Raw genomic sequence first — 57,671 nt, forward strand, 5'->3', positions numbered from 1 at the left:
GCTCCTGCAGGGATCGCTTATTACAATTCATCCACTATACCCGGCTGGAGAAATAGCTTATTGTTGGTTACGCTTAAAACGCAGAGTTTAAGGGTGCTGAAACTTAATGAGGCTGGAAATGAAGTGCTTTCGGAAAAGACATATCTGGATCACGAGTTTGGCCGTTTACGTGGGGTATGTGTTTCTCCGGCTGGAGATGTATATGTTTCGACGAGTAACCGCGACTGGAATCCAGGGGAAGGCTATCCTAAAAAAGAGGATGATCGGATTATTAAAATATTTCCGGCCAAAGCTGGTTCGACTATCGTAACACAGAAGAAAACGGTAAAGCCGGTTTTATTACCAGGCGCAGTGATTTATAACAATTATTGCACATCCTGCCATAAAAGTGATGGAAAGGGGATAGCAGGTATATTTCCACCTTTGAAAGGTACTTCACAGGTTTTGGGGGATAAAAATACATTGATACACATTATGTTGAAAGGCCTATCGGGCCCAATAACTGTTAAGGGACAGAAATACAATCAGGAAATGCCGGCTTTCAATTTTCTGAGTAATAAAGATATTTCACTTGTAGCCAGCTACATACGTACTCAATTTGGAAATAAAGCGAGTACTGTGAGTGAAGCTGAAGTATCTAAGGTAAGGGCGGCAAAGAAGTAGCAGCAGACTTTTTAATGAAACTGGTTGTTTTTACAACTCCATAAATACAATAATTACAATTCTCGGGTACGTACACATTGTTGACGAATTTATAAATTGACCAAATAAATCAATAACCAAACCAATAACCAAACCAAATGAACTATGGACAGAACTTCTACTAAACATGTAAGGCCGATTACATTGTTTTTATTGCTAGCACTATGTTTGATGCTGCCTGTAAGCTCAAAGGCTCAGCAACTTAAAAACTTGATTGGTACAGTTACGGATGCAGCTACTGGAGAGCCCATACCAGCTGTAACTATTAAAGTAAAGCGAACAAATGCGGTTGTTGCAACTGGTGCTAATGGCAAGTATGGGCTTAAGGTGAGCAATGCTGATGTACTAACATTTTCCTATCTGGGATACGAGGTGAAAACATTGACCGTTGGAGAAAAAACAATATTAAATGTTGCACTTAAACCAACAATCAATTCTTTAAATGAGTTGGTAGTAATAGGTTATGGTAGCGTAAAGAAATCAGAATTGGTTGGATCTGTAGGACAGGTTAATATGCAGGATATTGCAAAAGCTCCAGTTTCATCTTTTGCTGAAGCACTCGCCGGTCGTGTTGCTGGTGTGCAGGTATCATCGGCAGATGGTCAACCTGGTTCCGGAATGGATATTGTTATCAGGGGGGCAAATTCCCTTACCCAAAGTAATACTCCATTGTATGTTATCGATGGTTTTCCGATTGAAGATGCGGATGCTGCCGCCCTAAATCCTGATGATATTGAAACCATTAACATTTTAAAAGATGCATCTGCTACTGCAATTTATGGTTCAAGAGCTGCAAATGGTGTTATACTTATAGAAACCAAGAAGGGGAAAGTAGGGAAGCCTATAGTTTCTTTAAATAGTTCAGTCGGATTTCAGGAAGTAAGTAAACAAATGGAGTTAATGAGCCCTTATGAGTTTGTTAAGTATCAATATGAATTTAATCCTGTTACTGCTACTGCCAGATATCTTACAGGTGGCCGAACAATTGAATCCTACAAAGACAGAGAGGCTATAGATTGGCAGGGATTGATATTTCGTAAGTCACCTACGATGATCAATAACATAGCTTTACGTGGGGGCAATACAGCTACGAAATATGCTTTGTCAGGCTCTATTTATGATCAGAAAGGAATAATTATCAATACGGATTACAACCGTTATCAGGGACGTGTTGCAGTTGATCAAATCATCAGCAAAAAATTTAAAGCTGGCGTAATTGCAAATTACAGTAAAATTACAACGTTTGGACAGCAGGTAGCTGATGGGAATGGAACTTCATTTACCTCTTATTTGTTAACAAGAGTATGGGGATATAGACCTGTTAGCGGGAATGTTGACGTTGATCTTGTTGAGGAGGAATCGGACGCGGATAATGTAAACCAGTTCGACATCAGGTTAAACCCAATAATTACCAGTAATAATGATTACACGAAAAGTAAAACCGCCGATTTATTGGCAAATGGCTATATCGATTATGCGATAACCAGTAATCTAACATTGAGAGCTATGGGCTCTGTTTCGAGCAAACAGAGAAGAAGGGATATTTTTTATAATTCTAAAACACCACAAGGCAGTCCGTTAAATATTTTAAATACTAAAGGAATTAATGGCTCCGTGTTGTTTACGGAAGGCGATACATGGTCTAACGACAATACCCTTACTTACAACAAGACCTTTAATAAGATTCATAAATTAACAGCATTAGCGGGTCTTTCTTTCCAGGGTACAAATTCGTCTGCTTATGGCTATTATGCACAAGGACTTCCCAATGAGCAGCTTGGTCTTTCTGGCCTGGACGAAGGAATCCCTTATTTAGGAGTCGCTTCAGAAAGTAATAACACCATGGTATCTGCCTTTGGAAGGGTGTCTTATGGTTATAAATCAAAGTATTTGGTAGAAGGTACTTTGAGGGCTGATGCTTCCAGTAAATTTGCTGCCGGGCATAAATGGGGATATTTTCCTTCGGCTTCTTTTGCCTGGAATATGCATCTGGAAAATTTCATGAAGGAACTTACAGTAGTTTCTAATTCTAAACTTAGATTAAGTTATGGAAGTAGTGGGAATAACAGGGTAGGAGATTTTGATTATTTTTCACGACTAGCATTCCCCTTGGGTAGCTCTTATTCCTTTAATAATGGACAACCATCCCAAGCTGTTATTTTAAGTACCCCCGGAAATTTGGACTTGAAGTGGGAAACTACAAAGCAGTTAAACGTTGGATATGATTTAGGCTTATTTAAAAATAGGATTGAATTTACTGTTGATCTGTATAAAAAAATCACAAGCGATCTACTATTACTGGCAGATCTACCCGCTACGAGTGGATTTATCAAAGCTCCGAAAAATATAGGTAAAATACAGAATCAGGGTATTGAATTTGGCTTAAACACAATTAATATTAAGAATAAGTCTTTTTCCTGGACCAGTAATTTTAACATAAGTTTTAATCAGAATAAAATTTTAGAATTGGTTGAGAATCAGGATTATTTGCCGGCAGTCGCAACCTTTGAAAGTCAGTACAATAGTGCGCCGCTATACATCGCCAGAATTGGACAACCTGCGGGCATGATGTATGGATACCTCTTTGATGGCATTTATCAGTATTCAGATTTTGAAAATCCGGCACCGGGTAGGTATGTGCTTAAAAGCAATGTTTCTACGAATGGAAACCTGGCAAATGTGATCCAACCAGGTGATATTAAATATAAGGATTTGAACGGCGATGGAGGCATCGATGGCTATGATATGGCAGTTATTGGCCGTGGACAACCGATACATACCGGAGGTTTTTCTAATAATTTTTCCTATATGAATTTTGACCTGAACTTGTTTTTTCAATGGTCTTATGGAAATCAAATATACAATGCCAATAGATTGATGTTTGAAGGGAATGGTAATGTACGGACAGATCTAAATCAATTTGCCAGTTATGTAAATCGTTGGAGTCCGGAAAATCAAACAAATGAAAATTTTAGAGCTAATGGACAGGGACCAATCGGATTGCATTCATCTCGAGTGGTTGAAGATGGATCCTATTTAAGACTGAAAACTTTTTCTTTAGCTTATAATATCCCTCCTAAGTTTTTGAAAATGTTTTATTTAACAAGGCTGCGTTTTAATGTTTCGGCCCAGAATCTATTAACCTTCACAAAGTACTCTGGAATGGATCCTGAAGTATCGGTGCGTAACAATGTACAAACTCCTGGATTTGATTTTTCGGGATACCCAAGAGCCAAAACAATCGTCTTTGGTTTAAATGCTACTTTTTAATAATTGTAATACTCATAGATATGAAATATATATATAGTCTTTTATTTGCTTTTGCATTATTGAGCATATCATCGTGTAAGAAATTTTTGGATACTACACCTGCAGATTTTCTTTCTCCCAAAACTTATTATGTGAATGAACAACAATTGGGGATGGCTTTAACTGGTGTTTATGATGTATTGGGAAATGCATATTCTACCCTTGTTCATTATAGATTGGGATTTGAAGGGGATGAAGGGTACTTCGCCCGAACTTCACCTATATCGGGCCCTCAGGTTTATGATTTCACCTCGGGACATGCAGATATTAATTCTTTTTGGAGCAATTTATATACGGGAATTGGCCGTGCCAATGTTATATTGGCAAATGTCGACAACAATAAAGAAATCAGTGCTTCAGTTCGTGCCCAAATAGCTGGCGAAGCTAAATTTTTAAGGGCTTACTATTATTTCTTATTGGTTCAGAATTTTGGTGGTGTACCTATTGTTTTGACTCCATTATCATCTGTTAAGGATACAGAAATAGCCAGGTCTTCAGTAAAGGAGGTTTACGATCAAATTGTAAAAGATATGATTGAGGCAGAGCCTGTTGTGCCTTCTATCAAGTCTTTGAACTATGGTGGAAGGGTTAATAAGTCTGCAGTACGTGGTATGCTGGCGCGTGTTTATCTGTATATGGCAGGCTTTCCGCTAAAGGATGTTTCAAAATATGCTGAAGCCAGGGATTGGGCAAAAAAGGTAATAGATGATACCGATGCAGGTCACGATCTAAATGAATCATATGCAAAGGTGTTTATTAATTATGCCGCAGACGCATATGATATTAAAGAAAGTATTTTCGAAGTGGAGTATTGGGGTAACAGGACCGATGCGTATACCGAAACCGGTGGTATTGGATATGTGAATGGCCCTCAGAATTCAAATGCCTTGACGGGCGCAGGTTTTGGTGGTATAAGAGCTACGGCTGATTTATATCTGCTATACAAAGCCGGAGATATGAGAAGAGATTGGTCGATAGCTAACTTTAATTATGCTAATACAGGTGTAAACGGTGCCAGGACAATGGTCACAGCTGTATCCCGATCTGCTTTGTATGCTAGATCTGTTGGGAAATATAGACGGGAATTTGAAGTTGTAACGCCTAAAACAGCTAGTGCTACCCCTATAAATTGTCCGCTGCTCCGGTTTTCAGATGTATTGTTAATGTATGCTGAAGCGATTAACGAAATTTCTGGTCCTACTCCGGATGCAATTGATGCTGTAAATAGAGTAAGATCCAGGGCCTGGTCTAAGGGCATAAAAGCGGTAACCATTACAAATGGAGGCGCAGGATATACCACTGCCCCAACAGTTACTTTTAGTGGAGGAGGAGGCGCCGCAGCCACTGCCACAATTTCAGGAGGTAAAGTAACAGCGCTTACTTTTCCATTTAATCCGTTAACCAGCGGAACTCAAACAGGAATCTACACTTCGGTGCCTATTATTACATTTAGCGGTGGCGGAGCAACTACAAATGCAACAGCAACGGCCACAATATATACTCAAGATGATTCCAAATTGTCAGCTCAGGAGACCTCATCACCTGAAGACTTTCGTCAGCTTATTTATGATGAAAGATCCCGTGAATTGGCTTTCGAAACTTTAAGAAGGGCAGATTTAATCCGTTGGGACATTTTTGTTTCGAGAATGCAACAGCTGGGTAATACAGCTGAAAAGGATGTTCCGGGAGCCTATTATGCTAAGGGATACAGAAATGTTTCAGAGAAAAATAAAGTATGGCCCATTCCATTAAGAGAAATGACCCTGAACAAAGCATTGATACAGAATCCAAAATGGTAGTTTTTAAAGATAAATTAGATATGAAACTCATATATATATTAGTGCTTGGTGTAGTGTTAATTACATCATGTAACAAAAAGATTGAACTAGAAGGAGGCACTCCGGATTTTACGGTTAAGCTTCAAAAGGCAATAATCAAGGTTAATGAAGAGGCAGTGTTTCTATTCGAAGGGAATGCCGGAATCGTATCATTCTTTTCTGGTGAGGTTGGGAGTGATTACAATTTCAGAAAGGAAAGAATACTCACAACTGAGGATCTTAGAATGTCATTTACCAGTGCAATATCGACAGGTGGAACACAGGTTAATCAACTTTCAATTATGGCATCTACTGATTTCAACGGTAATTATTCCAGCTTCGCAAATATTCAGTCGGCCAACTGGCAAAACATAACCAGTAGGTTTACTCTGGGGACAAATGCCACATTTGTTAATTCGACAGAAAAAAATATTTATGACCTTATTGTTCCTGGAAAACCATTATACATCGCTTATAAATATCTGACAAAACCACAGGCCACTGCCGGAGTGGCAAGACCTTGGTTGATCCGCGCTTTTGCACTAAATAGCACAACAAACCAGGGAAATGTTCCGGTTGCTGATATGTTTAATTCGGGTTTTGTGATTGTTGATCAAAATCCAGAAACTGCTCCTGCGGCATCATCAGTAAATACTACAACAATTACCATGTTGGGGAATGAATTTACCGCTGAGAATGATCCCCAAACAGAAAATTGGGCAGTAAGTAAGGCTATTTATGCTGAAAAAATAGATAAAGGACCAGATCGTCCAATACCAATAAAAGGGAACTCTGACAGGCAGTTAAAGACGTTCAATTATGTATATAAAACCAAAGGCGTATTTAAGGTTTATTTTATTGGCTCCAATATTAATGTCTACGATAACAAAACCATTATCAGGGAACTTGAAGTTACAGTTGAAGATTAAAATGAGATTAAAATGTGTTATGCACATCATGATGTGCTTTCTGCTTATTTCAAACATTGTGTCGGGCCAATCCGAATCGAATCCACGTAAGGCTATCTGGACAAAAATTTCTCCTTATTTTGCTCCTCCGGCAGAACACAAGGATAAATATGGTGACTTCAAATCGCCTTTAAAATTTTATAGTGGTAAAGAGGTAAAGTCGAAGGCCGATTGGGCTAAAAGAAGGAAAGAGATTGCTGATCGATGGAATGGAATGATGGGGACTTGGCCTCCTTTTCTTAAAGATCAAAAAATGGAATTCCTTGATACCATTAGGAAGGACGGCTTCACACAATATAGGGTCAGGTTTAAATGGACACCCAATGAAGTAACTGAAGGTTATCTTTCCGTGCCTGATGGAAAGGGTAAGATGCCTGCTGTCATTACAGTCTTTTATGAGCCGGAAACAGCCATAACCAAGGGGAAATTGGAGCGTGACTTTGCATATCAGCTTACCAACCGTGGATTCATTACTTTATCCATCGGGACTAAGCAGGCTTCTTTGGATAAAACTTTTTCTATTTATTATCCTAATATAGAGCAAACAAGAATTCAACCTTTGTCTGCACTTGGCTATGCCGCCGCAAATGCCTGGTATGTGCTTTCTGCAGTGCCAGAGGTAGATGCTTCAAGAATAGGTATCATGGGACATTCGTTTGGTGGTAAATGGGCTATGTTTGCTTCCTGCTTATTTGATAAGTTTGCTTGTGCTGTATGGTCTGATCCCGGCATAGTATTTAATGAATCGCGCGAATCGGTTAATTACTGGGAGCCCTGGTACCTGGGGTATCAGCCTAAACCCTGGCGCAAAAGAGGGTTGATCACTCAAGATAACCCAGTGAAGGGGCTTTATCCTAAATTAGTCGCTGAGGGATACAACCTGCACGAATTACATGCGTTGATGGCACCAAGACCATTCCTGGTATCAGGTGGATCGGAGGATCCTAAAGCGCAATGGATCCCGCTTAATCATACCATAAAAGTAAACAACTTACTTGGGGCTAAAAACCGGGTAGCGATGACCAATCGCGAATTACACTCCCCTAATCCCGAATCAAATGAAGTTGCATTTCTGTTTTTTGAGTACTTTTTAAAATATAATGGAACTGCAGCATTAAAGTAAAATCAAACCTTATGAATTTACAAATCGACCAAATAAACCAGTAACCAAACCAAATGAACTATGGACAGAAAAACTACTAAACTCGTAAAACTCTGTGTTTTTGTTTCGTTTCTCATGATGGTTTTTGTCACGCCGCTGACCGCTCAGCAGCTGAAGAATGTTGTAGGAACAGTGACAGATGCAAATACAGGGGAGACCATACCTGCGGTTAGTATTAAGCTAAAGCGAACAAATGCGGTAATCACTACCGATGCGAATGGTAAATACGGAATCCGGGCGAATGATAAAGATTATCTTATATTCTCTTACGTAGGATATGAAACACGGACCTTGATGGTAGGGGCTAAAACAACGCTCAATGTAGCTTTGAAAAGCGTTCCCAACGCCCTAAATGAAGTGGTTGTAATCGGGTATGGCGCTGTAAAGAAAAGTGATCTGACAGGCTCAGTAGGGATTGTAAATATGGATGATCTGATCAAGGCTCCGGTAGCATCCTTTGCCGAAGCGCTTGCCGGCAGAATTGCAGGCGTACAGGTTTCTTCTTCCGATGGGCAACCCGGTGTGGGAATGGACATTGTAATTAGAGGAGCGAATTCCTTAACGCAGAGTAATTCTCCTTTGTATGTTATTGATGGTTTTCCCGTTGAAGAACCTGACAATGCAGCATTGAATCCAGATGATATTTTGTCAATTAATATTCTTAAAGATGCCTCTGCAACGGCTATTTATGGTTCCAGGGGAGCCAATGGGGTAATTATTATAGAGACAAAAAAAGGTAAAATTGGTAAACCTGTGGTTGCCTTGAGTAATTCCTTTGGATTTCAACAACCTCAGAAAACAATAAAAATGATGAATGCTTATGAATTTGTAAAGTTGCAAACGGAAATAAGCGCCACGAATGCTGCTGCATCGTATTTTCAGAATGGAAGGAACCTTGAGTTTTACCGAACTGCAGAAAGTATAGATTGGCAGGATAAAGTGCTTCGTCAGGCTCCTATGCAAATTCATAATATTTCATTAAGGGGGGGCACTTCACAAACGCGTTACTCTATATCCGGATCTATTTTTGACCAGGAAGGTATTATTCTAAATACAGGATCTAACCGGTATCAGGGGCGGGTTACGATTGATCAGACTATTAGTAAAAAGATTAAAGTAGGAGTAACTGCAAATTACAGTAAGATTATGAGAAATGGGCAATTGGTTGCCGCAGGAGGGAATGCAAATTTTACCGCCTTTATGATGTATAGAACCTGGGCTTACAGGCCAACTACAGGTACCAATGTTAATTTGATAGATTATGACGATGACCCGGATAATACTAATGTTTCAGACCTTAGAATAAATCCTGTAGTTTCAAGTTTAAATGATTACACACGCACTGGAACTACTGATTTTACGGCCAATGCTTACCTTCAGTATGATATTCTAAAAGAATTATCCTTAAAAATTACCGGGACCACAAATAGCAAGAAATCTAAGTTAGATCGATTCTTTAATTCTAAAACTCCACAGGGAAGCCCATTAAACCGTTTTAATAGTTTGGGGGTAAATGGTTCTGTAAGAAACCTGGAAAATGAGATTTGGTCGAATGAGAATATCCTTACCTATAATAAGACATTTAATAAAGATCATAAATTAACAGTGATGGGTGGTTTCTCTATACAAAGCTCCTCTAGTAATTCGTATGGTTATTCTGCGCAGGGGCTCCCTAATGAAGAGCTTGGAATGCCAGGTTTAGATGAAGGTAAGCCCTTCGGTGGTGTTGCCAATGCAAGTGATAACGCCCTGATGTCTTTATATGGAAGGATAGAATATAATTATAAATCAAAATATTTACTTACAGCCACCTATCGGGCAGATGGGTCATCTAAGTTTTACATGGCAAATCGATGGGGATATTTTCCGTCCGCAGCTTTTGCCTGGAACATGCAAAAGGAGTATTTTATGAAATCCTGGACAAAGATTTCAAACGCTAAGTTGAGGATTAGTTACGGGGTTACAGGAAACAACAGGATTGGGGATTTTGATTATTTCTCAAACCTAGCCCTACCGATGGGTAATTCTTATTCCTTTAATAACGGAACACCAACACAGAGTATTGTACTTAGTAAACTTGGTAATCCCAAATTAAAATGGGAAAGTACAGAGCAAGCTAATATTGGATATGATCTGGGCTTATTTAACAATAGACTAGAATTTACGGTTGATGTATACAGAAAAACGACCAGAGATTTATTGCTAAATGCTGATATGCCAGCTGCAAGTGGTTATGCAAAGGCATTTAAGAATATTGGTAGCATTAGAAACGATGGCATGGAGTATAGTTTAAATACTATAAACATCAGTAGCAAAACTTTTAATTGGTCAACAGGTTTCAATATCTCCTTCAATAAAAATAAAGTACTGGCATTGGCAAGGAATCAGGAACGTATGTTCTCTACGGTAAGAGTGGGACAGGATAGTCCACAGTTATATGTTTCTGAAATAGGTAAACCGGCAGGCTTGTTTTATGGGCGGATATTTGATGGGGTTTACCAATATGAAGATTTTGAGAATCCTTCACCAGGTGTTTATGTATTAAAGAAAAATGTACCAGGTAATGGGCAGACTGTTCCTATACAGCCCGGACATATTAAATACAGGGATATTAATGGTGATGGTGTGGTTGACGATAACGATATGACCGTTATTGGTAGTGGGCAACCGCTTCATACCGGTGGTTTTTTAAACAATCTGAGTTATAAAGGAATTAGTCTCAGTGTCTTTTTACAATGGTCGTACGGGAATCAGATTTACAATGCCAATAGGATGATGCTCGATGGGAATTACCTTGGCTTGGCTAATACCAATCAGTATGCTAGTTATGTGAATAGGTGGTCGCCGGAAAACCCAACCAATGAAAATTATAAACCAGGTGGACATGGACCTGCTGGAGCGCAATCTACCAGAGTCCTTGAAGATGGCTCATATATCCGTCTAAAAACAGTGTCATTGGGGTATTCAATTCCTTCCAGATACATTAAGAAAATGTATATGAGCAGTTTGAGTTTGGTTGTCTCCGCTCAGAATTTATATACGTTCACCAATTATTCGGGAATGGATCCTGAGGTCTCCGTGTTAAATTCAGTACTTACTCCAGGTTTTGATTACTCGGCTTATCCACAAGCAAGGACCTTGAATTTTGCCCTTAAAGCCTCATTTTAATCATTGTTTTACTTGAAATATTTAGCAATATGAAATTGAAATATAGTTGTCTGCTTATCCTATGCTTGTTAGTTTCGCTTTCTTGCAAAAAGTTGGATACCAAACCACAGGACTTTCTTCCTCCAGAAGCTTATTACAACACTGAGGAAAAGTTAAATGCTTCTCTAACCGGTGTATATGATGCCTTGGGTTCTACCGGACTTTATGGAAGCCGTATGTGTTATTTACTCGGTTTGGAAGCCGATGAAGGCTATTATGCACGGTCGACTACTCCAATAGGACCTCATGAATATAATTTTACGGCAAGCCATGCAAATATCAACATGTATTGGACTACGCTTTATACAGGTATTACCCGGGCGAATGCATTGTTAGCTAATGTCGACAATAACCCAGAGATTAAAGCCGGGATCAGATCTCAAATTCGTGGTGAGGCTTTATTCTTAAGGGGTTACTATTATTTTATGTTGGTGCAAAGTTTTGGTGGAGTTCCTCTTGTGTTAAAACCTACATTGGATGTTGATGATGTTGACATCCCACGTGCAACCGATAAAGAGGTTTATGATCAGATTCTGAAAGATATGAAGGAGGCGGAGGGATTGGTCGCAAAAATCAACTTATTAGGCTATAGCGGACGTGTAAGCAAATCAGCTGTAAGAGGAATTTTAGCTCGTGTTTGTTTATTTATGGCTGGTTATCCACTAAAAGATATATCCAAGTATGCTGAGGCGAGAGAATGGGCAAAAAAGGTGATTGATGATACAGAAGCTGCGCACGATTTGAATCCAAGCTATTCAAGCATATTTATAAAGTATGCCAGAGACGAATACGACATTAAAGAAAGTATATGGGAGGTTGAATTCTGGGGGAATAATGGAGAGTCGTATACAGAGGCGGGAGGTGTTGGTTATCTGAATGGACCGGCTTCAGCAAATACGGATACGGGCGAGGGCTTTGGCGGTGTAAGAGCTACGGCAAGTTTATACCAGCTGTATAAGGCAGGTGATTTGAGACGAGACTGGTCTATAGCCGGCTTTACCTATAATGCTACCGGAGCTACCGGTGCAAAAACAGCCATAACAACTGTTAGTGTAGCTACTTTATACAATAGGACTTCTGGAAAATATAGGAGGGAATATGAGCTTGTTTTACCAAAGTCAAGAAGTGTTACCCCAATAAACTTTCCACTATTACGCTATTCTGATGTATTGCTGATGTTTGCAGAAGCCGACAATGAGATTAATGCTACACCAAGTACGGAAGCGGTAGATGCGGTAAATAAGGTGCGTCAGCGGGCATGGTCTACAGGTATCAAGGCTATAACAGTTACCAATGGTGGTGCTAATTATACTTCAGCGCCAACTGTAACCATTTCAGTTCCGGCCGCAGGTGGTGTAAGGGCAATGGCGACAGCTGTGATTTCCACTTCGACAAAGAAAGTTACTTCAATACCTTTAGTTTTTGACGGAGTTACAGGCACGCAAATGGGTAGTAATTATACATCGGCCACCATAACCATTTCTGGCGGCGGTGGTACGGGCGCTACAGCCACAGCTACAGTTCATAAGCTTACAGATGCTAATGTTCCTGCAGCAGATATGGCATCACAGGAAGATTTCCGCCAGTTTATTCAGGATGAGCGTGCGAGGGAACTTTGCTTTGAGACTTTACGCAAAGGCGATCTGATCCGATGGGGCATTTTTGTCTTTACCATGAACAAGATCGGTGATCAGGTAACACAACAGGTGCCAACGGCTTACTGGGCTCAGCGCTATCACAATGTAAAAGAAAAGCATCTGCTATGGCCAATACCTACTTCAGAGTTGGCTGTAAATAATGCACTGAAACAAAATCCATACTGGTAATCAAATTAAAAGGAATCAAATGAAGCTCAAATATTATAGTATACTGCTTGCATTAATCGCGTTAGGTTCGTGTAGTAAAGAAATTGAAATAGATAAAGGTATTGAAGACTTTAAAGTTAAAACAACTTCACTTACCTATAAAGTAAATGATGACGTGAATTTTGAATTTGAGGGTAATGCTAATCTTGTTACTTTTTTTTCAGGAGAAACGTTTAATCAGTATGATTTTAAGGAGGGGCGGATTGTAGAAACCAATGGGCTCGATCTGGGATTTACCAGTGCAAATCCCGTACTAACCGGTGGCCAAAGTAATCAACTTTCGGTAATGGCTTCAACAGATTTTAATGGTGATTATAACAGTTTTTCCAGTGTGCAGCAGGCTACCTGGACAGACATTTCCAGCAGATTTGTATATGGAACCAGTGCTACTTTTGTCGCCTCCGGGACTAAATCAATAGCCGATCTGATTGCTGCCGGAAAACCATTATATATTGCTTACAAGTACATTACGAGGCCACAATTGATCTCTGGCCCTGCGCGTTCCTGGCTGGTGCAAGGTTTTTCCATTACGAGTAATACTAGTGTAGGAACACTCACTTTAACTGATATGAATAATGCAGGTTTCAGAATTGTTGACCAGAATGCTGAAACGGCTCCGGCTAAATCAAGTGTATCTATATCAAGGGTTACGCTAAATGGAAATGAGTTTACGCTGGAGAATGATCCACAAACAGAGAATTGGGCTATCAGTAAGCCCATTTATACAGGTTTAATTGACAATGGGCCAGATCGTCCAGTATCAATTAAAGGAACCGCGGATGCACCGTTAAAAAAGTATACCTATAACTACAGCAAGAAAGGTGTTTATCAGGTGTATTTCATTGCCACAAATGTAAATGTATATCAGAAGGAAGACGTGGTTAGGAAGCTGGAAATTACAATTACAGATTAACACAAAATGAGGGCAAGATCATGCACATCATTTCCTGAAAAATGGTGTTGTCAATCAAAAATAATAATGTTATAAAAATATAATTATGCTAAGCACGATACAAATGAAGACTATAATACTTTTTCTGGCATTAACCATAGGTTTTTTTAATGCCGGAGCCACGATTGTAAGATATGCCGGGCCGACATCATCCGGTGATGGTACTGGTAGGTCGGCATCGCATGCTGCAGATTTCCTGGATTCGAAATTCTGGTCAGACGTTCAAAATACACTAAAAAAAGAACCGGTAATGGTAAAGTTTCTTGCAGGAGATTACCTGCGCGCTTACACAGAAAAACCATTCACCCTCGATAAAATGGGGAATGCTAAAAACCTTTTGTTGCTTGAAGGGGATGCGAAAAATACTTTATTTACAGTGCCCATTGGCCATCCCAAACAATCTGTCCTGATAGATGTAAAGAACTCACAAAATATCCTGATCAAAAATTTTAAATTCACGGGGAGCGGAAGTTTGGGCTACGCTCTTCGCATTACCTCAACCAAAGAGGGGAGTACAAAAAATATCAATGTCGAAGATTGTACCTGGACAGACATGCGCGGTATAATATTCGGCACGACTGGCGTTCATCAAAAAGGAACAAGTAACATCACTTATAAGAACTGCACTTTCAAGAGAGTTGGGGTCGATAGTCATTCCCATTTTATGTACCATTCCTATCATTCTTCAAACATCAATGTTATTAATTGTTATTTTGAAGACTGTACCGGCGACTATGTGCGCTTTAGGGCTAATTGCGATTTTGGAATTGTAAAAGGATCTACCTTTGTCAGAAATAAGGATTTCCCTGTTTATCCATTTATCTCTGTTCCCCTGTTTAATAATGTTGATCCCGGAGATGAAACCTTTGCAACCAATTACGTTTTTACCGGAAATAGTTTCAAAAACACTAAAAATGCTATTGCCTTTCATCATTACGGTTTTGATCCTGCCGGCTATCATTACTTGCTAACAGATGCTGAAGGAAAAAATTTAACAGCAGGAACTGATGAACAAAAGAAGGATATCCTGATCAATAATTTTAAGATTAATTTAGCGCAAATTACCATCGATAATAACAAGTATGTGGATGTTACCTCACGAGTAGTTGTTGGTAGCTTTCCAAATTATGGCGCAGTAACAAAAGGTTGGAAAGGCTGGGCCGATATCAGTTCACTCATTAAATAAGGACCATATGGAAAATACTTTCGGTGAAGATAAACCGGTAAGCAGACGAAAATTATTAACAGTATTTGGAATAGCAGGTATCTCTGCTGCTGCTTCCGGAACTGTGATGGCTTCAGCAAAAAACGAGCAAACCGGAAGGAAGGAGCGGTATGAATCTTATAGTGATGTCAATGAAATGATTCAGGACAGTTCCCTTAAAGAAGGAAGTATTGCACAAACCTATGGCTATTACGAAACAGGAGATGGTGGTAATGCAAATTATCGAATAGAAAAACCAGATAGTAAAAACACGGATGCTGGTCCAAAACTGAATAATGGTCTGGTTGCTGTATTAATCAATACGCAAAGCATCAATTATAAAATGTTTGGCGCCGTTGGTGATGGGAAAAATGACGATAGCATTCAAATTAAGGCAGCTCATGTTTATGCCAATCGAATAAATGTACCAGTGCATAACTATCATGGAGAATATTGGCTTAAAAAAGCTAATAATATTGAGATTCTTACCGATGTTGATTGGGGAAATACGATCTTTCATATTGATGAAACGACCAATTCTGCCGGTATTGCAAGATTTAAAATTATACCAGATTCGGCACCTAAGCCAATAACACTTAATGAGGTTGAAAAAAGCGGCTTTTTAAAGCAACTTAAGCCGGGAGTTAAGTTGATGCCTGAACTGGCAGCCTATAAAAACTGTTTGGTGATTGTTGCTGATAAAAATGACCAGATTGGTTTCCGTTCGGGAGCAAAGTTTGATGGGCAATCATGGGCCCGTGAGGAGCTTTTTTATGTAGAAGAGCATGGAAGTATTATAGGTGATATAGCCTGGCCATTTAAAGGGTATACGAGTCTGATGGCTTACCCGGTTGATACTAATTATTTAACTGTTAACGGGGGGACATTCTATTTGTCAGGCGATAGTCCGGGTACCAAATACGTGAGAAATGGATTTAGCATTACCCGTAGCCGAACCATCATTCAAAATCAATGGGTGGGTTTAGAGCCGGGAAAAACGGATCTTTCGATGAGCCCGCGTAATGGCTTTTATTCCTTCACCAGCGTATATGATGTAAAACTCGAAAACGTCCGGCTTATTTCATATGAACAAGATAGGGAAGGGACCGCTAAGGATGTTTCTGCGGGTACTTATGGGATAGGGGCTGCAAGGGTCTTGAATGCCTTATTTCGTAATGTAACTGCCGAAGGTGGGCCCATTCACTGGGGTGTGTTTGGCACCAATCTGAATAAAAACTTTAAAATAGAAAACTGCAGACTGAACCGAGTTGATGTTCATTTTCATTGCTGGAACCTTTCTATTAAAGATTCTAACATTGGTTATCGTGGGATTTCGGTAACAGGAGGTGGAGATTTGATCATAGAAAATACTTCTTGCTACAGCAGGAGTTTTATAAATTTCAGAAGAGATTTTGGGGCTAAATGGGATGGCAATATTCGCTTGCGTAATTGTCGCTTTATTCCAGCCACTACAGCTGAAACAGCATTCCTGGATTTTAATCCTATGGATTTCGAGTACAAGTATCCATTAGGCTTTGGGCGTTCTATCATTGTTGAAAACCTGGTTGTTGATTTTTCTGCAGTTTCTACTTCGGAAAGTGCTTGCTGGCTGATGAAGATTGCGGCATTTTCAAAAACCAAAGGTGGGCACAGGTTATTCTTCCCTAGCTATATTGAATTTCGTAACGTGATGGTGCAGGGGAGAGATAAAGGGCTAAGATTGATTGAAATCAGTAATCCACAGCACTACCAGTTGGCTAAATCCGGTGGCTACGATGGGGCATATCTCAGGACCAATTCAAGTATCGTTTTTGATCAGGTACAATTGGAAAATCTGGAAGCTGTTGACGCTGCTAAGGTAGCGCCAGTTCACCTGAGTATTGCCCAATTAAAGGATGATAAATATGAAGACCAGTTTGCACTTTATCCGGAAATAAGGCTTATTGGTTGTCATAATGTGGTAGCAAGACTGGGCAATAATGTGGTAAATGCGCATTTCCAAAGCTGCAGTTTATCAAGTGTAACAGGTAATGAGCAAGGTCTAATGCCTGGTGGGTTTAGCTTTGCAGATTGTACTTTCCGACCTGCCGTTAAAGCTGATAAAACGACTTTCTTTGCTTTAGCATCTTCACTTGGAACAAACTTCACCAATTGTACAATCCATCCACCAAAAATAAATGGCATAAGTAAACCAGAACTTACCGATCGCTATGGCTTTATTCAGCTTAATAAGGCCGTACGTTATAATCATTTAAACACCCAGCTCGGAAACGAGATCATCAGCTACTATAAAACAAAAGGTCTGGTGTTTAAGACACAGTTTATTAGCATGCTCAAGTGCCATCATCAACTTGAAGCCGAAAACTTATAAGTAATTAAGCATAAATGAACTTTACTGATCCGTAATATTTGGATTATAATTTTGTAATCAATATATTCGGGTACGTTAACATAACCAAATAAACCACATAATGATCGCTAAAATGAAAAATTGGTTCCTATCATTGGGACCGGGAATTATCACTGCTGCCCTGGTGTTTGGCCCCAGTAAAATGACCATTACCTCCAAGCTGGGGGCCGATTATGGCTATAGCCTATTATGGATTGTGGTTGCTGCCATTTTCTTTATGACCATCTTCACCATCATGGGTGCAAGGATTGGAGTGGCTACCAGTCAATCTTTACTTACTACTATCCGTCATAAATGGGGCAATACTGCAGCTATTGCTGTAGGATTGGGTATTTTTTTTGTAACCACCTCTTTTCAGGCCGGGAATTCTATAGGGGTAGGTATTGCTGTTGGAGAGGCCACTGGTACTTCACATATTTTATGGATTGTTGTATTCAACCTGGTGGGGATTAGTTTGCTTTTCTTTAGGGCCTTTTATAAGGTGTTGGAAAGGTTGATGATATTTTTGGTGGCATTAATGCTTTTCGCATTTGTGACCACCTTGTTTTTTGCAAAGCCCAGTGTGGAGGGGATTGCTGGAGGATTGGTCACTTCCGTTCCTAAAGGCTCTATAGGATTGGTTATTGCTTTTTTTGCTTCCTGTTTTTCTATTGTAGGTGCATTTTATCAATCCTATCTGGTTCAGGAGCGCATCAAATTGAATCCTGAGATTAAAGAGAAGAAGTCGCACAGCATTACAGGAATAGTTATTCTGGGTATTATGAGTGCTATAGTCATGATTTGCGCTGCCGCAGTTTTAAATACAAAAGGAATTAAGGTAAACAATGCATCTGACATGGCCAGAGCTTTAGAACCCCTGTTTGGGAGTGCTGCCTCTACTTTTTTCCTTATTGGCCTGTTTGGCGCTTCCTTTTCTTCCCTGGTAGGAAATGCTACAGTGGGTGGTGCCTTGCTGGGGGATGCCTTTGGAAAAGGCAGTCAGCTGAATTCAAAAGTGGTTAAAGTCTTTATTGCATTGGTAATGATATTTGGTGCAGCCATCGCTGTAAAGTTTGGTAAACTTCCCCTCGAACTGATCGTTTTTGCACAAAGTGTGACGATATTTCTGGTTCCCTTTATCGGCATCGCGATGTATGCGATATCAAATGATCCTAAAATTATGGGTAAGCATGTAAACTCTTTATCCGTTAAAATCTTTGGTGCAATAGGCCTCCTGATATTGGTATTCCTTGCGCTGAGCAATATTAATGAACTGTTTTTCAAATAATAAATCTAACACATTTACGATGACTGAATTAGAACAACTGGAACAAGAATTATTAAGACCTTCGGATAAGCTGATCGCTGATATGTATCATATAAAGGGTGATATCATGCTCCTTGGTGTAGGTGGGAAGATGGGGCCGAGCATGGCTAAATTAGCCAAAATGGCTATTGATCAGGCGGGGATAAAAAAACGCATTATTGGGGTTTCCCGATTTTCAGATCCCTCAGCCCGTGAAGAGCTGGAAGCAGCCGGGATAGAAACCATAGCAGCCGATCTTTTAAATGAAGCAGACCTTGCCGCTTTACCTGATGCAGAGAATATTATCTATTTGGCTGGTACAAAATTTGGAACAACGGGGAAAGAAGCCTTCACCTGGGCGATGAATGCTTACCTCCCTGGCCGTGTAGCCGAACGCTATAAAAACTCACGCATTGTAGCTTTTTCAACCGGAAATGTGTACCCCTTTACGCAGGTTACTTCAGGTGGTTTTTCAGAAGAACATCCAGTGGGACCCGTTGGTGAATATGGGCAATCTTGCCTGGGCAGAGAACGTATTTTCCAGTATTTTTCGGAAAAGAACAATACGCCGACCTTGATTTACAGACTGAATTATGCTATTGACCTGCGTTATGGAGTTTTGCTGGAAATCGCTAAATCTGTAAATGAAGGCCGACCAATAGATCTGACTACAGGTAATGTGAATGTGATCTGGCAGGGCGATGCCAATGAGATTGCCATCCGATCTTTATTGCATTGCAGCACACCAACTAAAATTCTTAATGTAACCGGACCGGAAACGCTTTCTGTGAAATGGCTTGCTGAGCAGTTTGGCTTGTTGATGGGCAAGCAACCTTTGTTTGAAAATGAAGTTCAACCTACAGCTTTGTTGAACAATGCCTCTGAAGCCCATAAGCTTTTTGGATATCCAAGGGTAACCATAAGGGAGATGATGGAAATGACGGTAAGCTGGCTGCAGGGTGGAGGAAAAATTTCCAATAAACCAACACACTTTCAGGAAAGGAAAGGGCAATTTTAATGAGAGCAGAATTGAAACCTGAACTGAAGCGCTTTTTGGACGAGGGAACTATCATTCCAGCTCATCCCCTGGCTTTAACAGCTGAACGAACATTGGATGAGCTACAGCAGCGTCTTTTAACCCGTTATTACATGGCTGCCGGAGCAGGCGGCATAGCAGTAGGAGTGCATAGCACGCAATTTGAAATCAGGGATCCAGAAATAAACCTTTACGAAACTGTCCTTAAACTGGCGGCTGAAGAAGTGGATAAAGCTAAGCTGAGCAGACCTTTTATCAAGGTCGCCGGTATTTGTGGCCCAACAGCGCAGGCTGTTGAAGAAGCAAAAACAGCGCTAAAATATGGCTACGATATTGGACTCTTAAGTATGGGGGGACTGCAGGGCTGGACGGAATCGGAAATTTTGGACCGTGTTAAAGCCGTTGCTGCGGTCATGCCTGTATTTGGCTTTTACCTACAGCCAAGTGTTGGCGGACGTATTTTTAGCTACGACTTCTGGTTACAGTTCGCCGAAATTGAAAATGTGGAAGCGATAAAAGTTGCCGCCTTTAACCGTTACCAGACGCTGGATGTAGTACGGGCGATTTGTCATTCTACACGGAGAGATAAAATTGCATTGTATACGGGGAATGATGATAACATCGTTGCTGATCTGTTAACAAACTACCGCTTTGAGATCAATGGCGAGACTATAGAAAAAGAATTTATTGGTGGTCTTTTGGGGCATTGGGCGGTATGGACAAAAGCGGCAGTCGCCTTATTTGAGGAGGTAAAGGCTTGTAAAGCGAACGATCGGATTGGAGTAAGTGAATTGTTGACAAGGGGTGTCCAGGTTACCGATATGAACGCGGCAATATTCGACCCGTCACACGCTTTTCATGGCTGTATCCCTGGGATCCATGAAGTGCTTAGAAGGCAGGGGCTGTTAAAAGGAATTTGGTGTTTAAATCCCAATGAGCAGCTCTCTGATGGGCAGATTGACGAAATCGATAGGGTATGCACAGCTTATCCTCAGTTAACGGATGATCAGTTTGTGAAAACATGGATAGACGGGAATTTATAAAAAATACGGGTGTAATTGCGGCAATTTCAGGAACTGATTTGGCTAAAACCACGTATCCTGAAACATATATCATGAAAAATATTAAAGTAATTCATACTGATTCCCGGTTTGAACGGGAAAAGCTAATCCGGCCTTTTGGTTTTAAAGGTGGTTATCTGACGGAACTCTGGCAGATAGCGTCAAAGCTAAATAGTGCTTCTGGTATCAGTAAAACGGGAATCGCTACGCAAAGTGTATTGTATGGTGATGCTGACTTGTTTGCCAGTCGAACAGAAGCAGAAGGCAATGAGCTCATGTATACGGTCGTAAAAAATGCACTTGAACTGATCAGGCAAACGTCATTTACAACTCCGGTCGACTTACTAGACACCATATTCCCTGAATTGGTGGCCAGGGCAAAAAAAATAACAGGCAAGGATGACTTGAATATCAACTTTGTTTACAACGCGTTGATCAGTACAGATAATGCTGCCTGGTTGCTTTATGCAGCAGAAAATAAGCATAAAAACTTTGATGAGATGATTCCAGTACCTTATAGAAGTGGTCTTTCTCATCGTAACGATAAGATCGCAATCATGTATCAGGTGCCATATGGCATGCCAATGCAGTACTTAAAAGATGCAGCTGCAGCTGGATACTTTGTGTTCAAGATAAAAACAGGCCATCCTGGTAGTCAGATTGAGATGCTGCAAAAGGACATGGAAAGACTTACTCAGATTCATGAGGTGCTAAAAAACCTGAGCACCAACCAAACAGAAAGCGGGAAATTGATATATACTATGGATGCCAATGCAAGGTACGAACGTAAAGAGTTGCTTTTGCGTTATCTGGATCATGCGCGGAAAATAGGGGCTTTTGAGCATATCTTGTTTTATGAAGAGCCGCTGACAGAATATAATGATGAAAATGTATCGGATGCAGGCGTACGTATAGCAGCTGACGAAAGTGTACATGATGAAGCTTGTGCTATACGACGGATAGAGCAGGGGTATGGAGCTATGGTGTTAAAAGGCATTGCCAAAACACTCAGCCTGTCTATGAAAATAGCAAAGCTTGCTGCCGAAAAGCAAATTCCGTGCTTATGTGCCGATTTAACAGTTAATCCTATCCTGATTGACTGGAATAAAAACCTTACCGCTCGCTTAATGCCTTTTCCGGGAATTGGGATGGGCTTTATGGAGACCAACGGCGATATGAACTATCGCAATTGGAAAAACATGGTGGGACATCATCCTTTAGCCGGGGCCTCCTGGACGCAGGCAAAAAATGGTGTGTTTGAATTAAATGATGATTATTATGAGCGCAGTGGAGGCATTTTTGAACCTTCTGCCCATTATAGTGAAATGTTTAACGATTAAATAAGATCAAAATGACTGAACAAAATATTCCGTCAGACAGACGAAGTTTCATCAAAAAGATATCTTTAGCAGGGGTGATGACACTCAGTATCCCAGAAATCGTATCGGCTGCCTTGCTACCCGAAAAGGCGGCTAAGGTGAGTTTACAACCAAATGACATTATTCTTTTTCAGGGTGATTCGATTACCGATTCCAAGAGGAAAAGGGATGATATGCTGTTTAATAGTGCACCGGCAATGGGATCTGGATATGCATTTCTTGCCGCTTCAGAATTGTTGAGTAAACATTCGTCAAAAAACCTTAAAATTTATAACAGAGGAGTTGGGGGCGATAAAGTGTACCAGCTGGCCGATCGCTGGGAAGAAGATTGTATGAAATTACAACCTGATGTTTTAAGTATTCATGTTGGCGTAAACGATCATTGGCACGTAAAATCAAAAGGCTATACCGGAACTATAAAAACCTATAGGGATGATCTTAGGGCTTTGTTAGACAGAACGAAACAGAAAAATCCGAATGTAAGGCTCATTATTGGCGAGCCATTTGGCGTTGCCGGCATTAAAGGGAATTACGAAATATGGGATCCTGCTTTTAAAGAATTCAGAGTGGCTGCCAAAGAAATAGCCGACCAATACAATGCTTTTTTTATTCCATACCAGCAGGTGTATGACGTGGCCCAAAAGCAAGCCCCGGGTGTATACTGGACCTGGGATGGTGTACATCCAACGATGGCCGGGGCGCAATTAATGGCACAGGCCTGGTTGAGTTCAATTAAAGGATAAGCATGCGTGTGAATAAAAAAGTTTTCTTGTTATTGCTCCCTGCCTTATTTGCTGTAAAGGCAAATGGGCAGGGTATTAAAGATTCTGTTACCACTATTTTAATGAAAGTGGAAACCGGTTTGCAGTTTGATGTGGTGCGTTTTCATGCCAAACCCGGACAGAAGTTGAAAATTGTTTTCGAAAACACCGATGATATGGATCATAACATGGTCATTACACGGCCTGGTGCAAGAGAAGAGATGGTTACTGCAGCCTTAAATTTGGGAGAAAAAGGTCCGGCAGTAAGTTACATTCCTAAGTCGCCCAAAGTACTCTGGTCTATACCTGTGATATCACCTCATCAGCAAAAAGTACTTACGTTTACTGCTCCAGCTGAATCCGGAGTATATCCTTACGTTTGTACCTATCCGGGGCATGGATTTGTAATGTATGGGGCCATGTATGTAAATACAACAGGTAAAATGCCTGATTTGGCGGAGGACATGAATATTCCTCCAAACAGGAGGGGAGCGCCCATGTCTGATGGCGAAAAGCATGATGATATGCACGCCGGACACCATATGCCTGCCGTTCCGAAGCCATTACATCCTTATACTCCTATAGCACCTTATGTATATCGTGTATTTATTGAAGGAGCAAGCCCCGCGGCAATTGCAGTAAGTTTGCCAAATAATTTATCGTATTGCTGGGATGCCGGAACATGCCGTCTTCGCTTTGCCTGGAAGGGTGGTTTTTTAGACAACTCAGACCTTTGGAAAGGTAAGGGAGATGCTTTGGCTAAAGTAGTCGGTAAGATCTTCTTCAGAGAAGCCAACTTCCCATTTAGTTTTGAAGAAAATGAAATGCCTGTAGCAGATTATAAGGGGTATAGACTGATTAAGCGGTATCCTGAATTTCATTATACCATAAATGGAACGGCTGTTTATGAAATGATAAAACCTGGATTAGACAAGAATGGCTTGGTTAGAAATTTCAGAATTCCTGGCGCTACAAAAGCGCTATGGTTCATTACAGATAGCAAAGATGGAGTAACTTATAAGGCATCAGCGGGACAATGGAAGGATGGTAAATTAAAATTGACTGCTGCACAGGCTAAGAATTTTACAATTACAATGACAGCAAAAGGAGGGGGAACGCTATGAGATTTATTGTAATCGCCGGTTTTTTTATAAGTGTGCTTTGCTGCAGTGCTATTCCTGTTAACATTGACCCGTTAAAAAAGGAATCCTATCGTGTGGAAACGATTAAAATGCCCGAAGGTTTAACCAATGAAAACGGTGCTGTAGAATTTTTACCAGATGGGCGTTTGGTGGCTTGTTTTACGCGTGGCGAAGTTATGACCTATAACACCAAAACAAAAAAATGGAAGCTTTTTGCAGAGGGCTTACATGATCCTCTGGGAATTCTGGTCATCAGTAATGCTGAGCTGCTGATTATTCAACGCCCTGAATTAACAAGAGTTAAAGATACAGATGGAGATGGTGTGGCGGATGTTTACGAAAAGGTTACCGATGATTTTGGCCTTTCCGGAAACTATCATGAATACAATTATGGCCCGGTTAAAGATAAAAAAGGTAATCTTTTCATTGCTTTAAATGCCTCTTCTCCAGGTGGTAGCATGCGGTCGGAAGTTCGTGGGAAATTGGATACAGCAGGTCGGGATGGCGCAGACGGCCGCAGACAGATGTTTTCTTCTGTGCCTTATAGAGGTTGGATGATGAAACTTACTCCAGATGGTAAATTACACCCTTATGCTTCAGGGTTCCGTTCGCCAAATGGCCTTGGTTTCGACCTGCAGGGAAACCTGTTTGCTACAGATAATCAAGGCGATTGGGTAGGTACAAGTCCACTTTTTCACATCCGGGAAGGAAATTTTTATGGCCATCCAGGTAGTTTAATATGGACAAAAGACTGGGCTAAAGGCAATCCTTTTCAACTCTCTCCTGAAGTTTTAGATGCTATGCGAACGCCTGCGGCTGTATTGTTTCCGCATGGAATTATGGCGAATTCACCTACACAACCGGTTTGCGACAATACAAATGGCAGGTTTGGTCCCTATGCTGGACAGTTGTTGATAGGAGAGATGAATAAAGAACGCATTGTGAGGGTGATGCTTGAGCGTGTTGATGGTGAATTGCAGGGTGCCTGTATTCCGTTTCTGGATGGAAAAGGACTTCGGAAAGGTAATAACCGAATGGCATTTGCACCCGATGGAAGTTTATATGTAGGACAGAATTCGCATGGCTGGCTGGGAGATGAAGGTATTCAACGAGTTGTCTTTACGGGTAAAATGCCTGTTGATGTATATACGATGAGCCTAACCAAAAATGGATTTGAGTTAACCTTTACACAACCTGTAGATGTAAAAACAGCCTTAAATCCGGCCAATTATAAAATCAGACATTATTACTATAAGTATCATAAAAAGTATGGCTCAGATCAGTTTGGTTTGGAGCTTGACGAAGCTAAAGACATTAAGCGTTCGGCAGATGGAAAGCGAATTACTCTAACCATAAATGGATTGAAAGCCGGATATGTATACGAATTGAATCTGGAGAACATTAAGAGTGTTAAAGGTGAATCTCTTGAAAATAAGTTGATTTGCTACACTTTGAATAGGTTGAGAAAGTAATAATTGTTAAGAGTAATCAGAAAATTGAAAATAATTTAAAAAATTATGAGCTTGGTAAATAGAAATATTTTAATTTTAGCTGCAACACATAACCCCTAACACACACACAATGAAAAGAACCTTAATTTTTTCTAGCTGCTTAGCTATCGGTTTACTGATTAGCGGAGTAGCGAAGAGCCAGACTGCAGATCCTAAGAATGATGTAGAAGCAGGTAAATTATTGATTTCAAAATCAGACTGCTTTGCTTGTCATAAACCAGACGGTAAATTGGTTGGACCATCTTATGCTGATATTGCTAAGAAGTATTCGGTTACTGATGCAAATTTGTCGTTATTGTCTGGAAAAATCATTAAAGGAGGTAGTGGTACCTGGGGACAGATTCCAATGGCAGCACACCCGAAAATTACTCAAGTTGATGCAAAAAAGATGGTGAAATACATCCTTTCAATTTCATCGGCGAAGAAGTAAGCCCATAAATATTTAAAAGATGCCTTAAGAGATCACAACAAATGATCTGTTAAGGCATTTTTTTTGCATAAAAAATAGTTCGATACTAATCTTATGGTTGTTTATTCTATTTGTTGATATACAGGGTTATATGTGAAGATAAATACTGTATAATATTTCATTTTTTAAATAATAATAAATATCTTCGGTTACGTACACGTTGTACTTCAATAGATATACGAAAATGACACACTTTAACATTTCCAGAAGAAAATTTATATCAAACGGTACGATAGCATTATCGGGATTCGCACTTGCCGGATTACCTTCAATTGCTTTCGGTAAATATGATCAGGAAGTTAAAATTGGACTGGTTGGTTGCGGACAAAGGGGGGCAGGTGTTGCCAGTATCATTAAAACCCTTCCGGGAATGGATCTTATTGCCTATTGTGATATTGTTGATGCGCATTTGAAACCAATGAAACAATATTCGAAAATGGGTAGCCCTGGGTTTTATAAAAACTATCAGGAAATGCTCCGTAATAAAGATATTGATGCCGTGTATATTGCTACTCCACTGAATCTACACTATCAAATGGTTGTTGATGCATTAGATGCAGGAAAGCATGTTTATGTGGAGAAGACTATGACTTATAGCATTCCGGAGGCGCTGGATCTGGTGAATAGGATGAAGGGAAAGGATCTTGTGTTACAGGTTGGGCATCAGTATCGTTACTATGCGATGTATCATAAAATAAAACAGATTATTGATGATAACTGGTTGGGTACTGTAACCCATATTGAAAGTCAGTATAATAGGAATTCAGATTGGCGCAGACCTATTATTGATCCTAAACTTGAGCGACAGGTTAACTGGAGAATGTACCGTGAATATTCCGGAGGTGTGATGGCCGAACTGGCAGCGCATCAGATAGATATTGTAAACTGGATGCTTAACGATCATCCCTTGAGTGTTGTAGCTATGGGCGGAATAAATTTTTGGAAGGATGGAAGAGAAACAAACGATAATGTCCGTGCAATTTATGAGTATACAAATGGTGTTAAATCCAGCGTTACTTCAATATTGAGTAATCAACACAACAGTTATGAAATAAAGGTTTTAGGATCAAAAGCTACATTGGTAATTAAGCGGGATAGTGCAATGATCTATCCTGAACCCGTAAAGAAGGTGTTGGGGATTGTGGATGGCGTAACCGGGGCAACGATCGAAGCAGTAAAGCCGGGGCAAGGAGTACCGGTAGTATTTCATAGTCCGGATGGTAAGAACCTTGATCCAACAGCCTATGCATTTATGTCTTTTGCAGATTGCATTAGAAATGGTAAAAAGCCAGGTTCTAATGTGCTTACTGGTAGGGATACAGCCATTGCGGTGCACATGGGTAATGCTGCTGCCGATACTGGTAATATGCAATTTTGGAAACCGGAATATTTAAAATCTAACCAATAAACTAAATCATATGAACACATTTCTACTTCAAATTAAGCGGTATTTTGGATTTTCCATTATGACCGCTTTTATGACTTCTGTAGTCATATTTTCTGCTGCTGCTCAAAGTGCTGTGGCACCGGATAAAATGAAACTGTCATTTTTTAGCCAGGTGATATTTGGGGCGCAAAAGAACAATTTAGCAATCGTTATATCTTCTGATTTTAATGGAGACTACACCATGGAAGGTATCAGGAAAGCGAACTGGACAGACATTACAGACCAGTTTGAACTTGCTGATACTAAAGAATGGAAAAAATCAGGTGATGCTGATATCTCAAAATTTGTTGCCGGCGGCAAATCACTTTATATAGGTTTGAGGTATATTGGGAAAAGCTCTACGGTAGGCCCAACACAGCGAATGTGGGGAATCAAGGATATGTATGTTAACGATAACCCGTTGCCATCAGCAGATTGGAAAATTGTTAATGACAGTAATAATTTTAGTGGGGCAGCGTATACCAGACCAAAAGCGGGAGGCATACTTTTCAGATCAAATCAGTCGGTGATCAGATCGGAGAGCTGGGGCATTGTTAAAGTAAAATAATCTGGGTATGAAAGTTTTAAATAAAAAAAACGCATTTGCTTCATTGCGCTGCGGGTTGATCTTATTATTTCAGCTGGGGATTGTTACCGTTTGCTTTGCCCAGACTGAAGTCGTTAAAATTAAAGTGAATGCTGATCATCCCGATTGGGCTTATAAGATCGGAGAGAAAGTAACTTTTTCTGTCTCAGCTGTAAAGGGAGATAAGATATTAAAAGATGTAAAGTTTAATTATACCATCGGATTAGAAAGGATGGGCCCCATTAAAGAAGGATCATCAGTATTGAGCAAAGATCTGGAGCTGATTGACGGCGGAAGCCTTGACAAGCCCGGCTTTCTACGTTGTATAGCTACCGCTGAAATAGAAGGGAAAAAGTACCGGGGACTGGCTACTGCCGCTTTTGAACCTGAACATATTAAACCCACCACTGATATGCCAAAGGATTTTGTTAACTTTTGGGATAAGACCAAGGCTGATGCCGCAAAAATTCCCATGGATGCAAAAATGGATCCATTGCCAGAAAAAAGTACGGCAACGGTAGATGTTTTTGCAGTTAACTTTCAAAACTATCAGACCGGATCAAGAATTTATGGAATGCTGAGCATGCCTAAAAAACCTGGTAAATATCCGGCTATATTAAGAGTGCCTGGTGCAGGAGTGAGAGGGTATAGTGCGGATGTAGGTATGGCCGACAAAGGCTTTATTGTACTCCAGATAGGTATTCACGGAATCCCATTAAATATGCCCGACACTACTTATCAGCGGCTTGCAAATGGTTCTCTTAAAGGTTATTCTTTGTCAAATGCTAATAACCGTGATACTTATTATTTTAAACGCGTTTTTATGGGCTGTGTTAGAGCAAATGATTTCATCTGCAGTTTGCCCAGCTATGACGGGAAAAACCTTGCTGTAGCCGGCGGTAGTCAGGGTGGAGCCCTTACCATTGCAACGGCAGCATTGGACAACAGAGTAAAATATATGGTAGCCTATTTTCCGGGAATGTGCGATCATACCGGCTATTTATTTGGTAGAACCGGTGGCTGGCCAGCTTGGCTTAAGAACGTAGATAAAGTAAACAAGAAGCAGATTGAAACTTCTAAATATTACGATATGGTGAATTTTGCAAGCCTGTTAAAAATACCTGGACTTTATAGTTGGGGCTATAACGATGAAACTTGCCCGCCAACATCTAGCTATGCAGCTTACAATGGTATAGTTGCACCAAAAGAGTTGTTTATCGTCAAGGAATCTGGCCATGAATACATGCCTGAACAAAGAAAAAAGATGAATGCATGGCTGGAAAAAAAATTAAACGGTAAATAACGCGGATGTTTATGAGATTTGCCACAGTTGCTGGCAGACTAAAGACTGTGCTTTTTAGTCTGCTGTTCACTTTATTGATTTTAGATTCCAGTGCACAGAAGTTTGAGCTGTCCGAAAAAGTTAATCCTGATTTTCATTTATATCTCCTCGTTGGCCAATCTAATATGGCAGGAAGAGGAGTTGTTGATTCGATGAGTAAAGTCGTTAACGCTCAGATACTGACACTGAATAAAAGTGCTGAATGGGTGTTTGCTGTTGACCCTCTTCACTTTGATCGACCTCCAATTGTTGGTGTAGGTCCGGGTTTAAGTTTTGCCAAAAATATGTTAGGCAAAAATAAAAAGATTAAGGTCGGTCTGATACCTTGTGCAGTAGGCGGATCGCCGATTAAAGCCTGGAAGTCGGGTGAAGAATTTTTAAAAGATTATCCTTATGATGATGCGATAAAACGGGCTAAAATAGCCATGAAATACGGTGTGATAAAAGGAATTATATGGCATCAGGGGGAAAGTGACAGCAATGCTGAAAAGGCAAAGCTTTACATGGAGAATTTAAAAACATTGATTGCAGATCTCCGAAGAGATTTGAATGACCCAAATTTGCCTTTTATAGCCGGAGAGTTGGGGCATTACAAAGAAAATTATAAGCATGTCAATACTGTATTGAAGGATTTGCCGGCCGAAGTGTCTAACACAGGATTAGCTACTTCAGAAGGACTTGTACATAAGGGGGATGGGACACATCTGGATACACCGTCAGCAAGAGAACTAGGGAAAAGATTTGCTGTAGAAATGCTTAACATTCAAAAGAATAAAAGAAAATAAATTCCTAATCAAATCCTGAATAAACCAATAAACTTATAAAATATGAAGAGAAAATGGTACAGTGCAGCTATGCTGCTGCGCATCCTGCTGTTTACTTTCTGCGTTTTTATTCCCCGGGAGCTCTTTGCACAGAGTGGTCTTAGAGAAATTAAAGGGATTGTAACAGATGAAAAAACTAAAGAAACCATACCTGGTGTATTGGTGAAATTAAAAAGGACAAATACCGTGATTGCTACAAAGAGTGATGGATCTTATGTGATAAAAGCAACTAATGCTGATATCCTGACTTTCTCATTTGTAGGCTACGAATCGAAATCAGTGAGTGTGGGCGATAAGAAGGTATTAAATATAACTTTGAAAGCCGATGATCGGGCGCTGGATGAGGTAGTGGTGATTGGCTATGGTACTGTATCCAAATCAGACCTTACGGGCTCGGTTGGACAGGTGAAAATAGCCGACATTACTAAAGCACCGGTGGGTTCTTTCACTGAAGCTTTGGCTGGCAGGATTGCGGGCGTACAAGTTTCATCAAATGACGGACAGCCTGGAGTAGCACAAAATATTATAATCAGGGGTATTGGTTCACTTACGCAAAGTACCGCTCCACTATATGTGATTGACGGTTTCCCTATTGAAGACTTTAGCCCTGCAACATTAAACAACGATGATATCGAATCCATAAATATTCTAAAGGATGCTTCGGCAACAGCTATTTATGGATCGAGAGGATCAAATGGTGTGATCATTATTGAAACTAAAAAAGGTAAAGTAGGTAAAGCCGTTGTTACCTTCAATACCTCTTACGGGGTCCAGCGACCTAGAAAGTTCATGGAAATGATGAGTCCATATGAATTTGTTAAGTATTATTCGGAAGCGAAACCCGCTACAACGAATGATCGTTATTTTGGACTTGATGCGAATGGTATAAAGAAAACACTGGAAAGCTACAGGAATGTAGAAGGGATAAACTGGCAAAAGCAAATTCTTAAAACCAACCCTATGCAGATTTATGACCTCGCAGTTAGAGGAGGGAATGATCTGACGAAGTATTCAGTGTCGGGTTCTATCTATGATCAGGAAGGTGTCGTGATCAATACTGCTTCAAAACGATACCAGGCCAGAATCTCAATTGATCAAACCATCAGCCCGAAAATTAGAGGAGGAGTTGCTGCAAATTATAGTAACCAAACTACTTCAGGTGTTCCGGTAGCATTATCAACAGGTGGAAATACCACTAGTTTTCTGTTTTATAATATGTGGGGATATCGCCCGATTTCAGGAAGGGAAAATTTAGACTTGCTGGAAGAAGATGCGGATCCAGATAATATTAATTCGAATGAAGATCGGTTTAACCCTGTTACTACGGCCGAAAATACCTATAGGGTAGCCTTAAATAGAACCTTGCTTGCAACCGCTTATTTAACTTATGACATTACGAAGCGCCTGACTTTAAAAGTTACCGGAGGTAACACGAGTTCGCAATATAAAACCGATATATTTTATAATTCCAAGACCCCTCAGGGATCTCCTAAAAGTTCATCTAACAGGATGGGAATAAGCGGTTCAGTTACTTATATGGATGTGAACACCTGGTCGAATGAAAATACGCTAACCTATACCAATACCTTTAATAAAATTCATGCACTAACGGTTTTGGCAGGATTCTCATCTCAGGCTAATAAAAGAAACAGTCATGGGGTTGGAGTGTCCTTCCTTCCAAATGAAGAGCTGGGCATGGGAGGTTTCAGTTCCGGAATTCCCTACAATAGTCCTGCATCGAGTGGGACTTATACCTTGTCATCCTTTTTTGGTCGGTTAAACTATAACTACAAATGGAAATACTTGTTTACTGCGACATTCCGTGCAGACGGTTCTTCTAAATTTGCTGAAGGTAATAAATACGGATATTTCCCTTCTGGTGCATTTGCCTGGAACATGATGAAAGAGCCGTTCATGAAAGCATTACCTGTAATTTCCACTTCTAAATTCAGGGTAAGTTATGGTGTTACCGGGAATAACAGAGTTGGTGATTTTGGTTATCTGCCAAGTTTGGTCATGCCTGTTGCTAACGCATATTCTTATGGAAACGCCAGCCCTTCATTAGGTACAATTCCTGGTAGCCTGGGTAATAATAATCTCAAGTGGGAAAGTGCTCATCAACTTGATATGGGGTATGACATTGGGTTATTTAAAAACCGGTTAGAGTTGACTGTCGACCTGTATCGGAAAACAACTAAAAACCTGTTGTTGAATGCTGATTTACCTTATAGTACCGGCTATGCAACGGCTTTTAAGAATATTGGTAGCATCAGGAACGATGGGTTGGAGCTTAGCTTAAATACCACGAATGTTCAGGGTAAGTCGTTTAGCTGGCAAAGCAGTTTCAACATTAGCTTTTACAACAATAAAGTTCTGGCTTTAACAGATGGTGAAACCAAGCGCTTTACAGGGATAAATTTTGAGAGTTTATATGGTGATCCTTTATATGTTGCTGAAGTAGGTCAACCGACAGCTATGTTTTACGGATATATTTTTGACGGGGTGTATCAGTATGCAGATTTCGATAATCCAACACCAACTACGTATTTATTGAAAAAGAATTTACCCGGAAATGGTACAGATAGAGCGCTTATACAGCCTGGGGATATCAAATACAGGGACATTAATGGAGATGGGGTAGTGAACTCAAATGATTTATCCGTTATTGGGAATACATTGCCTTTACATACGGGTGGGTTTACCAATAATTTTAGATATAAGGGCTTTGATTTGAACGTGTTTTTCCAGTGGTCCTATGGAAATCAGATCTACAATGCCAATAGAATGGTACTTGAAGGGAATGGTTTGGTGAGAACAGATGTGAATCAATATGCGAGTTATGTAGACCGCTGGTCGCCAGAAAACCAAACGAACAAAAACTATCGGGCATTGGGACAAGGGCCGATTGGCCGCTTCTCTTCACGAATGTTGGAAGATGGTTCTTATTTACGTTTAAAAACGGTGTCCTTAGGCTATAGTTTGCCAACAAACCTCATTAAAAAAGCTTATTTAAGTAGTTTAAGATTTACAGTTGCAGCGCAAAATCTATTAACCTGGACAAAGTACTCAGGTTTAGACCCTGAAGTTTCTGTTCGCAATAGCATCTTAACTCCTGGATTTGATTATTCGGCTTATCCTCAAGCACAAACAATTGTTATTGGTCTGAATGCTAAATTTTAAAACAATGAAACATATATATTATTTTATGTCTGTGCTTATTTTAATAAGCATAAGTTCATGTAAAAAATTTCTGATTACAAAGCCCTCAGATTTTGTTTCTCCCGAGAATCATTATAATACTCCCGAGCAATTAAATTCATCATTGAACGGAGTGTATGATATACTGGGTCATGGCTCTGTGTATGGTACCGCTTATCCTAGCAGAATAGGTATGGAGGCCGATGAAGGCGCATATAAAGACAACTCCCTATTGGTTGGCCCTCAGGTGTATGATTTTGCACCCGGCGATAGCTATGTGACCAATCTTTGGCAAATGTTGTACGTAGGCGTAGGGAGGGCAAATCTTTTGCTGGCCAATGTTGATAAAAATACAGCAGTCGCAGAAGAGATAAGAAAACAGGTCAGAGGCGAAGCGCTCTTTCTGCGTGCCTATTTTTATTTTTTACTGGTGCAGAATTTTAGCAATATCCCATTGTTGCTTGAGCCTGTGCTTGATCCTAATGATATCACCGCTCCTCAATCACCTCCTAAAGTAGTTTATGAGCAGATTTTGGCCGATATGAAAATCGCCGAAACGCTTGTTGCTCCAATAAAAACAATAGGCCATGGAGGAAGGGTAAGTAAATCGGCAGTCCGTGGTATCCTGGCTAGGGTTTGTTTGTATATGGCCGGAGCGCCGGTAAAGGACGTTTCTAAATATGCTGATGCAAGTTTCTGGGCGAAGAAAGTAATAGATGATGCAGAAGCTGGGCACGATCTGAATCCGAGCTATGCCGATGTTTTTACCAAGCTTGCACGTGATGAGTATGACATTAAGGAGAGTATATGGGAAGTTGAATTCTGGGGTAATACAACCGGGGCTTACCGTGAAATAGGTACATTGGGAGCCTGGTTAGGTATCCCGTCAACAAATACCACCATAATAGGCAATGCTTATGGATTTATCAGTGCGAATGGTACATTATGGAAGAAATATCCAAATGTTACGACGCTCGTATCAGAGGATATCAGACGTGAATGGAATATAGCCTCTTTTAGTTACAATGCTGCAGGAGTAAAAACGCCTATTGTTACGACTTCTCCAGCTTCGGTATTCTGGACAAGGTTTCCGGGAAAGTATCGCCGGGAATTAGAAGTAGTGATGCCAAGGGCCAATCAGCAAACGCCAATCAATTATCCTTTATTACGCTTTTCAGATGTCTTGCTGATGTATGCAGAAGCCGAAAATGAAATCAATGGTACACCACCACAATTGGCGATCGATTATGTTAATAAGGTACGTCAACGGGGATATGGGCAGGGGAAAGTGATTAAATCGATTACGGTTACCAATGCCGGGACTAATTATACGGTACCAACGATAACCATATCCGGTGGTGGAGGGAGCGGAGCAACGGCCAATATTTCTGCAGCTACTACAGGTACAAAGGGGATCAGCACTATCGTGTTAACCAGCAGAGGTGTTGGGTATACTTCAGTACCAACAGTGGAGATTAAAGGTGCAACCGGAACCGGTGCCGTAGCTACAGTAACGCTGAGCAATATCAATGATGCTAATCTCACAGCTTTTCAAACGGCTTCGCAAACGAGTTTCAGAGAGGCTATACAAGATGAAAGATCAAGGGAATTGTGCTTTGAAGGCTTGCGCAAACCAGATCTTATCAGATGGGGCATTTTTGTGGCGACCATGAAATTGGTGCTGACTGATATGAACCTTGAATTGTCAGGTAATCTGATGTTTAAAACATTGGCCTTTAAAAATGTACTTCCAAAACATGTTTTATTTCCAATACCTGCTCATGATCTGAATTTGAATAAGGCATTAATACAGAATCCAGGTTGGTAATCGTCAATTAATATAAAATGAAGGATATGAAATTTATAAATTATGCTGTTTTAATGATGCTGTGTTTTACAGCGTGTAAAAAAACTGTTGAGGTAACCCTCCCTGAGTTTGAAGTCTCAACAGAAAAGACAACCTTTTCTGTTGGTGAGGAAGTTAAGTTTCTGCTCAAAGGTGACCCCGGATTGATTAGCTTTTACTCAGGTGAACCTGGAAGTGATTATGCTTTTAAGGACGGTCGAATATTAAGTATCGGACAAATCACCATGTCATTTAATAGCAGTATGTCTTTTGGTACTCAGCTGGGGCAGTTTACTGTATTAGCCTCAACCGATTTTAATGGTAAATACGACATTGCAAACGTGAAAGCTGCTACCTGGAAAGATATTACCAGCAGATTTTCTTTACCAGTAAATGCTACTTATGTAAGCTCAGGGGTAAGGGATGTATCAGATTTGATTGTTGAGGGAAAGCCGCTCTATATTGTGTTGAGGTATATTGATGATCCTGCTAAAGCCGGAACTGCAAATAATTGGCTGGTACAAAGCTTTTTGATGCAAAGTAATACAGTCTTAGGTACAAAGGCATTGCTTGATCTTACGGGCTGGACACTCTTATATGATGGCCCAAAAGAAACCACCAGATCAAGTATTTCCACTGCAACAATAACGCTTAGAGGTAATGCGAATCTACCAAGGGTGTATACCGAAGACTGGTGTGTTAGTAAGGTCGTTAATGCGGGAAGTGTAGATGTGGGGCCCGATCGCCCGGCACCCATTAAGACCAACCGGGATGCGGCACTAAATAGTTTTTCCTATAAATATCAGACAGAAGGTACTTACAAAGTTTATTTTACCGCTTACAACGCTAACATTTATGGTAGCAAAGAAGTAACAAAATCTGTAGAAATCACGATAAAAAAATGAGGACTATTATGAACCGGGCTGCTTTATGCTTTGTCTTCCTGGTTTTTGTCCTTAGGGTGATGGGACAGGAATCTGCCAGCATAACTAAAACACAGAAAACTACTGTTTATGATGCTGAAGATAAGGGCAGTGTAACAGCGGGTAATTTAAGTGCTGGAAAATTTTACCGCTTTTCGCGCAAACCGGACCAGATTTATCCTGATACTATGCCTTGTCGCTGGTCTGATGGTACGAAACTTACCGATGAGATAATAAGTCCTGGAGGTGATCTTAAGAGGGATGCTGGTGTTGCCTGGAAAGGTCGGACTGCAGTAGAAATCGTTATTGATCTTGGACGTTTACAAACACTGGAAACTATCAGAGTTAATGGCACAATACAAAATCAGCTGAATGTGCTGGCGCCAGATAAAGTAACCGTTTTTGTAAAGCAAACAGAAAGAGACAAGTGGAAGTCTTTTGAAGGTCATAATGGTCCCAATGAAAGGATGCAGGCAGATGTAAATTCTTTTAACATACTTCTAAAGGGTGACGGTGTAAAATCCAGATATGTAAAACTGTTGATAAAGCCTTCTTCGCGAAAAGTTCAGGGTGGCGTTATGCTGATGCTGGATGAGATCAGTTTGTTGGGCAAAATAAAGAACACCTGGCGCTCAGTTCCTGCAAATGGATGTTTTCATGGGGCGTTTCCTACATCAGTGGGCTATAGTAAGGAAGAGCTGGCCGGACGTAAAGGAATGGTGATAGATTTATTTGAAAAGCAAGTCGGTAAGCAACTTTCAATGGTTCTTTGGTATCAGGGGATGGCTAAGGGAAGAGGGTTTTCTGAAATTCAACAGCTTAGGGAGAAGTATCTGAAAGAGAACTATAACGGAATCAGACATCTTTCAGTAGGATGGTTGCCAAAAGAATTAAAGCCTATTGCAACCGGAGCTTATGATGATTTTTTTGCAGACTATTTTAAAGATTCTGTAGATCCGGCAGTTTTGAAAGATATGGATGATCCCATTTGGATTAGACCGATGAATGAATTTAATGGTGGCTGGGTACCTTATGGGCTGGATCCAGTAACATTTGTAAAAGCCTGGCGTAGAATGTATAATATTGCTGAGCAGCTAGGAGCTGCGGCTCATCATATTTTTGTATGGTCGCCCAATTATTTGAGCTTTCCAGACAAAGATTGGAATAAGATGGAGAAATATTATCCAGGCGACCAGTACGTTGACTGGGTGGGCATTAGTTCTTATCCTCCGGGTAAAAAAGCGGCTAAAAGTGAGGCTATGCGGTATCCTCTTGAAAATATAGCCGAGGCATATGATAAATACGCGCATTACAAGCCCTTTATGATTAGCGAAGGCGGGTTTTCTGCAGATATCGATCCAGTAAGATGGGTTAGGGAGTGGTTTGAATTTAAAACAAAAAGGCCAAATGTAAAGGCTGTGATATGGGAAAACCACAATGACCGGGTGATATCCCGGAGCGATGAAGCGCTTAAGCTTTACAGGGAAATGGTGCAGGATGAGTATTGGCTAGCCAATTAACTAAATAAATAACCATAAAACCAATCAACATGAGCAGATTATTGTTAACGATTGCTTCCGTTTTTATAATGGGGCTAACGCATTGTAAGAAAGCTGATACCGCCGCTTCAGCTTTGGAGAAGGAAGGTTTATCCTCTAAAAACGGTGAAGAAATGATGGGGATTTTGTCGACAACGACATTTAATGTCACGCCTGCTACCGCTTTAAACAGTACATTCTGGAACAATGTAAAGACGGCACTGACTACCGGTCCCGTAGATGTTATTTTTGCGGATGGGAATTACCCCCAGTCTGCCACGCTTACACTAAGTAATATTGGTGACAGTACTAACCTGCTTACACTTAAGACGGCTGTGACTGAGGGTGGGGCGGTTTTTTCAGGTGCAATATCCAACCTGATGTATTTAAATACCTGTAAAAACATAAAGCTATTGCGTTTGAAGTTTACTGGAGGCGCTACAGGTTATGGCCTGCGCATTTCGAACAGTCAGGATGTGACCGTTGAAAAGTGCTTTTTTGTAGACCTCCCGGACGTGGGATATGGTGCGCTTGGGGTACATTATCCGCTTACCAACCGCGTTGTGGTTAAATACTGCACATTTGAAAACGTTGGTTACGATTCTCATGCGCACATGATTTATGGGGCGTATGGCATACAGCGCTTAAGCGTGGTAGCCAATACTTTTAAAAATTGTTCGGGTGCTTTTGTTCGTTTTCGGGGCGACCTGTCTGATAAAGGAGTGGTGTATGACAATGATTTTATTTCTACCGGAACTTATTTAACCGGTTTGAACCCTGTATTTATCGAAATACCGGTTTTCAATGATGTGAATCCAGGTGATGAAAAAATGGGCACGAACTTTATGATTACCAAAAACAGTTTTAGCTATGGCACCGTCGGCAACCAGACAACCCGGTTTAATGTCGTGTTTCATAGCAGCGGTTATAATCCTCCGGGCCGGAACTACCTGATCAGTACTGCGGATGGGGCATTATTGTCCACCGGTACGGTCCTTCAGAAAAGGACTGTAATGTCGGGACAGCTGGGACTTGATGGTGATTCAATCCGTTTTGGCGGGAATACGAATACCAATGTGCAGTACAATGTGGTTTACCGCTGCTGGAATGCATACGGATCAGCAGGGCCCTGGACAGGTGTAGCCAGTATTGGTACGGCTGTAAATTCATCCGGACTGGCTACTACCGAAGCAGATGCCATTGGTTACTATCCTTAACAGTTCAAGTATTTTAGGTGTACCTCAGGGAGGGGCACCTAAAATAAATTTGTTTATTAAATTTTTAGTGTGTAATTTCGGGTACGTACACAATTTACCTCAGGATAGTAAAAATAAACACATTGAAACCTTTGTTTGCTTTCACAAGGTTAGGTTAAAAACAAAATTGTAAGTTTAATTTCTAGTAAAAAACATATGAGTAATTACAACCGAAGGAATTTTATAAGAATGGCCGCACTGGCAGGTGCCGGGCTAGGTCTATCAGGTAGTATCAGTCCGCTGTATGGCAAGTCAGTCCGTATGGCAGGGAAAAAAGTCGGCATCATTGGCCTTGATACTTCACATGCCGTAGCTTTTACCAAAACGCTAAATGCTGCGGATGCAGCAGCAGTGTACGGAGGCTATAAAGTGGTGGCGGCTTATCCAAAGGGGAGTAACGACATACAAAGCAGCGTAGAAAGAATACCCGGATATATTGAGGAAGTAAAGAAGCTGGGTGTTGAAATTGTGGGCTCTATAGCCGATTTGTTAAAAAAAGTGGACTTTGTTTTTCTGGAGACCAATGATGGACGTTTGCATCTTGAGCAAGCCCTTCAGGTACTAAAGGCACGTAAACCTATGTTTATTGATAAGCCCATTGCAGCTTCGCTTGCTGGTGCTGAAGCTATTTTCGCTGCGGCTAAAAAATACAATACGCCAGTGTTCTCTTCTTCTTCACTGAGATATATAGATGGTATTTCGGATGTTGCCGAAGGGAAAATTGGTAAGGTGTTAGGAGCGGAGACATTTAGTCCGGCTAAATATGAAAAGACCCATCCTGATTTGTTTTGGTATGGTATACATGGGGTAGAAATGTTGTTCGCGGTGATGGGTACAGGATGTAAAACGGTAACGCGAATACATACGCCGGATACCGATGTGGTTGTTGGCGTTTGGGATGATGGTAGGGTAGGGACTTTCAGAGGAACGCGTACTGGTAAGAGCGATTATGGTGGGCGAATTTTTGGTGAGAAAAGCAATATTACGCTAGGTACGTTTAAAGGGTACAATCCACTCCTTGAACAGATTATTAAATTCTTCGAAACAGGGAAAGTTCCTGTACAACCTGAAGAAACTTTAGAAATAGCAGCTTTTATGGAAGCGGCAGATGCCAGTAAAGCCAAAGGTGGATCCCCGGTAGCGATGGCGAAAATTATAAATAAAGCCAAATAGCCAATAGCTCTTTGTAATTGGCAATAACAAGAATCAATTTTAAGCTGAATAAACCAAATAATAAACCAGGAACCATGAATGAACTAAACGATAAAACCCGCAGACATTTTATAAAGAACGCCGTTACCGGTGTAGCCGCATTATCACTCGGAGGTATACTTCCAGGCTTTAGTGCAAAAAGCTATGGTAATATTATGGGGGCGAATGATAAGATCAGAGTAGCTATGATGGGCGTAAATGCGCGTGGTTTGGCACTTGCGAACAACTTTTGTATACAACCCAATTGTGAAATAACCTATATATGCGATGTAGATAGCCGTGCAGCGGATAAATGCATCGGACAGGTTGAAAAGAGTCAAAATAAAAGACCAAAAGCTCAACCTGATTTCAGGAAAGCTTTAGAATATAAGGATGTTGACGCGTTGGTGGTTGCCGCTCCAGATCACTGGCATGCACCGGCAGCAATATTAGCTTCAAAAGCAGGCAAACATGTGTATCTAGAAAAACCGTGTAGCCATAATCCTAATGAAGGAGAAATTCTTTTGGCTGCAGCTAATAAGTATAAAAATGTAATCCAGATGGGTAATCAGCGTCGTTCATGGCCAAATATTGTGGCAGGGATAAATGAATTACACGCGGGTGTAATTGGCAGACCATATTTTGCCAAAACATGGTATACCAATAATCGCCCTTCAATAGGAATAGGAAAAGAAACTGCGGTGCCATCATGGTTAAACTTCGATTTATGGCAAGGACCTGCTCCTCGTATGGCCTATAAAGATAATATCCTGCATTACAACTGGCATTGGTTCTGGAACTGGGGAACCGGAGAGGCATTAAACAATGGTACACATATGGTTGACATTGCAAGATGGGGACTTGGAGTTGATTATCCAACAAAAGTAACTTCAGCGGGTGGTCGTTATAGGTATAGTGACGACTGGCAAACGCCTGATACTCAGGTGATCTCACTTGAGTTTGGTAACAAAGCTTCCATCACCTGGGAAGGCAGGAGCTGTAACAGCCGTACCATTGAGGGCGCTAGTGTTGGGGTGATCTTTTATGCTGAAAAAGGCTCTATGCAGATTGACGGTTCAAATGGCTATAAGATATATGATCTGAACAATAAATTGGTTAAAGAAGTTAAAAATGATACGAATGTCGATGCGAGAAGTTTAACTAATCCTTCGCAGGCCTTGGATGCATTGCACATCAATAATTTTTTCGATGCCATCAGAAAGGGAACACGTTTAAATTCTGATATCTTAAGCGGTCACCAGAGTACATTATTAGTGCAACTAGGCAACATTGCGCAACGTACTGGGACGACACTTGATATCGATCCTAAAAACGGACATATCCTCAACAATAAAGAAGCGATGCAATATTGGAAAAGAACTTATCAAAAAGGTTGGGAACCTACAGTATAAACTTGCTCCATGGAAAAAAATAACATTGCTTCGGTAGAGGTAAGCTCGTTAAGTAAGCGGGATACCATCTTATCCATCCTTATCATAGGATTATTGTTCTTTATTTTTGGCTTTGTAAGTTGGGTTAATGCCATTCTGATCCCTTACTTTAAGATTGCCTGTGAGCTGAATAATTTTCAGTCCTACCTGGTAGCTTTTGCCTTTTACATTTCGTATTTCGTCATGTCGGTTCCTTCGTCTTATCTGTTAAAATCTGTAGGCTTTAAAAAGGGGATGATGATTGGATTCTGGACTATGGCGATAGGGGCTTTTATTTTTGTGCCTGCAGCCTTCTCCCGTACCTATGAGATTTTCCTGCTGGGCTTGTTTACGCTTGGCTCCGGCCTTGCAATACTGCAAACTGCTGCCAATCCTTACATCACGGTATTAGGACCGCAGGATCGTGCAGCGCAGCGTATCAGCATCATGGGCATTTGTAATAAAGGTGCAGGCATACTAGCTCCATTGCTGTTCGCAGCTGTGATATTAAAGGCTACTGATGGCGAGCTGTTTAAACAGCTTCCTTTGATGGATGAGCTCGAAAAAAATGCAGCCCTTGATGAACTAATCAGGCGGGTGATTTTACCTTATTCCTGTGTAGGAGCAGTGCTGTTAGGTTTAGGCTTATTCGTGCGTTTTTCTCCTCTCCCTGAAATCAATACTGAGCACGAAAGTGAAGACCTTGCGTTGGCCAATTCAGGCAAAAGCAGTATTTTCCAGTTCCCTCATTTAATTTTAGGTGCACTAGGTATTTTTCTACACGTAGGAACACAGGTTATTGCTATTGATACCATCATCGGTTATGCCGGCTCTATGAATATCCATTTGCTTGAAGCTAAAGTGTTTCCATCTTATACCTTGTTTGTAACCATTTGTGGTTATTTGCTCGGGATTGCAACTATACCCAGATTCATTAGTCAGGCCAACGCGCTAAGGATATGCACTTTTTTGGGCGCAATTTTTACTTTGCTGATCATTTACGCAGAAGGTAAAGTTGACTTTTTAGGTCATACAACTGATATCTCCATTTGGTTTGTGGTGTTGCTCGGATTTGCCAATTCATTAGTGTGGGCAGGTATATGGCCATTGGCTCTGGATGGCCTTGGACGTTTTACCAAGGTGGGGGCCTCCTTAATGATTATGGGACTTTGCGGGAATGCAATTATGCCACTTTTCTATGGTTACTTTGCCGATTTGTTTGATTTAAGAACGGCTTACTGGGTGTTGTTTCCTTGTTATTTATACCTCATATTTTATGCGGTTCAGGGGCATAAACTAAGGAATTGGTCTTTAAAAACTATTTAAAAACAAAATTATATCTATGTTTTCAGCTCATCATTTTAAAAATTATAGTAGGCGAAATAAAACTTTTGTCGGACTTTGTTTGCTGTTTATGGTTGGCATAGGCTGCAAAAATGAAGGAAAAAAGACGACTGAATTTGAGGTTAAGCTAGTGACCCTGGATCCCGGTCATTTTCATGCAGCATTGGTGCAAAAGTCGATGTATAAGGAAATCAATCCGCTGGTGCATGTATACGCACCTGATGGAGCTGAACTTAATGCATATTTAAAGCTGATTGAAAAGTACAATACCAGGGCAGAAGATCCTACAAAATGGCAGGAAGAAGTCTATAAGGGGGAAAACTATCTGCAAAAAATGCTCGACGAAAAGAAAGGAAATGTGGTGATGCTGGCCGGGAACAACCAAAAGAAAACGGAATACATCCGGAAGTCTGTAGATGCCGGTTTTAACGTGTTATCCGACAAGCCTATGGCGATTGATACTAAAGGATTTCAGGATCTGGAACAAGCTTTTGAGGTTGCCGACAAAAATAAAGTACTGTTGTATGATATCATGACCGAGCGCTATGAGATCACGAATATGCTACAAAAGGAACTTTCACTACAGCAGGACGTATTCGGTACTTTGGAAAAAGGTACAGTTGACCATCCGGCGATAACTAAAGAAAGTGTACATCATTTTTTTAAATATGTTTCAGGATCCCCATTAATTCGTCCTCAATGGTATTTTGATGTTAATCAGGAGGGGAATGGACTAGTTGATGTGACCACGCATTTGGTAGACATGATTCAATGGGAGTGTTTTTCAGATCAGCATATTGATTATAAAACGGATGTAAATATGTTATCGGCAAAACGCTGGGCAACGGCTATAACTCCATCTCAGTTTAAAAAAAGTACAGCTGCAGTAGTTTATCCAGCTTACCTTAAACCGGCAATTAAAGACAGCATTTTGAATGTATATTCAAATGGCGAAATGAATTATACGTTAAAAGGAGTTCATGCAAAGGTATCCGTAATATGGAATTTTGAGGCACCGGAAGGTACCGGTGATACCCATTATTCGGTTATGAGAGGCACAAAAGCTAGTTTAATCATTAAACAGGGCAAAGCACAACAGTATAAGCCTACCTTATACATTGAACCTCAAAAAACGGATCTGAAGGCTTACGAATCACTTTTGAAGATTTGCCTGGGGAAAATTGCCAAAACCTATCCAGGATTAGAATTAAAAGCCAATAAAAATGGTTGGGAGGTAATTATTCCTGAAAAATATAAAGTTGGGCATGAGGCTCATTTTGCTGAAGTAACTAAAAAGTATTTGGGTTTTTTAAAAGAAGGAAAACTTCCTGAATGGGAAAAAAAGGCACTGTTGAGTAAGTATTACACAACAACAAAAGCATTGGAGCTGGCTTTGAAAAATTAAAATAGCTCCAGATTTGAGTTTAACGTAACCTTCGTTACAAAATAATTCGGGTACGTACACTGATTGTAATTATTAACGTTTTTTATTGAAAATCTGCCTTGAAATCGCATTATGAGTGACAAAAAAATAAAAATATATAACGGGAACATCATAACACCGTATCGTATCATAAAAAATGGGACGGTTGTTATTGCCAATGGATTGATAACTGGCGTTATGGAGGGGAATGCTGAGGTAGCCGATGCAATCGAAATAGATGCAAAGGGAAAATATATAGCTCCGGGTTTTATCGATATGCATATCCATGGTGGAGGGGGATATGATTTCATGGATGGGAATGTGAATTCCTTTCTTAAAATTGCCGAAACCCATGTTAAATATGGTACTACGGCAATGTGTCCGACTACCTTAACCAGTGAACTCAGCAATTTGCTCGAAACACTGGAGCATTATGAACAGGCAAATAAGTTAAATACAACCGGTAGCCAGTTTCTGGGAATGCACCTCGAAGGACCATATTTCTCTAAAAATCAAAGCGGTGCACAAGACCCAAGGTTTATGCGCGATCCGGATCCTATAGAGTATAAAAAAGTACTGTATCATTCACATGCTATCAGGAGATGGAGTGCCGCACCAGAATTAAAAGGAGCGCTGGAATTTGGAAGGTATTTAAAGTCGTTAGGAGTTATTGCTGCAATAGCGCATACTGATGCCATATATGAAGAGGTTTTGGAAGCTTTTGAAAGCGGATACACACTGGCAACTCATTTTTATTCAGCCATGTCTGGTGTAAGTCGTAGAAATGCTTTTCGGTACGCCGGAGCAATAGAAGCTGGCTATTTGATTGATGAAATGGATGTCGAGATTATTGCTGATGGTATACACCTTCCTCCTCCTTTATTAAAGTTGGTATATAAGATTAAAGGTGCCTCCCGAACAGCTTTGATCACTGATGCAATGCGGGCTACCGGAATGCCTCCTGGTAAAAGTATTTTAGGAAATATCCACGACGGTCTGGAAGTCATTGTTGAAGATGGGGTGGCCAAACTCATGGATCGTAGTGCTTTTGCAGGTAGCGTAGCAACGGCCGACAGGTTGGTCAGAACCATGATTAAAGATGCCGATGTACCTATGATGGAAGCTATCCAGATGATCACTTCAACACCTGCAAGGATTCTAGGTGTTTCCAATACAAAAGGATCTATTGTTGAAGGTAAAGATGCGGACCTGGTGCTCTTCGATTCGGACATCAATATTAGTATGACGATCATACAAGGAGTAGTGGTTTACAACGCAGATAATGAGTTGCAGAAGAATTCATTGGAAATTACAGTATAAACTTAAATGATGATAAAAGAGATAACAAAAGATAATCTAAAAATACAGGTACTGGAAGATAGAAAATTATTAGGCGCGTTAGCAGCTGAGGCTGTTTACAAACAAATATTGTCCCTGCTGGAGGAAGAGCCTTATATTAATATCATATTTGCCGCAGCCCCCTCACAAAATGAGTTCTTGAGTTCATTGATGGAGAAACATATCGATTGGTCGCGGATCAATGCTTTTCATATGGATGAGTATATAGGTCTTGATGGAAATGCACCACAAGGTTTTGGAAATTTTCTGAAATCCAGACTTTTTAATCAGGTGAATTTCCGTTCGGTTAATTACATCAATGGAAATGCTGCAGATGCAAAAGTTGAATGTATTCGCTACGAAGTTTTATTAAAGGAATTCCCTCCGCATATTGTTTGTATGGGCATTGGAGAAAATACCCATATTGCTTTTAATGATCCACATGTAGCCAATTTTAAAGATGAAATGTTGGTTAAAGTGGTAGATCTTGATCTGGAATGCCGGCAGCAACAAGTAAATGATGGATGTTTTTTATCAATAGACGAAGTGCCGGAATTTGCAATAACTTTAACCATTCCCACCTTGTTTTCCGCTAAATATTTATTCTGCATGGTTCCTGGGGAGAAAAAAGCTCAGGCAGTTCATCATACTGTTATACAGGATATTAATGAGAAATATCCATCTACCATTCTACGTAAACATCAAAATGCGCGCATGTTTACGGATACACAAAGTGGAATCTTCCTTTAGTCGTTAAATAATTAATTATAAAGTGCTTAAATAAAAATAACTTTGTTTTTTTTATTTAAGCATTTATTTTATTAGATAAAATATTGCAAATTTATAACGACAAGATTACCTCATAAAATGATGAAGAAAACCGAAGAGAAAGAGCTGGTAGGTGTACGTGAAATTGCACGGAAAGCAAATGTTTCTATAGCCACTGTTGATAGGGTTCTACATAACAGGACTGGAGTTTCGGCCAAGACCAAGGAAAAGATTGATGCTATAATTGAGGAGTTAAATTACAAACCCAATATCCTTGCCAGACGATTGGCATCTAAACAGATTTTAAGGTTTGCGGTTTTGATTCCTTCAGTATCTAAGGAAACAGATTATTGGGACGCTCCATTAAGTGGCGTTTTACAGGCCGAATCGGAAATTTCTGCATATGGTATTCAAATAGAGACTTTTCTTTTTGATCAGAATGACAAAAAATCATTTGTTAAACAATCAGAAAAAATCATTCATGGTAATTTTAATGGGGTGCTACTGGCACCGATGTTTATCGATGAATCAAGCCGTTTCGTTGATGAATGCTCAAAACTCAATATTCCCTGCGTATTTATCAATTCAGATATTCCGGATAAAAATAGCTTATGTTATATTGGTCCAAATTTATACCAGAGTGGTTACCTTACCGCACACATTTCAGGATATTTGTTAAAAGAGAACGACAAGGTATTGATCGTTAATATTTCAAAAGAAATAGATAATCATCACCATTTACTGAGAAAAGAGGAAGGATTTAGGAAATACTTCTCCGACAATCATAAAAATAATGAGATTTTTAAAGTTGACATAAGGGATACTGCCTATGATTCTGTAAAGGCCAGTCTTTCCGCTACGTTAAAAGCAAATCCGGTAAACCTTATTTTTGTAACCAATTCGCGTGTTTCTTCCGTAGCACGTTATCTGGAAGAAGAAAATATTCATGACGTTAAATTAATTGGCTATGACTTCCTAAAAGACAACATAGAATACCTTAAAAAGCAAACTATTGATTTCCTGATTTGTCAGAAGCCAATTGAGCAAGGATATAGAGGGATGATGGCACTGTATACACATTTTGTCCATGCTACTCCGATTGAGAAGGTCTATTATATGCCTATTGATATCATTACCAAAGAGAATTATCAATTTTATAGGAATTAACAGCTCTCATTATGAAAGTACTTGAAGTCCCTTTTTTAGGAGGTGCAGAGGATGATTTACAAGCTATAAGTTTGTTAATGGCCGGGCAACCCTTGCATGCTATAGACAATAACCCCTGGCCAGAGTTCAAAACTACAGCCAAAGCTGGCTTTTCAATTGCGCACAATAACAGTGCGATACTGATCAGATATGAAGTAGAGGAAGAGGAGTTAAAGTCATCTTCCAGAGATTTTAATCAGAACGTGCACAAAGACAATTGTGTAGAGTTCTTTATTGCTTTTGGTAATGGAAAGGCGTATTATAACATCGAACTCAACTGTCTTGGTTCTCTGAAAATAGGTTATGGTCCGGGAAGAGGAGATAGGCTAGTGATCAAACCCGAATTTCTTAAGCAAGTAAAAATAAATACTTCGATCAATTATACGCCAAATAGTGGTACGGATGCCCTTAAGTGGCAGTTGTTACTCAGCTTGCCGGCAGCAGTATTTTCTCAGGATCACATTGCTGCATTTGGAGGCTTAATGGGTAAAGCTAATTTCTATAAATGTGGTGATGATCTTCCAAACCCTCATTTTCTAAGTTGGAACATGATCAATGCAGACAGTCCCGATTTTCACCGACCTGAGTTTTTCGGAGAATTACATTTCCGATAAATGTAATCCATTATACATTAGATCAGAAAGGCCATGCATTCATTTGCATGGCCTTTCTCATTATGTGGACTTTATCCTAATCCTAGAGATTTGCCTATGCTAAAATAGTTGATTAACTGGCCAATAGGATGGCTCAAAAAGCTGTTGAAAATCATCAAATTGCAATAGCCAATTTGAATGGATTTAATCATATGACAAATTTTTTTATCAAAGTAAGCACGATCGCCTCAGTTTGTTGTCTTACTCATGCGTTATGTTATGGCCAGCAAAATGTTGCTTTACCTAAGCAATCAGACCGTTGGGCCATACAACCCAATGGAAGTATTACATGGAACATTAATGACAGGGTACCACATACCGACCATATTGAAATGGCAGGTGAAAAGGTCGCGATTTGGGTTGAATATGGTCTGGATAGCATAAAAAGACCAAAGATTAGCAGGACCTTGGTATTCCCAACCTTTCGCATGTTACCTGATGGGACCAGGACACATATTTCTTATTCATTTCAGGATAATGAATTGCCCCGATTTTACATCAACAAAAAGCAGTTTGATCTGGGGACAGCGAAAAGTAGTAAAAAAGGGAGCCTTGGCTATGATGTGAAAAATATAAATCATAAAGGCATAATGCGTGTAAACGCAGAGATCGGTAATCCAGTTTTGGCGACCATGGAGCGGAGTTTTTATCCTTCTGTGGATCAGCCCATGGCTATTGAAAAGTTTGTATTCACCAATGTTTCTGATGCAGATCTGCCTATTTCAATGGAATACCTGAAACGCGAAGTAAGAACTGATCCTTCCAGAAGTAAAGTGCAATCCCACAGTGTAATTATGGGAACAGTTGGGGATGGAAATCAAATTGTTAAACCGGGTAAATCTGTAACTTTTGCCGTTTATTATCTGGCAACCGATCATCCTGATCAGTTACCGGTGATTAAACCCGAGGAGGAAGAGCAGAAAAGAATAAAAAGGATAGCCGAAATTCAAGCGCCCTTAAAATTGGAAACCCCAGATAATGTATTGAATGCAACTTTCGACTTTGCTAAACTTAGGGCAACAGAAAGTATTTATAAAACCAAAGGTGGTTACATGCATGGACCGGGAGGTCTGGCTTATTATGCCGCGATATGGGCTAATGATCAGGCAGAGTACATCAATCCTTATTTTGCTTTTTCAGGCGATAGAATCGGAAATCTTTCTGCCATGAATTCTTACGCCTGGTTTGCAAAATATATGAATCCCGATTACAAAGCCATACCAAGTTCTATCGTTGCCGAAGGTGATGCGGTTTGGAAAGGAGCCGGAGATAGAGGTGATCAGGCCATGATAGCTTATGGTGCCTCACGTTATGCGTTGGCTAATGGCAACATAGATTCAGCACGTAAATTATGGCCACTAATAGAGTGGTGCCTGGAATACAGCAAACGTAAAATGAATGCCGAAGGTGTGGTTACTTCTGATAAGGATGAACTGGAAGGCCGTTTCCCAGCGGGGAAGGCCAATCTTTCTACCAATACATTGTATTACGATGCCTTGCGTTCTTCTGTTTTACTTGGACGGGCATTAAATAAGCCAAAAAGCCAGACAGATGCATATAACAAAGAAGCTGATGTGCTTAAGCTGAATATGGAAAAATACTTTGGCGGTAATGTTGAAGGTTTTGAAACTTATAAATATTATGAAGGGAACGATGTCCTGCGGGCATGGATCTGTCTGCCCTTAACGATGGGTATTTTCGATAGAAAGCAAGGTACAATTGATGCTTTGTTCTCTCCAAGGTTATGGACAGCCGACGGCCTGGCCACACAGGCAGGTAAAGAAACTTTCTGGGACAGGTCGACACTTTATGCATTAAGAGGCGTGTTACAGGCCGGTGAGACAGAAAAAGCGATCGATTTTATAAAATATTACTCACGCCGCAGGTTATTGGGAGATCATGTCCCTTATGCAGTAGAAGCTTTTCCTGAAGGCAACCAACGTCATTTGTCGGCCGAGAGTGGCTTATACTGCCGTATTTTCACCGAAGGATTGTTTGGTATGCGACCGGTTGGCTTAAGAAGTTTTGACTGCACGCCAAGATTGCCGAAAGACTGGAACAAAATGGCTTTACGCAACATCCATTCCTTTGGTAATGTATTTGATCTTGAAGTGACCCGTGCAGGTAAAGGTAATCTGTTGGTAACTATTAAGAAAGAGGGTAAAGACTATAAATATCAAGTAAAAGAAGGCGCTACCCAGTTGATTAAATTATAATAAAAACTCCATTAAACATGACTAAATATATTGCCTGCTTTCTCCTTTTTCTTAGCCTGAGTACCCATTCTTTTGCGCAGCAGGACAAGCAAATTATTATCGAAACCAATAACACTGCGTTGGTTTTTACGATTTCCGGTGCGAAAAAGTTATATCAAAGTTACCTGGGGAAAAAGCTAAGCAACCCTTCAGATATGCAGTTGTTAAAATCAACCCGTCGCGAAGCCTATATCGGTGCCGGTATGACGGATCTTTTTGAACCTGCAATACGTATGGTACATGGTGATGGCAATCCTTCTCTTGATTTGACTTATGCAAGTCACAAAATAAATAAGGAAGACAGTAATGTAACCACTACATCCATTACACTTAAAGATCCGCAGTATCCTGTGGAAGTGCTACTTCATTTTACCAGCTATGCTAATGAAGACATCATTAAGGAATGGACAGAAATTAAGCACAATGAAAAGAAACCAGTTACCTTAACCAATTATGCTTCTTCAATGCTGCATTTTGATGCCTCGAAGTATTGGCTGAGCCAGTTTGACGGCGATTACATGACTGAGATGCGGATGAAGGAAAGTCAGCTTACAACAGGTATAAAAGTGCTCGATAGTAAATTGGGCACCCGGGCACAGATGTATCGATCTCCATGTTTTTATCTCTCCTTAAATAAACCTTCCGATGAAAATACCGGTGAGTTGATTGCCGGAACTTTGGCCTGGTCAGGTAATTTTCAATGTTCTTTTGAAATTGATCAGCAGAATAGCTTACGTATGATTACCGGAATGAACCCTTATGCTTCGGAATATAAATTACAGCCCGGTAAAACTTTTGAAACGCCCGCATTTATATTTACTTACACTCAAAAAGGGAAAGGTGAGGCCAGCAGAAACCTTCACAGATGGGCCAGAAACTATGGCGTGTTGGATGGTAACAAACCACGTTTAACACTTTTAAACAATTGGGAAGCTACACACATGGATTTTAACCAGGAAACGCTGGTTGAATTGTTTGATGGCGCTAATAAACTGGGGGTAGATTTGTTTTTACTTGATGATGGATGGTTTGGTAATAAATATCCAAGAGATGCTGATAAAACAGCACTGGGCGATTGGCAGGTAGATAAAAAGAAATTACCAAGTGGTATAGGCTACCTGGTTAATGAAGCCAATAAAAAGAACCTGCAATTCGGAATATGGCTGGAGCCTGAAATGGTTAGTCCGAAAAGTGAATTGTATGAAAAGCACCCTGATTGGATATTAAAACTGCCAAACAGGGAGGAAGCCTATTCACGTAACCAATTGGTGCTTGATCTGATCAATCCTAAGGTTCAGAATTTTATATATGATATGGTCAACGACCTGGTTACCAAAAATCCGGGCATAGCCTTTATCAAATGGGATTGTAACCGAATGCTGACCAATACTTATTCTCCCTTCTTAAAGGAAAATCAGGGCAACTTGTTTATCGATTATAACAGAGCTTTATTCGATATCCTGAAACGATTAAGAGAAAAGCATCCCCATTTGCCTATTATGTTATGTGCTGGTGGGGGTGGAAGGGTCGACTATGGCGGCTTAAAATACTTTACAGAGTTTTGGCCAAGCGACAATACCGATGGACTGGAGCGGGTATTTATACAATGGGGATATCTTAACTTTTTCCCTGCATTAACTGTATCCAGCCATATAACCTCAATGGGCAAGCAATCTTTAAAGTTTCGTACTGATGTAGCCATGATGGGTAAAATGGGGTACGATATCAGGGTTAAAAACCTAACCGAACAGGAAATCAAGTTCAGCAATCAGGCCGTGAAAACCTATAAAGGTATCAGCGATGTGATCTGGTTTGGTGATTTGTACCGTTTGGTTTCGCCTTATGAAGAAAACAGGGCTGTTTTGATGTATGCAGATCAAAGTAAAAACAGAGCTGTTCTTTTTAATTATCTACTTAATTTCAGGCGTAAAGAATATATGGGGAGAGTTCTTTTAAAGGGACTTGATCCGGTAAAACGGTATAAGATCACAGAGATTAATCTAATGCCCGATACCAAATCCACACATCCCGATGATGGGAAAGTATATAGTGGTGATTACCTGATGAACATAGGGTTAAATCTTTCACCCGGGAAAATCGCCCCATTAACCAGTGCTGTTTTTGAACTTATTGCAGAATAATAAACCATGAATAAACGTATCATCATCTTATTGTTGTTAGCCGGGGCCGCTTTTACCCAGGCTTCAGCGCAAGTCTGGCAGAAAGTAAACTGGGAAACTTTTATGTCCCGTAACGATTTGCTCTTCGATTCTTTATCAACTAATTGGGATGAAGGTGCTTTTTTAGGAAATGGCTTGCTTGGTGTAATGGTATACCGGGAGGATGCAAATACGCTGCGCTTCGATTTAGGGAGAACGGATGTAGTTGATCATGTAGAAGGGATTAATGCTTCTATAGGTAGGGGAAGGTTACCGATTGGGAGGTTTTTAATGGAGGTAGACGGGAAGATAAAAACCATCAACTTGCGTCTAAACCTGCTTAAAGCAGAATTGTCTGGAACCATTACAACTGATAAAGGATCAGTTCATTTTAATGCCCTGGTTGCAGCAACTAAGGACCTAATTGTTTTAAATACACGCTCTGAAGGAGCCGAAAAGCCAATCAACTGGCGCTGGAAACCTGAGCAGGCAATAAGTCCTTTTCTTACTTTGAAACGCGATAGTGCAGATAAATACACCGCCAATCCGCCATATAGCCTGGTTAAAGAAAACGACATCCATTTTAACCATCAACCATTAGCCGCGGGTGGTGGCTATACTACCGCCTGGAAAGAAGATACGGCTGGAAAGACAAAATCCCTATTGATTACCATTGCCAATGCTTATCCGGTCGACAATACCAGGGAAACAGCTAAGCAATTGCTAAATGCTACCCCATTTAAATCTGTTCCGGAGTTGATTAAAGCGCATCAGGAACACTGGCGTAATTTTTATCAGAAAAGCTTTATTTCCATACCCGATGGCAGACTCGAGAGTTTCTGGTGGATTCAACAGTATAAAATGGCTTCAGCCACAAGGGTAGGCGCTTATCCAATTGATTTAATGGGACCATGGTACAAAACCTCACCATGGCCAAAGTACTGGTGGAACTTGAATATCCAGTTAACCTATTATCCTTTTTTCAGCTCTAATCACACAGAGCTGGTTGAGCCATTGATGAAGATGATCAATGATCATATTGATAATTTGTCTAAAAATGCCCCTCAGCCATATCAACATAATTCGGCCGCATTGGGTAGGTCTGGACCTTATACCATGACCTCAGGGATAAAGGTGTTGAAAGGTAACGACAGTACAGGAAATAGCGCGGCTTCTATGGAATTAGGTAACCTCAGCTGGTTGCTGCACGTGTATTATCAGGCATATGAACATACGATGGATAAAAGGATCATCAGAAACCTATATCCTGTATTAACGAGAGCGGTTAACTACTACTTGAATATTATGGATAAGGAAAGCGACGGGAAATATCACCTTCCATACACTTATTCTCCCGAATACCCTAAAGGCATCACCCGTGATGCAAATTACGATTTGTCCCTGTTTCGATGGGGATTAAATACCCTGCTTCACATCAACAAGACACTAGGTTTAAAGGATCCACTTGTGGCCAAATGGCAGGATGCAGTGGCAAATCTTACCTCATATCCGGAAGATAAACTAGGCTACCGTATTGGTCGGGATGCCGATTTTTTGATTTCTCACCGTCATTATTCTCATCTACTTCAGGTGTATCCCATCTATGAAGTGAACTGGGATCAGAAGCAAAATCGTGAACTGATCAAAAGGTCCTTAAGTCAATGGGAAAATAACAGTGCATCCTGGAGAGGATACTCTTATACTGGCTCAGGTTCTATTTATGCCATGATGGGAAATGGAAATAAAACCCATGAGCTGTTAAACCAAATGATGAAGGGGAAATTTAGCATTAAACCCAATACCATGTATCTTGAAGCTGGCCCGGTAATAGAAACACCACTTTCGGCAGTAACTACCATGAATGAAATGCTGTTACAAAGCTGGAATGGAATAATAAGGGTGTTTCCGGCAATTCCGGAAAGCTGGAAAGATGCCACATTTAACGATCTGAGTGCTAAAGGTGCATTTTTAGTTAGTGGAAGCCGTAGAAATGGAATAACTGAGTTTATAAAAGTTAAAAGTTTGGCGGGTTCTGCGTGTTTGATTAAAACGGGCTTTGATGGCCAGGTTAAAGCGATCGGTAAGCGCCAGTTTAAAGTTACACCACAAGCAAACGGAGTGGTTAAAGTCGATCTGAAAGCAGGAGAAGAAGTGATCCTTTACACCGGAATAAAGCTGCTGAACTTTTCAAGTGATGCGGTAAATACAGATGTAAAGAACTACTGGGGGTTGAAATAATAAAAGTTGGATAAAAGCAATTAAAATAGATAAACAATGATCCGAACAAAAATGAAACTGCTAATCAGCGTATTCATGCTAACTGCTTCAACAATAGCTGTTAGAGCAGCTGATTTCAATATCCTGAAATATGGAGCTATCGGCGATGGAACGACATTAAATACAACAGCCATACAAAAGGCTATTGATGAATGCTATAAAACAGGTGGGGGGAAAGTCATCTTTCCGGAAGGGAAGTTTCTTTCAGGTACCATCGTCATTAAGGACAATATTACCCTGCATTTCGAAAAGAATTCTGTTTTATTGGGAAGTACTGATTTGAAAGATTATCGAAATCTTGATCCATTTACCGAAGGCTTAGGGATTGATGTAGGCTGGGCACTTTTAGTGGCTGTTGATGCAAAGAATATCAAATTGGAAGGAGAAGGTACTATTGATGGACAAGGCTCGGCCATAAAGGCTAAGCATATCCTAACGGATACCCGCTCTGAAGGACAACGCTGGGGATTGAGGCCCTTTTTATTGCGTATAGTGCGGTGCGATGGGGTTACTGTAAAGGATGTAACCTTAAAATATGCCGGAGCATGGACTTCACACTACTTCCAGAGTAAAAATCTTCATATTGAGAAAGTAAAGATTCAGAGTGTAGGTGTAGCACATAATGATGGGATAGGCATTGATGGCTGCCAGGATGTAGTGATTAAAGATTGTGACGTAGTAAGTGGCGATGATGCACTGGTATTTAAAACCACTTCAAGTAAAATGGCTTGCAAGAATATAGACGTGAGTGGACTACGTCTTAAAAGTAGTCAGGCTGGTATTAAAATGGGGACCGAATCTATGGCGCCATTTGAAAATATCAAAATCACCAATTGCCACATTTACGAAACCAAAAATGGTGGCATAAAATTATTGACTGTAGATGGAGCACATCTGCGTAATGTACTGATCTCGGATATTACAATGGAAGATGTAAGAACGCCAATGCTGTTCCGTTTGGGCTCAAGGTTAAGTGTGTTTCGTAAAAATACCGAAACCAAACAACAGACAGGGACCTTTGAAAATGTAATCATCAAGAATGTTAAAGCCAATGCTTCGGCCAATGCACAGCTGATGCCACCTTCAGGAATTCTGATTACCGGCGTTCCCGGACACTATATAACAGGATTAACACTGGAAAACATTGAAATCAGTTTGGCAGGTGGCGGATTAGCAGAACATGCCCGTCAGACCGTACCTGAAGCCATTGATCAGTACCCTGAAGTGAAAACTTTCGGTCCACGTGTACCTGCATATGGCGTTTGGGCCAGACATGTGAAAGGTTTAAAGCTTAAAAACATAAAATTCAATTTAGCAAGCAATGATCTCAGACCGGCATTTGTTTGTGAGGATGGATTGGATGTTGAAGTATCCGATTGGAAATTGCCAGAAACTACAGGTGCCGAATCCATCATCCGACTGGAGAACGTTCAGAAGGTCGCAATTGAAAATATTCAAGGCAAATTCAATGCTAAAAAGCTTGTTCTGGTTGAAGGAAATAGCAAAGACGTAAGTGTAAAAAAGTAGCAAATCCCTGCTGATGATATAAGGTTCAAAATATTTTTTGAACCTTTTTCATTACTGCTTGTTTTTAATGAAGCCTAATGTGATCGTTGTTAATGGCTTAAATGAATAGAAATGAGATCGATATGGAAAGGTTCAATTGGCTTTGGCCTGGTTAATATTCCGGTGAAGCTATTTTCAGGAGTTCAAAGCAGTCATTTGGATTTAGATATGCTTGATGAACGTGATCACTCCAATATCAAGTTCAAAAGAGTGAACGAGAAAACTCAGAAAGAGGTGCCTTACGAGAATATTGTTAAAGGCTACTTTCTAAAAGATCGGTACATTGTGCTTGATGAGCACGATTTCGAAGAAGTAAAACCCGAAAAAACTAAGGTTATAGAGATTGAGAATTTTGTAGATATAGCAGAAATCAATCCTGTCTATTACGAAACTTCCTATTTTACCCAACCTGAAAACCAAGGAAAGAAGGCCTATGCCTTATTATTTAAAGCCCTCGAAAAATCTAAGAAGGCGGGGGTCGCTCGTTTCGTCCTCAGGAACAATGAAAACCTTTGTGTGATACATCCTCTGAATGGGATTATCGTAATTACCAGAATCAGATTCCAGGAGGAAATACGGGATACAAAAGAGGTTCAGTTAAGTGAATCTGTCACAATTAACCCGAAAGAGCTGCAGGTGGGCCTCGAGCTGATTAAGCAATATAGTTCGCCATTCAATATTGAAGCTTTTAAAAATGATTATACACAGGAGCTTTTAAAAATCATTAAATCTAAAGCCAGCGGAAAACGCGCCACCGTTAAAAAGATTAAAGTCAAAAAAGCAGTCAGCGATGACCTGTACGAACAATTAATGGAGAGTTTAAACAAAAGGGCCTGACCCGTAATTGAACTTGGCCATGTCACTAGAGAAGTATAAACAGAA

The 57,671-nt window shown here is 40.3% G+C and carries 41 protein-coding genes (2 of these 41 cut by a window edge); all 41 read left to right on the forward strand.

Annotation, left to right across the window (positions count from 1 at the left end; all coding sequences use genetic code 11):
- Positions 1 to 663, forward strand: the final stretch of a protein-coding gene (locus B9A18_RS21800; protein ID WP_084291675.1) for a PQQ-dependent sugar dehydrogenase. 843 nt of this gene lie to the left of the window's left edge; 663 of the gene's 1,506 nt are visible here — the last part of the coding sequence; its start codon lies off the left edge, out of view; it ends in the stop codon at positions 661 to 663.
- Between the two features lie 144 nt (positions 664 to 807).
- A complete protein-coding gene (locus B9A18_RS21805) occupies positions 808 to 3,972 on the forward strand; it encodes a SusC/RagA family TonB-linked outer membrane protein (RefSeq protein WP_144009580.1) in 3,165 nt (1,054 codons plus the stop codon).
- Positions 3,973 to 3,992: 20 nt separating this feature from the next.
- Positions 3,993 to 5,810 (forward strand): RagB/SusD family nutrient uptake outer membrane protein, encoded by a 1,818-nt coding sequence (locus B9A18_RS21810; protein WP_084291677.1) that lies wholly within the window; start codon positions 3,993 to 3,995, stop codon positions 5,808 to 5,810.
- A 20-nt stretch (positions 5,811 to 5,830) separates the two neighbouring features.
- Positions 5,831 to 6,757, forward strand: coding sequence for a DUF5017 domain-containing protein (locus B9A18_RS21815; protein WP_159452721.1), 927 nt, complete (start codon positions 5,831 to 5,833; stop codon positions 6,755 to 6,757).
- A gap of 1 nt (position 6,758) precedes the next feature.
- The gene (locus B9A18_RS21820; RefSeq protein WP_144009581.1) at positions 6,759 to 7,919 is read left to right on the forward strand and encodes an acyl-CoA thioester hydrolase/BAAT C-terminal domain-containing protein; all 1,161 of its coding nucleotides are present in this window, start codon (positions 6,759 to 6,761) and stop codon (positions 7,917 to 7,919) included.
- A gap of 60 nt (positions 7,920 to 7,979) precedes the next feature.
- Positions 7,980 to 11,126 (forward strand): SusC/RagA family TonB-linked outer membrane protein, encoded by a 3,147-nt coding sequence (locus B9A18_RS21825; protein WP_235005406.1) that lies wholly within the window; start codon positions 7,980 to 7,982, stop codon positions 11,124 to 11,126.
- Between the two features lie 29 nt (positions 11,127 to 11,155).
- Positions 11,156 to 12,991 carry a RagB/SusD family nutrient uptake outer membrane protein gene (locus B9A18_RS21830; RefSeq protein ID WP_084291678.1) on the forward strand — a complete coding sequence of 612 codons (1,836 nt, stop codon included), beginning with the start codon at positions 11,156 to 11,158 and terminating at the stop codon, positions 12,989 to 12,991.
- Positions 12,992 to 13,010: 19 nt separating this feature from the next.
- Positions 13,011 to 13,943 carry a DUF5017 domain-containing protein gene (locus B9A18_RS21835; protein ID WP_084291679.1) on the forward strand — a complete coding sequence of 311 codons (933 nt, stop codon included), beginning with the start codon at positions 13,011 to 13,013 and terminating at the stop codon, positions 13,941 to 13,943.
- Positions 13,944 to 14,046: 103 nt separating this feature from the next.
- The gene (locus B9A18_RS21840; RefSeq protein WP_084291680.1) at positions 14,047 to 15,168 is read left to right on the forward strand and encodes a right-handed parallel beta-helix repeat-containing protein; all 1,122 of its coding nucleotides are present in this window, start codon (positions 14,047 to 14,049) and stop codon (positions 15,166 to 15,168) included.
- A 7-nt stretch (positions 15,169 to 15,175) separates the two neighbouring features.
- Complete coding sequence (locus tag B9A18_RS21845) at positions 15,176 to 17,557, forward strand: hypothetical protein (protein ID WP_084291681.1); 2,382 nt, start codon at positions 15,176 to 15,178, stop codon at positions 17,555 to 17,557.
- A gap of 112 nt (positions 17,558 to 17,669) precedes the next feature.
- Entirely contained in the window at positions 17,670 to 18,863 is a 1,194-nt protein-coding gene (locus B9A18_RS21850; protein ID WP_235005407.1) for an Nramp family divalent metal transporter, read from the forward strand.
- Positions 18,864 to 18,882: 19 nt separating this feature from the next.
- Positions 18,883 to 19,899 carry an NAD-dependent epimerase/dehydratase family protein gene (locus B9A18_RS21855; RefSeq protein WP_084291683.1) on the forward strand — a complete coding sequence of 339 codons (1,017 nt, stop codon included), beginning with the start codon at positions 18,883 to 18,885 and terminating at the stop codon, positions 19,897 to 19,899.
- A complete protein-coding gene (locus B9A18_RS21860; RefSeq protein ID WP_084291684.1) occupies positions 19,899 to 20,960 on the forward strand; it encodes a dihydrodipicolinate synthase family protein in 1,062 nt (353 codons plus the stop codon). The genes B9A18_RS21855 and B9A18_RS21860 overlap by 1 nt, the downstream gene beginning before the upstream one ends.
- Positions 20,939 to 22,318, forward strand: coding sequence for an enolase C-terminal domain-like protein (locus B9A18_RS21865; RefSeq protein WP_084291685.1), 1,380 nt, complete (start codon positions 20,939 to 20,941; stop codon positions 22,316 to 22,318). Before B9A18_RS21860 ends, B9A18_RS21865 begins: the two co-directional genes overlap by 22 nt.
- An 11-nt stretch (positions 22,319 to 22,329) precedes the next feature.
- Positions 22,330 to 23,100 carry an SGNH/GDSL hydrolase family protein gene (locus B9A18_RS21870; protein WP_084291686.1) on the forward strand — a complete coding sequence of 257 codons (771 nt, stop codon included), beginning with the start codon at positions 22,330 to 22,332 and terminating at the stop codon, positions 23,098 to 23,100.
- Between the two features lie 2 nt (positions 23,101 to 23,102).
- A complete protein-coding gene (locus B9A18_RS21875; protein ID WP_084291687.1) occupies positions 23,103 to 24,242 on the forward strand; it encodes a plastocyanin/azurin family copper-binding protein in 1,140 nt (379 codons plus the stop codon).
- Positions 24,239 to 25,732, forward strand: a complete 1,494-nt coding sequence (locus B9A18_RS21880) for a PQQ-dependent sugar dehydrogenase (protein ID WP_084291688.1) — start codon at positions 24,239 to 24,241, stop codon at positions 25,730 to 25,732. Before B9A18_RS21875 ends, B9A18_RS21880 begins: the two co-directional genes overlap by 4 nt.
- 109 nt (positions 25,733 to 25,841) lie before the next feature.
- Positions 25,842 to 26,201 (forward strand): c-type cytochrome, encoded by a 360-nt coding sequence (locus tag B9A18_RS21885; protein WP_084291689.1) that lies wholly within the window; start codon positions 25,842 to 25,844, stop codon positions 26,199 to 26,201.
- A 223-nt stretch (positions 26,202 to 26,424) separates the two neighbouring features.
- The gene (locus tag B9A18_RS21890; protein WP_084291690.1) at positions 26,425 to 27,648 is read left to right on the forward strand and encodes a Gfo/Idh/MocA family protein; all 1,224 of its coding nucleotides are present in this window, start codon (positions 26,425 to 26,427) and stop codon (positions 27,646 to 27,648) included.
- Positions 27,649 to 27,658: 10 nt separating this feature from the next.
- Positions 27,659 to 28,234, forward strand: coding sequence for a DUF5017 domain-containing protein (locus tag B9A18_RS21895; RefSeq protein WP_084291691.1), 576 nt, complete (start codon positions 27,659 to 27,661; stop codon positions 28,232 to 28,234).
- A gap of 7 nt (positions 28,235 to 28,241) precedes the next feature.
- Positions 28,242 to 29,555 carry an acetylxylan esterase gene (locus B9A18_RS21900; protein WP_084291692.1) on the forward strand — a complete coding sequence of 438 codons (1,314 nt, stop codon included), beginning with the start codon at positions 28,242 to 28,244 and terminating at the stop codon, positions 29,553 to 29,555.
- Between the two features lie 11 nt (positions 29,556 to 29,566).
- Positions 29,567 to 30,379: a sialate O-acetylesterase gene (locus tag B9A18_RS21905; protein WP_084291693.1), complete on the forward strand. Its 813-nt coding sequence runs from the start codon at positions 29,567 to 29,569 to the stop codon at positions 30,377 to 30,379.
- Positions 30,380 to 30,421: 42 nt separating this feature from the next.
- Positions 30,422 to 33,598, forward strand: coding sequence for a SusC/RagA family TonB-linked outer membrane protein (locus tag B9A18_RS21910; protein WP_200816422.1), 3,177 nt, complete (start codon positions 30,422 to 30,424; stop codon positions 33,596 to 33,598).
- 4 nt (positions 33,599 to 33,602) lie between these two features.
- Entirely contained in the window at positions 33,603 to 35,444 is a 1,842-nt protein-coding gene (locus B9A18_RS21915) for a RagB/SusD family nutrient uptake outer membrane protein (RefSeq protein WP_159452722.1), read from the forward strand.
- Positions 35,445 to 35,470: 26 nt separating this feature from the next.
- A complete protein-coding gene (locus B9A18_RS21920) occupies positions 35,471 to 36,367 on the forward strand; it encodes a DUF5017 domain-containing protein (RefSeq protein ID WP_159452723.1) in 897 nt (298 codons plus the stop codon).
- Positions 36,364 to 37,905: a glycoside hydrolase family 26 protein gene (locus tag B9A18_RS21925; protein ID WP_084291696.1), complete on the forward strand. Its 1,542-nt coding sequence runs from the start codon at positions 36,364 to 36,366 to the stop codon at positions 37,903 to 37,905. Before B9A18_RS21920 ends, B9A18_RS21925 begins: the two co-directional genes overlap by 4 nt.
- A gap of 29 nt (positions 37,906 to 37,934) precedes the next feature.
- On the forward strand, positions 37,935 to 39,140 hold the full coding sequence (locus B9A18_RS21930; RefSeq protein ID WP_144009583.1) for a hypothetical protein: 1,206 nt from the start codon (positions 37,935 to 37,937) through the stop codon (positions 39,138 to 39,140).
- Positions 39,141 to 39,335: 195 nt separating this feature from the next.
- A complete protein-coding gene (locus B9A18_RS21935; RefSeq protein ID WP_084291698.1) occupies positions 39,336 to 40,352 on the forward strand; it encodes a Gfo/Idh/MocA family protein in 1,017 nt (338 codons plus the stop codon).
- Between the two features lie 74 nt (positions 40,353 to 40,426).
- Entirely contained in the window at positions 40,427 to 41,782 is a 1,356-nt protein-coding gene (locus tag B9A18_RS21940) for a Gfo/Idh/MocA family protein (protein WP_084291743.1), read from the forward strand.
- A 9-nt stretch (positions 41,783 to 41,791) separates the two neighbouring features.
- Complete coding sequence (locus tag B9A18_RS21945) at positions 41,792 to 43,126, forward strand: sugar MFS transporter (RefSeq protein ID WP_084291699.1); 1,335 nt, start codon at positions 41,792 to 41,794, stop codon at positions 43,124 to 43,126.
- 16 nt (positions 43,127 to 43,142) lie between these two features.
- Positions 43,143 to 44,549 (forward strand): putative oxidoreductase C-terminal domain-containing protein, encoded by a 1,407-nt coding sequence (locus tag B9A18_RS21950; RefSeq protein ID WP_084291700.1) that lies wholly within the window; start codon positions 43,143 to 43,145, stop codon positions 44,547 to 44,549.
- A gap of 111 nt (positions 44,550 to 44,660) precedes the next feature.
- On the forward strand, positions 44,661 to 45,887 hold the full coding sequence (gene nagA, locus B9A18_RS21955) for an N-acetylglucosamine-6-phosphate deacetylase (protein WP_084291701.1): 1,227 nt from the start codon (positions 44,661 to 44,663) through the stop codon (positions 45,885 to 45,887).
- Positions 45,888 to 45,893: 6 nt separating this feature from the next.
- On the forward strand, positions 45,894 to 46,655 hold the full coding sequence (locus tag B9A18_RS21960) for a glucosamine-6-phosphate deaminase (protein WP_317048258.1): 762 nt from the start codon (positions 45,894 to 45,896) through the stop codon (positions 46,653 to 46,655).
- Between the two features lie 117 nt (positions 46,656 to 46,772).
- Positions 46,773 to 47,840, forward strand: coding sequence for a LacI family DNA-binding transcriptional regulator (locus tag B9A18_RS21965; RefSeq protein WP_317048259.1), 1,068 nt, complete (start codon positions 46,773 to 46,775; stop codon positions 47,838 to 47,840).
- Between the two features lie 11 nt (positions 47,841 to 47,851).
- The gene (locus B9A18_RS21970; protein WP_084291703.1) at positions 47,852 to 48,493 is read left to right on the forward strand and encodes a carbohydrate-binding family 9-like protein; all 642 of its coding nucleotides are present in this window, start codon (positions 47,852 to 47,854) and stop codon (positions 48,491 to 48,493) included.
- Between the two features lie 191 nt (positions 48,494 to 48,684).
- The gene (locus B9A18_RS21975) at positions 48,685 to 50,748 is read left to right on the forward strand and encodes a glucosidase family protein (protein WP_235005408.1); all 2,064 of its coding nucleotides are present in this window, start codon (positions 48,685 to 48,687) and stop codon (positions 50,746 to 50,748) included.
- Between the two features lie 17 nt (positions 50,749 to 50,765).
- Positions 50,766 to 52,928 (forward strand): alpha-galactosidase, encoded by a 2,163-nt coding sequence (locus B9A18_RS21980; RefSeq protein WP_084291705.1) that lies wholly within the window; start codon positions 50,766 to 50,768, stop codon positions 52,926 to 52,928.
- 6 nt (positions 52,929 to 52,934) lie between these two features.
- A complete protein-coding gene (locus B9A18_RS21985) occupies positions 52,935 to 55,184 on the forward strand; it encodes a glycosyl hydrolase family 95 catalytic domain-containing protein (protein WP_084291706.1) in 2,250 nt (749 codons plus the stop codon).
- A gap of 36 nt (positions 55,185 to 55,220) precedes the next feature.
- Complete coding sequence (locus tag B9A18_RS21990; protein WP_084291707.1) at positions 55,221 to 56,750, forward strand: glycoside hydrolase family 28 protein; 1,530 nt, start codon at positions 55,221 to 55,223, stop codon at positions 56,748 to 56,750.
- 111 nt (positions 56,751 to 56,861) lie between these two features.
- Entirely contained in the window at positions 56,862 to 57,626 is a 765-nt protein-coding gene (gene ku / locus B9A18_RS21995; RefSeq protein ID WP_084291708.1) for a non-homologous end joining protein Ku, read from the forward strand.
- A 19-nt stretch (positions 57,627 to 57,645) separates the two neighbouring features.
- Positions 57,646 to 57,671, forward strand: the start of a protein-coding gene (ligD, locus tag B9A18_RS22000) for a non-homologous end-joining DNA ligase (RefSeq protein ID WP_084291709.1). It continues 1,846 nt past the right edge of the window; only the first 26 of its 1,872 coding nucleotides appear in the window; its start codon is at positions 57,646 to 57,648; its stop codon lies off the right edge, out of view.

Source organism: Pedobacter nyackensis (assembly GCF_900176505.1).
In the GTDB taxonomy this organism is placed as follows: domain Bacteria; phylum Bacteroidota; class Bacteroidia; order Sphingobacteriales; family Sphingobacteriaceae; genus Pedobacter; species Pedobacter nyackensis.

Excerpts from the sequence above, each read along its gene's own strand:
- B9A18_RS21825 (WP_235005406.1), top strand. The coding sequence starts at position 7,980 with ATGGACAGAAAAACTACTAAACTCGTAAAACTCTGTGTTTTTGTTTCG.
- B9A18_RS21990 (WP_084291707.1), top strand. The coding sequence starts at position 55,221 with ATGATCCGAACAAAAATGAAACTGCTAATCAGCGTATTCATGCTAACT.
- B9A18_RS21985 (WP_084291706.1), top strand. The coding sequence starts at position 52,935 with ATGAATAAACGTATCATCATCTTATTGTTGTTAGCCGGGGCCGCTTTT.
- B9A18_RS21855 (WP_084291683.1), top strand. The coding sequence starts at position 18,883 with ATGACTGAATTAGAACAACTGGAACAAGAATTATTAAGACCTTCGGAT.
- B9A18_RS21905 (WP_084291693.1), top strand. The coding sequence starts at position 29,567 with ATGAGATTTGCCACAGTTGCTGGCAGACTAAAGACTGTGCTTTTTAGT.
- B9A18_RS21935 (WP_084291698.1), top strand. The coding sequence starts at position 39,336 with ATGAGTAATTACAACCGAAGGAATTTTATAAGAATGGCCGCACTGGCA.
- B9A18_RS21805 (WP_144009580.1), top strand. The coding sequence starts at position 808 with ATGGACAGAACTTCTACTAAACATGTAAGGCCGATTACATTGTTTTTA.
- B9A18_RS21865 (WP_084291685.1), top strand. The coding sequence starts at position 20,939 with ATGGATAGACGGGAATTTATAAAAAATACGGGTGTAATTGCGGCAATT.
- B9A18_RS21810 (WP_084291677.1), top strand. The coding sequence starts at position 3,993 with ATGAAATATATATATAGTCTTTTATTTGCTTTTGCATTATTGAGCATA.
- B9A18_RS21960 (WP_317048258.1), top strand. The coding sequence starts at position 45,894 with ATGATGATAAAAGAGATAACAAAAGATAATCTAAAAATACAGGTACTG.
- B9A18_RS21895 (WP_084291691.1), top strand. The coding sequence starts at position 27,659 with ATGAACACATTTCTACTTCAAATTAAGCGGTATTTTGGATTTTCCATT.
- B9A18_RS21875 (WP_084291687.1), top strand. The coding sequence starts at position 23,103 with ATGCGTGTGAATAAAAAAGTTTTCTTGTTATTGCTCCCTGCCTTATTT.
- B9A18_RS21835 (WP_084291679.1), top strand. The coding sequence starts at position 13,011 with ATGAAGCTCAAATATTATAGTATACTGCTTGCATTAATCGCGTTAGGT.
- B9A18_RS21910 (WP_200816422.1), top strand. The coding sequence starts at position 30,422 with ATGAAGAGAAAATGGTACAGTGCAGCTATGCTGCTGCGCATCCTGCTG.
- B9A18_RS21840 (WP_084291680.1), top strand. The coding sequence starts at position 14,047 with ATGAAGACTATAATACTTTTTCTGGCATTAACCATAGGTTTTTTTAAT.
- B9A18_RS21970 (WP_084291703.1), top strand. The coding sequence starts at position 47,852 with ATGAAAGTACTTGAAGTCCCTTTTTTAGGAGGTGCAGAGGATGATTTA.
- B9A18_RS21930 (WP_144009583.1), top strand. The coding sequence starts at position 37,935 with ATGAGCAGATTATTGTTAACGATTGCTTCCGTTTTTATAATGGGGCTA.
- ku (WP_084291708.1), top strand. The coding sequence starts at position 56,862 with ATGAGATCGATATGGAAAGGTTCAATTGGCTTTGGCCTGGTTAATATT.
- B9A18_RS21915 (WP_159452722.1), top strand. The coding sequence starts at position 33,603 with ATGAAACATATATATTATTTTATGTCTGTGCTTATTTTAATAAGCATA.
- B9A18_RS21815 (WP_159452721.1), top strand. The coding sequence starts at position 5,831 with ATGAAACTCATATATATATTAGTGCTTGGTGTAGTGTTAATTACATCA.
- B9A18_RS21965 (WP_317048259.1), top strand. The coding sequence starts at position 46,773 with ATGATGAAGAAAACCGAAGAGAAAGAGCTGGTAGGTGTACGTGAAATT.
- B9A18_RS21925 (WP_084291696.1), top strand. The coding sequence starts at position 36,364 with ATGAGGACTATTATGAACCGGGCTGCTTTATGCTTTGTCTTCCTGGTT.
- B9A18_RS21820 (WP_144009581.1), top strand. The coding sequence starts at position 6,759 with ATGAGATTAAAATGTGTTATGCACATCATGATGTGCTTTCTGCTTATT.
- B9A18_RS21975 (WP_235005408.1), top strand. The coding sequence starts at position 48,685 with ATGACAAATTTTTTTATCAAAGTAAGCACGATCGCCTCAGTTTGTTGT.
- B9A18_RS21830 (WP_084291678.1), top strand. The coding sequence starts at position 11,156 with ATGAAATTGAAATATAGTTGTCTGCTTATCCTATGCTTGTTAGTTTCG.
- B9A18_RS21850 (WP_235005407.1), top strand. The coding sequence starts at position 17,670 with ATGAAAAATTGGTTCCTATCATTGGGACCGGGAATTATCACTGCTGCC.
- B9A18_RS21920 (WP_159452723.1), top strand. The coding sequence starts at position 35,471 with ATGAAATTTATAAATTATGCTGTTTTAATGATGCTGTGTTTTACAGCG.
- B9A18_RS21950 (WP_084291700.1), top strand. The coding sequence starts at position 43,143 with ATGTTTTCAGCTCATCATTTTAAAAATTATAGTAGGCGAAATAAAACT.
- B9A18_RS21900 (WP_084291692.1), top strand. The coding sequence starts at position 28,242 with ATGAAAGTTTTAAATAAAAAAAACGCATTTGCTTCATTGCGCTGCGGG.
- B9A18_RS21860 (WP_084291684.1), top strand. The coding sequence starts at position 19,899 with ATGAGAGCAGAATTGAAACCTGAACTGAAGCGCTTTTTGGACGAGGGA.
- B9A18_RS21845 (WP_084291681.1), top strand. The coding sequence starts at position 15,176 with ATGGAAAATACTTTCGGTGAAGATAAACCGGTAAGCAGACGAAAATTA.
- B9A18_RS21945 (WP_084291699.1), top strand. The coding sequence starts at position 41,792 with ATGGAAAAAAATAACATTGCTTCGGTAGAGGTAAGCTCGTTAAGTAAG.
- B9A18_RS21940 (WP_084291743.1), top strand. The coding sequence starts at position 40,427 with ATGAATGAACTAAACGATAAAACCCGCAGACATTTTATAAAGAACGCC.
- B9A18_RS21870 (WP_084291686.1), top strand. The coding sequence starts at position 22,330 with ATGACTGAACAAAATATTCCGTCAGACAGACGAAGTTTCATCAAAAAG.
- nagA (WP_084291701.1), top strand. The coding sequence starts at position 44,661 with ATGAGTGACAAAAAAATAAAAATATATAACGGGAACATCATAACACCG.
- B9A18_RS21880 (WP_084291688.1), top strand. The coding sequence starts at position 24,239 with ATGAGATTTATTGTAATCGCCGGTTTTTTTATAAGTGTGCTTTGCTGC.
- B9A18_RS21890 (WP_084291690.1), top strand. The coding sequence starts at position 26,425 with ATGACACACTTTAACATTTCCAGAAGAAAATTTATATCAAACGGTACG.
- B9A18_RS21885 (WP_084291689.1), top strand. The coding sequence starts at position 25,842 with ATGAAAAGAACCTTAATTTTTTCTAGCTGCTTAGCTATCGGTTTACTG.
- B9A18_RS21980 (WP_084291705.1), top strand. The coding sequence starts at position 50,766 with ATGACTAAATATATTGCCTGCTTTCTCCTTTTTCTTAGCCTGAGTACC.